The sequence below is a fragment of the Rhodococcus sp. 05-2254-2 genome (genome assembly GCF_002259095.1).
Taxonomy (GTDB): domain Bacteria; phylum Actinomycetota; class Actinomycetes; order Mycobacteriales; family Mycobacteriaceae; genus Rhodococcoides.
Genome location: NZ_NOZJ01000016.1, coordinates 57,672 through 115,342, shown reverse-complemented (window position 1 = coordinate 115,342; position 57,671 = coordinate 57,672). Strand labels below are relative to the sequence as shown.

General features: G+C 61.6%; 49 protein-coding genes (2 of these 49 cut by a window edge). 44 read left to right on the top strand and 5 right to left on the bottom strand.

Annotation, left to right across the window (positions count from 1 at the left end; genetic code table 11):
* Nucleotides 1-336 carry the end of a phthiocerol/phthiodiolone dimycocerosyl transferase family protein gene (locus CH283_RS19040; protein WP_032365006.1) on the top strand. It extends 867 nt beyond the left edge of the window, so only the last 336 of its 1,203 coding nucleotides appear in the window; its start codon lies off the left edge, out of view; it ends in the stop codon at nucleotides 334-336.
* Between the two features lie 48 nt (nucleotides 337-384).
* Here the strand turns inward: CH283_RS19040 and CH283_RS19035 are convergent, their stop codons facing one another.
* Genes CH283_RS19035 through CH283_RS19025 form a run of 3 tightly spaced genes read right to left on the bottom strand, consistent with a single transcriptional unit; the run spans nucleotide 385 to nucleotide 3,307 of the window.
* Nucleotides 385-945, bottom strand: a complete 561-nt coding sequence (locus CH283_RS19035) for a hypothetical protein (RefSeq protein WP_015586139.1) — start codon at nucleotides 943-945, stop codon at nucleotides 385-387.
* Between the two features lie 39 nt (nucleotides 946-984).
* Nucleotides 985-2,415 (bottom strand): cutinase family protein, encoded by a 1,431-nt coding sequence (locus CH283_RS19030; protein ID WP_015586140.1) that lies wholly within the window; start codon nucleotides 2,413-2,415, stop codon nucleotides 985-987.
* Nucleotides 2,416-2,461: 46 nt separating this feature from the next.
* Nucleotides 2,462-3,307 carry a hypothetical protein gene (locus CH283_RS19025; protein WP_015586141.1) on the bottom strand — a complete coding sequence of 282 codons (846 nt, stop codon included), beginning with the start codon at nucleotides 3,305-3,307 and terminating at the stop codon, nucleotides 2,462-2,464.
* Nucleotides 3,308-3,641: 334 nt separating this feature from the next.
* Here CH283_RS19025 and CH283_RS19020 point away from each other — a divergent pair, with 334 nt between their 5' ends.
* The 20 genes from CH283_RS19020 to CH283_RS29055 all read left to right on the top strand — a co-directional run bounded on the left by CH283_RS19020 (nucleotide 3,642) and on the right by CH283_RS29055 (nucleotide 23,477).
* Nucleotides 3,642-3,923 carry a hypothetical protein gene (locus tag CH283_RS19020; protein WP_015586142.1) on the top strand — a complete coding sequence of 94 codons (282 nt, stop codon included), beginning with the start codon at nucleotides 3,642-3,644 and terminating at the stop codon, nucleotides 3,921-3,923.
* On the top strand, nucleotides 3,920-5,029 hold the full coding sequence (locus CH283_RS19015; protein WP_094631017.1) for a conjugal transfer protein: 1,110 nt from the start codon (nucleotides 3,920-3,922) through the stop codon (nucleotides 5,027-5,029). Before CH283_RS19020 ends, CH283_RS19015 begins: the two co-directional genes overlap by 4 nt.
* Before the next feature lie 33 nt (nucleotides 5,030-5,062).
* Entirely contained in the window at nucleotides 5,063-5,395 is a 333-nt protein-coding gene (locus CH283_RS19010) for a hypothetical protein (RefSeq protein WP_015586144.1), read from the top strand.
* Nucleotides 5,396-5,456: 61 nt separating this feature from the next.
* Nucleotides 5,457-6,188: a hypothetical protein gene (locus CH283_RS19005; RefSeq protein ID WP_015586145.1), complete on the top strand. Its 732-nt coding sequence runs from the start codon at nucleotides 5,457-5,459 to the stop codon at nucleotides 6,186-6,188.
* Entirely contained in the window at nucleotides 6,188-8,713 is a 2,526-nt protein-coding gene (locus CH283_RS19000) for an ATP-binding protein (RefSeq protein ID WP_015586146.1), read from the top strand. The genes CH283_RS19005 and CH283_RS19000 overlap by 1 nt, the downstream gene beginning before the upstream one ends.
* 50 nt (nucleotides 8,714-8,763) lie before the next feature.
* Nucleotides 8,764-10,881 (top strand): hypothetical protein, encoded by a 2,118-nt coding sequence (locus CH283_RS18995; protein WP_141214634.1) that lies wholly within the window; start codon nucleotides 8,764-8,766, stop codon nucleotides 10,879-10,881.
* A gap of 119 nt (nucleotides 10,882-11,000) precedes the next feature.
* The gene (locus CH283_RS18990; protein ID WP_072692242.1) at nucleotides 11,001-12,467 is read left to right on the top strand and encodes a peptidoglycan DD-metalloendopeptidase family protein; all 1,467 of its coding nucleotides are present in this window, start codon (nucleotides 11,001-11,003) and stop codon (nucleotides 12,465-12,467) included.
* A complete protein-coding gene (locus CH283_RS28810) occupies nucleotides 12,467-13,066 on the top strand; it encodes a hypothetical protein (RefSeq protein WP_015586149.1) in 600 nt (199 codons plus the stop codon). Before CH283_RS18990 ends, CH283_RS28810 begins: the two co-directional genes overlap by 1 nt.
* Nucleotides 13,067-13,732: 666 nt before the next feature.
* Nucleotides 13,733-14,161: a hypothetical protein gene (locus CH283_RS18980; RefSeq protein ID WP_015586151.1), complete on the top strand. Its 429-nt coding sequence runs from the start codon at nucleotides 13,733-13,735 to the stop codon at nucleotides 14,159-14,161.
* Entirely contained in the window at nucleotides 14,161-16,410 is a 2,250-nt protein-coding gene (locus CH283_RS18975) for an FtsK/SpoIIIE domain-containing protein (protein WP_052049378.1), read from the top strand. Before CH283_RS18980 ends, CH283_RS18975 begins: the two co-directional genes overlap by 1 nt.
* Before the next feature lie 40 nt (nucleotides 16,411-16,450).
* Entirely contained in the window at nucleotides 16,451-16,783 is a 333-nt protein-coding gene (locus CH283_RS18970) for a hypothetical protein (protein WP_015586153.1), read from the top strand.
* Nucleotides 16,784-17,498: 715 nt separating this feature from the next.
* Nucleotides 17,499-18,191: a hypothetical protein gene (locus CH283_RS18960; RefSeq protein WP_052047787.1), complete on the top strand. Its 693-nt coding sequence runs from the start codon at nucleotides 17,499-17,501 to the stop codon at nucleotides 18,189-18,191.
* Nucleotides 18,181-18,960 (top strand): hypothetical protein, encoded by a 780-nt coding sequence (locus tag CH283_RS18955; protein WP_015586156.1) that lies wholly within the window; start codon nucleotides 18,181-18,183, stop codon nucleotides 18,958-18,960. Before CH283_RS18960 ends, CH283_RS18955 begins: the two co-directional genes overlap by 11 nt.
* 76 nt (nucleotides 18,961-19,036) lie before the next feature.
* Nucleotides 19,037-19,786 (top strand): hypothetical protein, encoded by a 750-nt coding sequence (locus CH283_RS18950; RefSeq protein ID WP_015586157.1) that lies wholly within the window; start codon nucleotides 19,037-19,039, stop codon nucleotides 19,784-19,786.
* Between the two features lie 78 nt (nucleotides 19,787-19,864).
* Nucleotides 19,865-20,296: a hypothetical protein gene (locus tag CH283_RS18945; protein ID WP_015586158.1), complete on the top strand. Its 432-nt coding sequence runs from the start codon at nucleotides 19,865-19,867 to the stop codon at nucleotides 20,294-20,296.
* A gap of 36 nt (nucleotides 20,297-20,332) precedes the next feature.
* Nucleotides 20,333-20,641 (top strand): hypothetical protein, encoded by a 309-nt coding sequence (locus CH283_RS18940; protein ID WP_015586159.1) that lies wholly within the window; start codon nucleotides 20,333-20,335, stop codon nucleotides 20,639-20,641.
* Nucleotides 20,642-20,809: 168 nt separating this feature from the next.
* Nucleotides 20,810-21,700, top strand: a complete 891-nt coding sequence (locus CH283_RS18935) for a hypothetical protein (RefSeq protein ID WP_015586160.1) — start codon at nucleotides 20,810-20,812, stop codon at nucleotides 21,698-21,700.
* Nucleotides 21,701-21,725: 25 nt separating this feature from the next.
* Nucleotides 21,726-21,893 carry a hypothetical protein gene (locus tag CH283_RS28375; RefSeq protein WP_155289036.1) on the top strand — a complete coding sequence of 56 codons (168 nt, stop codon included), beginning with the start codon at nucleotides 21,726-21,728 and terminating at the stop codon, nucleotides 21,891-21,893.
* A gap of 145 nt (nucleotides 21,894-22,038) precedes the next feature.
* Nucleotides 22,039-22,605, top strand: coding sequence for a peptide deformylase (gene def / locus CH283_RS18930; RefSeq protein ID WP_015586162.1), 567 nt, complete (start codon nucleotides 22,039-22,041; stop codon nucleotides 22,603-22,605).
* 191 nt (nucleotides 22,606-22,796) lie between these two features.
* On the top strand, nucleotides 22,797-23,477 hold the full coding sequence (locus tag CH283_RS29055) for a helix-turn-helix transcriptional regulator (RefSeq protein ID WP_015586163.1): 681 nt from the start codon (nucleotides 22,797-22,799) through the stop codon (nucleotides 23,475-23,477).
* 12 nt (nucleotides 23,478-23,489) lie between these two features.
* Here the strand turns inward: CH283_RS29055 and CH283_RS18920 are convergent, their stop codons facing one another.
* On the bottom strand, nucleotides 23,490-24,338 hold the full coding sequence (locus CH283_RS18920; RefSeq protein ID WP_015586164.1) for a UbiA family prenyltransferase: 849 nt from the start codon (nucleotides 24,336-24,338) through the stop codon (nucleotides 23,490-23,492).
* Nucleotides 24,339-24,646: 308 nt separating this feature from the next.
* Here CH283_RS18920 and CH283_RS18915 point away from each other — a divergent pair, with 308 nt between their 5' ends.
* The 23 genes from CH283_RS18915 to CH283_RS18810 all read left to right on the top strand — a co-directional run bounded on the left by CH283_RS18915 (nucleotide 24,647) and on the right by CH283_RS18810 (nucleotide 56,692).
* Entirely contained in the window at nucleotides 24,647-24,958 is a 312-nt protein-coding gene (locus CH283_RS18915) for an MbtH family protein (protein WP_015586165.1), read from the top strand.
* Complete coding sequence (locus CH283_RS18910; protein WP_441344164.1) at nucleotides 24,930-26,237, top strand: lysine N(6)-hydroxylase/L-ornithine N(5)-oxygenase family protein; 1,308 nt, start codon at nucleotides 24,930-24,932, stop codon at nucleotides 26,235-26,237. Before CH283_RS18915 ends, CH283_RS18910 begins: the two co-directional genes overlap by 29 nt.
* Entirely contained in the window at nucleotides 26,234-26,896 is a 663-nt protein-coding gene (locus tag CH283_RS18905; protein ID WP_202902192.1) for an FMN-binding negative transcriptional regulator, read from the top strand. The genes CH283_RS18910 and CH283_RS18905 overlap by 4 nt, the downstream gene beginning before the upstream one ends.
* A 346-nt stretch (nucleotides 26,897-27,242) precedes the next feature.
* A complete protein-coding gene (locus CH283_RS18900) occupies nucleotides 27,243-28,427 on the top strand; it encodes an NAD(P)/FAD-dependent oxidoreductase (protein ID WP_015586168.1) in 1,185 nt (394 codons plus the stop codon).
* Nucleotides 28,428-28,526: 99 nt separating this feature from the next.
* On the top strand, nucleotides 28,527-40,148 hold the full coding sequence (locus CH283_RS18895; protein ID WP_094617247.1) for a non-ribosomal peptide synthetase: 11,622 nt from the start codon (nucleotides 28,527-28,529) through the stop codon (nucleotides 40,146-40,148).
* Nucleotides 40,117-41,580, top strand: a complete 1,464-nt coding sequence (locus CH283_RS18890) for a methylmalonyl-CoA mutase family protein (RefSeq protein WP_032364855.1) — start codon at nucleotides 40,117-40,119, stop codon at nucleotides 41,578-41,580. The genes CH283_RS18895 and CH283_RS18890 overlap by 32 nt, the downstream gene beginning before the upstream one ends.
* A gap of 98 nt (nucleotides 41,581-41,678) precedes the next feature.
* Entirely contained in the window at nucleotides 41,679-41,939 is a 261-nt protein-coding gene (locus tag CH283_RS18885) for a phosphopantetheine-binding protein (RefSeq protein WP_032382025.1), read from the top strand.
* Nucleotides 41,936-43,519: an AMP-binding protein gene (locus tag CH283_RS18880; protein WP_015586172.1), complete on the top strand. Its 1,584-nt coding sequence runs from the start codon at nucleotides 41,936-41,938 to the stop codon at nucleotides 43,517-43,519. Before CH283_RS18885 ends, CH283_RS18880 begins: the two co-directional genes overlap by 4 nt.
* The gene (locus CH283_RS18875; RefSeq protein WP_015586173.1) at nucleotides 43,516-45,360 is read left to right on the top strand and encodes a condensation domain-containing protein; all 1,845 of its coding nucleotides are present in this window, start codon (nucleotides 43,516-43,518) and stop codon (nucleotides 45,358-45,360) included. Before CH283_RS18880 ends, CH283_RS18875 begins: the two co-directional genes overlap by 4 nt.
* Nucleotides 45,344-46,666, top strand: coding sequence for a crotonyl-CoA carboxylase/reductase (gene ccrA / locus CH283_RS18870; RefSeq protein ID WP_015586174.1), 1,323 nt, complete (start codon nucleotides 45,344-45,346; stop codon nucleotides 46,664-46,666). The genes CH283_RS18875 and ccrA overlap by 17 nt, the downstream gene beginning before the upstream one ends.
* Nucleotides 46,663-47,118 carry a cobalamin B12-binding domain-containing protein gene (locus CH283_RS18865; protein ID WP_015586175.1) on the top strand — a complete coding sequence of 152 codons (456 nt, stop codon included), beginning with the start codon at nucleotides 46,663-46,665 and terminating at the stop codon, nucleotides 47,116-47,118. The genes ccrA and CH283_RS18865 overlap by 4 nt, the downstream gene beginning before the upstream one ends.
* A complete protein-coding gene (meaB, locus tag CH283_RS18860; RefSeq protein ID WP_015586176.1) occupies nucleotides 47,115-47,870 on the top strand; it encodes a methylmalonyl Co-A mutase-associated GTPase MeaB in 756 nt (251 codons plus the stop codon). Before CH283_RS18865 ends, meaB begins: the two co-directional genes overlap by 4 nt.
* Nucleotides 47,871-48,182: 312 nt before the next feature.
* Complete coding sequence (mce, locus tag CH283_RS18855; protein ID WP_015586177.1) at nucleotides 48,183-48,617, top strand: methylmalonyl-CoA epimerase; 435 nt, start codon at nucleotides 48,183-48,185, stop codon at nucleotides 48,615-48,617.
* A gap of 208 nt (nucleotides 48,618-48,825) precedes the next feature.
* Nucleotides 48,826-50,025, top strand: coding sequence for a hypothetical protein (locus CH283_RS18850; protein WP_032364816.1), 1,200 nt, complete (start codon nucleotides 48,826-48,828; stop codon nucleotides 50,023-50,025).
* A complete protein-coding gene (locus CH283_RS28370; RefSeq protein ID WP_155290193.1) occupies nucleotides 50,022-50,174 on the top strand; it encodes a hypothetical protein in 153 nt (50 codons plus the stop codon). Before CH283_RS18850 ends, CH283_RS28370 begins: the two co-directional genes overlap by 4 nt.
* Before the next feature lie 390 nt (nucleotides 50,175-50,564).
* Entirely contained in the window at nucleotides 50,565-51,401 is an 837-nt protein-coding gene (locus tag CH283_RS18840) for a hypothetical protein (protein WP_052049293.1), read from the top strand.
* A gap of 289 nt (nucleotides 51,402-51,690) precedes the next feature.
* Nucleotides 51,691-52,137, top strand: a complete 447-nt coding sequence (locus CH283_RS28575) for a hypothetical protein (RefSeq protein WP_206539365.1) — start codon at nucleotides 51,691-51,693, stop codon at nucleotides 52,135-52,137.
* Complete coding sequence (locus tag CH283_RS28570; protein WP_032364819.1) at nucleotides 52,134-52,463, top strand: transcriptional regulator; 330 nt, start codon at nucleotides 52,134-52,136, stop codon at nucleotides 52,461-52,463. Before CH283_RS28575 ends, CH283_RS28570 begins: the two co-directional genes overlap by 4 nt.
* The gene (locus tag CH283_RS18830) at nucleotides 52,460-52,771 is read left to right on the top strand and encodes a hypothetical protein (RefSeq protein ID WP_141214632.1); all 312 of its coding nucleotides are present in this window, start codon (nucleotides 52,460-52,462) and stop codon (nucleotides 52,769-52,771) included. Before CH283_RS28570 ends, CH283_RS18830 begins: the two co-directional genes overlap by 4 nt.
* Before the next feature lie 378 nt (nucleotides 52,772-53,149).
* Nucleotides 53,150-53,809, top strand: coding sequence for a hypothetical protein (locus CH283_RS18825; protein WP_141215920.1), 660 nt, complete (start codon nucleotides 53,150-53,152; stop codon nucleotides 53,807-53,809).
* 116 nt (nucleotides 53,810-53,925) lie between these two features.
* Nucleotides 53,926-54,585 (top strand): SdpA family antimicrobial peptide system protein, encoded by a 660-nt coding sequence (locus CH283_RS18820; RefSeq protein WP_052049294.1) that lies wholly within the window; start codon nucleotides 53,926-53,928, stop codon nucleotides 54,583-54,585.
* A complete protein-coding gene (locus tag CH283_RS18815) occupies nucleotides 54,582-55,622 on the top strand; it encodes a sporulation-delaying protein SdpB family protein (protein WP_141214631.1) in 1,041 nt (346 codons plus the stop codon). Before CH283_RS18820 ends, CH283_RS18815 begins: the two co-directional genes overlap by 4 nt.
* Complete coding sequence (locus CH283_RS18810) at nucleotides 55,619-56,692, top strand: GAF domain-containing protein (protein ID WP_032364822.1); 1,074 nt, start codon at nucleotides 55,619-55,621, stop codon at nucleotides 56,690-56,692. Before CH283_RS18815 ends, CH283_RS18810 begins: the two co-directional genes overlap by 4 nt.
* Nucleotides 56,693-57,208: 516 nt before the next feature.
* Here the strand turns inward: CH283_RS18810 and CH283_RS18805 are convergent.
* On the bottom strand, nucleotides 57,209-57,671 hold the 3' end of the coding sequence (locus CH283_RS18805) for a hypothetical protein (protein WP_032364823.1). Its footprint extends 1,442 nt past the window's final position; only the last 463 of its 1,905 coding nucleotides appear in the window; the start codon falls outside the window, past its right edge — the gene reads right to left on this strand; it ends in the stop codon at nucleotides 57,209-57,211.

Genomic DNA, 57,671 nt, shown 5'->3' with positions numbered 1-57,671 from the left:
AGTTTAAATGAGGAATTGCACATCGATCTCGCCGCCGGCCACCTCCAAAGTGAAGCCCTGACAGCCGCGAAGATGGCAGTGCTGTTGCCTGAACCCAACGAGGTTCGTTGCACCAATGGAGGCACGGTTCCACCATTGCGATCGCCCGCAGGACTCAAACTCGAGGACTGCCGGCCCGCGCCAGCTGGGTTTTCCTTTCCTGTTTACATCGTCCATGGGTATGGCGGTCGACTGAACATCGAGTTTGCTTTGCCGCACGGAGCTTCCCGCTACGACATCGGCCGAGGCCGGGAACGGATCAGAACGCTCGAATCCCACCTTCGTTCCGTGGCGTGATTGACCAGGCACCGGTTCCGTGAGGCCGCGCCACGCAAGGTCAGCGGATCAACCGTTATTCAGACAGTCCCGGTCTCGCAGACGAGGCTCAGCGAAATTCCGCAACGCTTCGGAGATGCGTGGGGCGTTGAGATCGGTGATCGTGGCGAGGTAGACGTTGGCGCGGTGTCCGCGGTGAGCGAGGACGGACAGGAGTTGGAGACTGCGGTTGCAGGTGAGGCGGAGGGTGTCTACGACGCCTTCGAGGGAGTCGATGACGAGGTATGCGGGGGTGAAGTCGTGGGTTGTGGCTTGACCGTTGTCGATCAGAGTTTTGCGTTGGGTTGTGAATCGCCAAACGGAATCCATGATGTCGACAGGGTCCGGGTCGGTGTCCGCGGTGGTCGAGAACGTGGGGGTTCTGGACGGGCCAGTGATCATCCATACGTGCGGAGAGTGGCCGCTGAGGGTGTCGGCGAGGGTGTGTGCGAGGTGCGTCGACGCCGCGGGATCGGCGTTCAGGAGGAGATGACCGTCGCGCTGGGGGTGCCACGTTTTGGTACCCCCAGCGTCGTGCACGTCGATGCGGACAGCGATGTCGGTGTCGGGGTCGTCCAGCTCTGTCAGCATCGTGACGGTTCCTTGTGTTCGAGTAGGGAGGTGGGTCGGCTACGAAGCAATCTGTGCCGTGGGGTTGGTGATGCGGGTGCGGAAGAGGTTGGTGAGCTCGTCCGCTCCGGTTCGACCGTTGTCGGCCATCGGTTCGTTCGCGTAGGAGTTGTGCGAATCGGTGGCGAGCGAGGTGGCGTAGTTGAGCACCTCGTCGAGCACGCGGCCTGGGGTGAGATTATCGGCCAGCCGGTTCAAAAGGGGGAACTCGTCGAGGGGGAGTGCGCGGAGGGTCTTGCGGACCGCGTTGTTGACCTGGCCCACGAGTTTGCCGAGATCGGCCGGTAGAGCCACATAGTTCTGGGCCGCGGCGTTGGTGGAGATCCGCGCTGCGGTGGTGCCGATCGCGATGTACTCGTTGATAGGCAGCTTGGACACCACGGTCCCGATCATCGAACTGAATTGGCTCGCGAAGCTGATGACTTGGGGTGTGAGGGTCGCCAGCAGTGCCGGAACGGCGAACATGTCACCGCGGTGGATTGCATCGGTGAGCTGCGAGACGGTGGTGGCCATCGGGGCGATGTCTGCCCCGGGGATGGTCATTTCTGCGACCTTTGCGCTCAGTGTTGAGACGTTGCCGGCGAGGTCGAGTGCGAGCTGCGGCACGGTGAGCATGTTGCCTGTGGTCACTGCGGTGTTCAGTTTGCCGAGCGTGTCGGTCAGGGGTTGGCCGTCGAGACCGAGAAGCGTGGTGACGACTCCGGCGACCGAAGACGCGGGATCGGTGGCGTCGATCTTCGATCCGAGTTGCCCGATGAACTGTGTGGCGATGGCGTCGTCGGGGGTGTTGCAGTACGTGTCGTCGGGATCGCACACGCTGGCGGTGACGTTGTTGAGAGCTCCGAATCCCTTGGGTCGCGCACCGACGAAGCCGTTGCCGGTGGTCTTGGTTCCGAGTTGAACGCCGGCGGTCGGGCTCTGGCCGGGGTCGGCCATCAGGCCCACGGCAAAGATGCGATCGGCGCTCACCGGGCCCTCGCCGTTTCCGATCTTGCTGGCTAGATCTCCCGCGGCGTCGGCCCCTTGGGAGAAGCCGGTCAGCCCGAACTTGGTGCTCGGGCATTCGGCTGCCTTCTCGGAGATGTGTTGCGATGCGCGATCGATCGCTTCCTTCTTACTGGTTCCGTAGGTCTGGGCCTTGTCGTTCACGATCGTCGCGACGTAGGGAACTGTGTATGTCTGCAGTTCCTGGGATGAGAACTCGGAGTCGAGTGGGTCCACGACGTTGCGGAGCATTCCGACCGGCACATTCGGATCGGCCTGCTCGTTGGTTTCCGTGGTGCCGGGTATGGCCACCAAGATGTTGTCCGGGCATGCCGGAGCACCGGCTTGCGGATCGGCAATGGCGGAGGGAATGACGACGATGCTGGCAGCGACGGCGAGCCCGACTGCGCTGACAACGATCCTCTTGCGTGTACGAGATGCGGTCATGATGTGCGTCCTTTGTAGGTGAGAGCGGGGTTGGTGCAGGTGGACTTCAGCTCGCCAAGGCGGACTCATGGTGTGATCGGGTGTAGAAGAACGTCCGCTTTCCCGGCGAGGGAGTGTTGCCGGTGCGTGCTGCTACTCCGTCGCGGACTCGCGCGACAGCGCGGCTCAAGCGCTGTCGAAGGGCTGCCGGTGAGCAGTTCTCCTCGACGGCGAGCGATGCGAGATCGGCACCTTCGGTGACGAGATATGCACGGATCAGAAGTGAGTGCTCGTCGGCAGTGATGGTCTTGGACTGCACTGCCCATGCAAGAACCGAATGCAATTCCCGTGCCGATACCTCCCCCGGATTGCTGGTCGTGCGGTCATCGGATCCGTCGGCAACCCGGTGGAGCTGGTCGGGTTCGGCCGGCGTTTCCACCGCAGATTCGCAGGTCTTGGTGATCAGACCCAGCGTCCGAAGCGAGAGTGCCCCGGCAATCCCAGTGCCGCCGGGACGGTGCGAAGCGATCACCTCGTAGAACGCGGCGATGGTACGCGAGGCACGTTCTTCGCGGCTGTGATCGGTTCCGTCCAGCCGCGCGTAGCGATGGATTCGGACCAGCTTGGGGAGCATCAACCGGACCAAAACTGTGCCGGCGAGGGCGCTGCCTGCACTGTGCTCGGTGAGCAGAAGGGACAGGGTGGCGTCACTGTCCTGAGCGGCAAGCTCAGCGATGTCGGCCACGGAGCGAGCGGACGACCATGCGGGGTGTCGATCGGCCCACGTGCGGACTTCGCGGCCTGCGAGAGCGTCGACACAGAGATTGGTCCACTCGGCGTTGATCGTCGTAAACAGCGATGTGCTGTATCCGAGTGGGGTGGAGGAATGCGAGGAAGGCTGCGGCGAGGTCACTGGGGCGCTCCTGATAGAGGCAACTGAAGTTCGATCGCCTCTGACACAAACAGCGCCTTATATCCGCTGAGCTGCGGATTCTTACTCGAAAAGGCGGAGCTGTTATACCCGCCGGGTCCGGCGGAACCAGAAAACGGCAGCGCCCCGCGTTCGACATAGACCGCTGTGACCTGCGGTTACACGGCGACGGTGATAACAGCCCGACGAATCGCAGCGGGGCGGTGAAAAAAAGTTCGAGAAATTTCCGGTCGCCTCTGTCACAGACCCGCCCGCGAAGGGATCTACCTGTTCTCAGAAGCCCGTACACGGCGGGCTACCGACAGGAGGACCCCGGATGGACGACCACGATCCGTCGGCCGCATTGCTCTCGGACACCGCTCGCGTGCACTCGGTGTCCGAAGAGATCCGCGGCCTCGCGGCGCAACTCGGCGACAATCCGCTCAGCGCAGAGATCGCCAGCCGCGTCCGCGAGGTCGTGCTCGGTGAGCCGGCCGAGCAGGCGCGGGCAGCGCTCGAACGGATGATGGCGACCCGGGGTCGAGGCGCTCTGCGATTGGTCGACGAGGGCTTCGTACCCGCCACGGTCGAGCCGTCTCGGCACGAGGAGATCTCATGAAGATCCATCTCCGTAAGAAGGGCTCGAACAAGCCGACAGAAGCTGCGCCGGCCACCGAGCTTCATCAGTGGGCCGGCAAGCAAGCGGTCGCGACCAAGGCGATGAAGTGGGGTCTGTTCGCGGCGATCGGCTCCGGAGTGGTGGCACTGGTTCTCGTCTTGGCCGGCGTCGGGTCCACGACGCCGATCCAGAGCAAGGCAAACCCTCAGACGGTCATCGACACAGCCCGCGAAGCAGCAGCGACCGACCTCGCGCAGGACTTCGTGTTGACGTGGTTGCAATCCAAGCGAGGAGACGAGAAAGCCCTCGCGCGCTTCGTCCGCACCGACGGCATGTCGCTTCCGGCTCAGGCGAGCTATACCGCGTCCGAACCTCGAATCGCGAGCGTGAAAGCAATCGACCCGCCGGCGCGAAATCAGGGTCCCACAGGATCGACATCGCAAGGAGGACCGCTACAGGCGGCCGGCCAGAACTACGCGATCGTTGTGTCGGTCTCGGTGGTTCCGATCGGGGCAGACCCGGCGACGAAGCCGGAACGTCGATACTTCTCGGTCCCTGTCGTGTTCGTGGGAGACGACGCGCGGGCTGCAGCAGTCCCTGCTGCTGTGGCGGCCCCGGCAACCGGCGGTGACCTCACACTCGGCTACCGATTCCGAGTCGGCCTCGATCACTCGCTCACCCAGTCGATCAGCCAGTTCCTCTCGGCAATGGTTGCCGGTGCCGGAGAAATTTCTCGCTACACCTCACCCGGCACACCGATCCGTGCCGTCACCCCCGCGCCGTACACCAGTGTCCAGATCAACGACCTCGTCTCGGACACCGACTTCTCGGCGGGTGCGTCCGGATCCCCGGCAGATGGTGCGACGGTACGGGTGCTCGCCACCGCGACCGTCACAGCCACGGACCGAGCGCAGACCTCGACCGTGCAATACCCGCTGACAGCGATCGCCCGGGGTGGCCGGTGGGAAGTATCCGCGCTCGACCCGATGCCGTTGCTCGCGAACTCGACCGGACTCAGCGCAGCAACCCCAACCATTGCGGTGCCGACCTCGACTGGTGCCAGCACTACCTCCTCCGTTCCCGCAGCGCCCGTTCAACCGAACTGACGCTCTGCTCCCCCTATCCGAAAGGTACGAACAATGACCATTACCTCGATCCTGGCCGATCCGTCGTCGACCGTCGTCGCCGAAGGAATCATCGAATGGGCCAACAACAAAGGTGCGGAGGTGCAGGGCCTCATCCGCACTCTCGTGGGCGTCGGCGTCGCCGGGTTCATCGCCGCGATTGCTTTCAAAAGTCACTTCGCCATTGCCAAAACACTGGTGGCGATCGTGGTCGGCGGGGCACTGATCTGGGTGATGTGGAACATCACCGCCGTCAAAGACAGTGTCGGCGACGAGCTTCCCGGCTCCGCCTCGCCACAAAGCAGCGAGGTCGTCGTGGTGCCCGATCCGATCGCGGCGTTCATCTGACACTGCTCGGCCAACTCACGAACACCTCGATTCAACGACCCCCGCAGGAGTGTGACCGACCATGACCGAACAGCAGGCCTCCTCGCGGAGCGTGGTCAAGATGTTCACCAAAGCGCGCAATTTTCCGCAGCTGATCGGCAAAGCGCCAGACGGCCGAAAGATCCCCGGTGGCCCCTACACCCTGACCCAGTTCGTCGGCGCGGGTATTGCAGGCGGACTGCTGTGGCTGACCCAGTCGCTGTGGGCGCAGGGCAGTGTCATCACCAACGGTGTCATCTTCCTCGGTGTCACCGGCGGCACCCTGTGGGCGTTGGGGAGGCTGCCGCAGGGAGCACGGAATCCGATCTCAGTAGTCCGGGGTGTCGGGCGCGCGGCTACCGGGGCGATGTCACCGTCGAGGATCAATGGCGAGCCGATCCGGATCAAACGCCCTCACGCGGTACTGGGGTCGGTGATCATCCTCGACACCCCGCCAAGCCACGACGCTGCTATCAGTGAACCAGCAGTCATCAGAGCATCCAGCGATCGAGTAGAGAACGCCGCGGCACCGGTGGAGCTCGACGACAACGCAGCGCCGGCCGCACCAGCATTCAGACCTCTGACCCAACCGCGGCCGGAGCGAAAGATCGCACCAGCGCCAGCCCGGCCGCGATCGGACGGCGAACGCCAGCGCTCGCAGAGTCCAGCCCTGGCCGAAGCGTTCGGCGTCGCCAACCTGGCACCGGCGAGCAGCGTTCAGCAGCTGCTTGCCATGGCTGCAGCGGCCCCCACCCCGACCCGAGAGAAGGCGTAATGCAACAACCGAACCGGCTCGTCACCTCGAACTTGCGCTGGACCCGCTCCGGAGTCGTCTGGGCGGACTACGTCCTGACCGGAATCCCGTACGGGTACCGGCCGATCGAAGACCGACAGACCGCGCGGGCGATGCACAAGATGTTGCTGCGCGCTCTTCCTGGCGAATCTCTCCTGCTCAGTGTCGCGGTCAGTCTGGACCCAATGACCATCGTCGAGCGCATGGAACGGGGTGTCGATCTCGATCTCCATCCCGCGTGGGCAGACGAATGCGACGCCACGATCGACCGCCTGGAGGAGATCCGACCCGGCCAGCGAATCTACTGGCTGTCCATCCCCCTGGCCAACCACGGCTTCGGTGACACCGTCAAGGCCGCAACGTCCGCCGCATGGTCCTCGGTGGCCGATCTGCTGGGGATGCCGCCCTCGTCGATTCCCGTCGAGGAGAGAGAACGCCGCGCAGCTCAGGCCGCGCAGATCGCCGCGGCCATCCCTGCCTTCTACGATGCGACCCCCGCAACCCCCTCCCAGATGGTGTGGCTGCACCAACATGCTCTGCAGCGCGGCCTCGGCCTCGATACCGACATGCCCACCGCTCTAGATCATCCGGCAGGCACTGCTCGAGGATCCTTCACTGCCGCGCGGCTCGACGAAGGGGCTCAAAGCGATCGCCCCGAATCGGGCTGGCGGGCCAAGGCGCCGACCTTGTCGCGTGTGCTCAAAGTCGACCAGCCGTGGGAGGTAACGCCACCGCCGGCCAGCTATCAGTGCTTCCTGGTGCTCGCCGCCACTCCTTCGGGCGGCACGCTGTTTCCAGGCTCGGAGTACCTGACCCTCGCGGACAACCTGGGCGGCGTCGATGTCGACTGGGCAATTCGGTTCAAGAACTCCGCTGCATCGGAGGTTCTGAAGAAGAACCGCCGCGCCTTGGTGCAGATGAACGATCAATACACCCAGCGAGAAGACGAATTGAGCACCGGCAGCGTCCTCGACGACGCTGCCGTCGCCCTCGCGGAATACAACGCGCTTCTGGAGGCGGACGCAATGGAGATGGAAGTGCAATCCACCACCGTCTTCTGTGTCGCCGCCGCGGACGAAGAGACGGCCATCGCATATCAGCGCGAGCTGGCGAAGGAGTTCGAGGGTTCGACCTACAGGTTGCAGTCACCGATCGGATTCCAGGAGGAGCTGTTCTGGGCAATGACACCCGGCGTGCCGACGCCGGCGATCTGCAACGAGTTCGCGCAGATCACCACATCCGAACATTTCGCCGCGTACGTACCGGTCACCCGCAACGATCTCGGCGACGGAGACGGCCCGCTGATCGCACTCAACATTTCCTCGGCCCGCACTGGCGTCGTGCACCACGACATCGCCAAGAAAGCGTCACGTGACGTTTCGGGTTCGGTGGGAGTGTGTGGCAACTTGGGATCAGGCAAGTCCGGCTACTTGAAAACAACCGGTAACCAGGTCGTCGACCGCGGCGGCCAAGTCATCGTGGTCGACCGGACCCCTCTGGGCGAATACGCACTGTGGGCCGAAGCGATCACCGACGCGGTGGTCGTCGATACCGCAGCACCGGACGTCACGATGGACCCTCTTCGGCTGTTCTCGCCCGCACGAGGAGGGGAAGTTGCGGTGTCTATTCTGTTGCCGCTGTTGCAACTTCAGCCCGACGACCGTTTGGGGGTACTGCTGTCTCAAGTGCTCGAGCCGGAATACCGCGCTCGCTTCGGCAATTTCACTACCCCAGGCCTGGTTTCGCACCTCGAGAAGGACTGCACCCTCGACGGAGCTGCCGAGCTTGCCGGAAAGTTGAAGGTCTACGCGACCAAATCCTATGCAGCAGCGCTGTTTCGGCCGGACCTAGAGCCGTTCAATCCACGCGCAGGAGCCATCGTCTTCCGCACTCACACACTGGAATTGCCCTCGGAGCGAGAAGTGGAGAACGAGCATCTGTTCAAGCAGATGTCGCTCCAGAAGCGGGTAGGGCGAATGATGTACACCCTCATCGCGCAGATCGCCCGCGGCATTTGCTTCGCGGACCCCAACACCCTCGCGGTCTTCCTGCTCGACGAATGCCATCACCTGACGCGCTCGAGCGAAGGTGTCGAGATCATCATCGACTTCATTCGAGACGGCCGCAAACACGACGCCGCGGTGATGCTCGGATCGCACGACCCCGAAGCAGACTTCGGCTCCGAGACGCTGCGAGGGCTCATCCCCACCCGGCTCGTGTTCCGGCAGACGGATCGACGACTAGCGCAAAAATCGTTGAAGTGGCTCGGCGTCGGGGAAGACGATCTCGGACTGCTCAAAGAGCTGATGGAGAACACATCGCCCGTCGAAGGCAAAGACGGATACGTCGCACCGCATCGCCGCGGAGAGGGCTACATGCGCGATCCCGCCGGCAACGTCGGCCGCATCAAGGTCTTACTTCCGGCATCGGAAGCGAGATACCAAGCGGCGAGTACGACTCCGAAAGAATCGACTACCGAGCGCGCTGCGGAGTTGGCGACATGGTGATGTCGAAACGAGTTGTGCGCCGGCCAGGTTCGATTGGCGGCGGCGTCAAGATGGTTCTCGAGCTCGTGCTGTGGTCGTGGATCCCGCGGTCGTGGTGCAGTGTTCTCGCTCGCTTCCTCGGCCCTGTCTTCAAGTGGGTAGTGGCATCTCGAATCCGCCGCGCGATCGTCACAGGTGTCGCTGTCTGGCACATGATCGGTCTGCTGGCGATCGCCCTGGCGTCACCGGCTCATGCCGACCCGGGTGAAACCCTGCCCACCAACAGCACATTCAGCTGGATGGAAGTCCGTGACTCTCACGGAATTCTGGTCTGGGACTACTTCATGTCCATCGACGAAGGCTCGGTCGGGCACCCGATGTACACCGTGTTCTCCACCTTCATCATGCTCGAGTACGAGGTGTACCGCGGGGTGACCGGCTTCGCGATTTGGTTCGTCACCTACGCCTTGCGGTTCGAGTGGCTCGAATTGTTGACTGCGCCGTTCCGTTCGATCGGCGATGCCATGCAAACGGTCACCGATCAGTTCCAGCTCACGGGCCTTCTTCTCACCGCTGCTGCAGGCATCGGAGCGTGGTGGGTCATTCGCGGACGGTGGACGACGGGAGTGTACGAACTCCTGATGGCAGCAGCGATCGCCGCTGCGGCAGTGGGGATCCTGTCCAATCCAGTCGAACGGGTCGCAGGACAAGACGGCCTGATCATGCAGGCGCGCGACGCCGGCGTGCAGCTTGCGGCAGGCCTGGCCAACAAGGGAGACACGACGTCGAGTTCCGACGAACTCATCGACCAGATCTCGGAACAGATGGCCGACACGTTCATCAGGCAACCCACCCAACTGCTGAACTTCGGCCGAGTCATCGACGGCTCGCCCGACGGAGAACGTTGCACTCAAGCCTGGGACGCCGGCCACGAAAAAGCAGACGGCAACACACGAGACACCCTCAAAGACAACATCAAAGGCTGCGGCGGCGAAGGCGCAAAACAGATGAAGGACTTCGCCGATCACCCCGGACCGGGACAGGTCGGGTCCGGGGTCGCGATGCTACTGGCCGGTGTCATCCTGCTCGGATTCGCCACAATTCTGGCGTTCACCCTCATCCTCGCGGTACTCACCGCCCTCGCATCGGCCGTCAAGGGAATTGTGGTGACCGTCGTTGGAATTCTGCCCGGATCCGGCCGCGGAGCATTGTGGAAAACCCTCGCCGCGGTGCTGATGTCGATGGTCATCGTTATCTTCGCGGTGGTGTTCCTCGTCGGATACATGATCGTGATCGGACAGTTGTTCAGAGGAGACGGCGACTCTCCGCTGATGATGAAATTCATCCTGACCGACATCGTTCTGATCGCGGGCATCATTCTCTACCGCCGCGCAGTGAAAGGACTACGCAAAGCTTCCGACGCCCTCGCACGCAAGCTCGGAAGCAGACCAGGAGCCGCGCCCACCGCGATATCGACCAAGACACCGACCAGCCCCCTCGCCCAAGCTGCCTACGCCGGACAAGTGGCCCGCCAGGCCTATCAAGGTGGAAAGGGACTGGCCAAGACAGCCAGCCATGCAACGGCCCGAACCGCCAAGGCGAGTAAAGCTCTCGTCGACGGGACGGCAGCCGCCAGCAGCGCAGCCACACTTGGAACTGCTGCCGTGGTCTACTCGGCCGGGAAGATTGCAACCGCGGGCGTCAAGAAGGTCGTCGGTCGACGGAGCGACGCCAAAGCTACCCAGGCGGCCACCGACACCACCAATGCTTCCGAAACCCACCCCAGCCTTCGCAAACCGATCAACATCGACCTTCCCCCGACGCAGTCGGTCGTCGGCTCCGGTCACTCCCACACTCCGGTCTCCAGCCCCGTCGGAGACCGATCGGCGGTCCGCTCTCACGGCGACAAGACAACGAACGCACCCGGTATCAAGCGGCCGGTGGCCACCGCTCCCGCACTGTCGACTCCAGGAAACCGAGAAGTTCGGGCCAGCCGCGCCACGGTGACCGGCCCTGGAGGCGGACGATTCCGTGAGTACTCCACCGATGAGGGCTCGCCGCTTCTGCTTCCCGACCGGTCCACGCGGCCGTCGAGTGCTCCGCGTCGTGCCCGACCGACCGTCCAACCAGGTGCCACCACGAATCCGACGGAAATCCTCCATCGAGCTGCGTCAGGCGCACGGCGATGACCTTGGTGGCCCCGCCTGAGACAGCGGTGTCGCCGAACTCGAAAGCGCCACGTCGATGGTGGAAACTCGCCCTGGCGGTCGGTATCGCCGCTCTCGGTGTACTCGTCGTCATTCCATTGATGGTCGTCGTACTCGTCACATCGTCAGGTTCCAGCGGTTGTGCCCCCACGGTCTCGTCCGGTACCGGTGGTGATGATGCATCGCCGTTGACCCCGTCCGGTCCCATCGGCAAGCCGACCCGCGATGGCACGACCACGATGACGTCCCCCTTCGGGCAGCGGTGGGGCACGATGCACCAAGGCGTCGACTTCGCGGGCCCGATCGGCACCCCGATCTACGCAGCCCTCGACGGCACTGTGGTCAAAGCCGGACCCGCTCAAGGCTTCGGAATGTGGATCGTCCTCGACTCGATCGTCGACGGAAAACCGGTCTCCACCGTGTACGGGCACATGTATCCCAACGGCGTCCTCGTCAAGGAGGGACAACAGGTCAAGGTCGGCGACCACATCGCCGACATCGGCAACGCCGGCGGCTCCACCGGACCACATCTGCACTTCGAGTACTGGGAAGGCGGCCGTTTACAGGGCGGAACCGCTATCGACCCGATGAGCAAACTCGGTCAGGCGGGAAGCCCCCAATCGTCCGGCGCTGATTCACCGACCGGCGCCGGTACCGCTGTCGATTGTGGCTTCGGCACGGCCGGCGGAGATCTCCGAACCGGATCCGTGCCGCCGGAGTTCGAGCCGTGGATCCGCAAAGCAGGAGCCGTGTGCCCAGGCGTGGGTGCTCCCCTGATCGCATCCCAACTCTCCGCCGAGAACGGTTTCCGCTACGGCCCGTCCGCTCCGGTATCGAGCACCGGAGCGTTGGGGCCCGCACAATTCATGCCGGGAACCTGGGCAACGTGGGGCAAGGATTACGACGGAGACGGGCGAGCCGACCCGAACTCCATCGGAGATGCAGTGATCTCACAAGCCCACTTCATGTGCGCCATCAACGGAGATATCACCGCAGCCATCGCCGCGAGAAAAGTGAAGGGCGACCCAACTGCACTGACGATTGCCGCCTACAACGCGGGCCCCGCCGCGGTGCTCGCAGCCGGTGGAATGCCATCCGGCGGTGACTACACCACACAAACACAGCCCTATGTGGCGAAGATTCTGGCCGGCCAAGCGCAGTACACATCCGAAGGTTCCACAGGCCGGTTCGTGCCGACCGGAGCTGACGGAGACAATGTCGTCGAGGCTGCACGCCAGTACCTCGGAACCCCCTACGTCTGGGGCGGCGGAGATATCAACGGCCCCTCCCGAGGAGGATTCGACTGCTCAGGACTGACCAGTTTCGCCTACTTCGCGGGCAAGCACATCACCCTGCCCCGCACATCCGAGGCCCAATGGGGAGTGGGTTCGGAGATCCCGATCGATCAAGCGATGCCCGGTGATCTCGTCTTCGGATCATTCGAGGCGAACGGCCCTGGGCACGTCGGTATCTACATCGGCGGCGGTCAGATGATCCACGCCCCCACCACCGGAGACGTCGTCAAACAAGCTCCACTCATGGCTGGAATGAAAGCCCGGAGGATCTGATGTCCCTTGCCGGCCGACGTCTTATAGCCGTCCTCCTCGTCGTTGTAGCCGTGGTGACCATCGCCTGGTCCTGCAGCTCACCCGCCACCGATGAGCCGGAATCGGCACCGGAGACAACGAGCGCGCCAACCGCGCCGTCGCTACCCGAAATCAACACACAGCCAACCGAGACAACCGCTGTACCCGCTCCGATCAGCAGCGCCGCCACAGACGCGGAGACCGCAATCCGTCAAGCACTGACGACCGCCTTCACCTGGTACCCCAGCACCGACACGAGCTCGACCGACGCGTTTCTACGCGCCCGCCGATGGTTCACCGACAACCTCGCTGCAAAACTCTCCACCCCTGCAACGACCGAGCGAGGCCCCGGTGCCCAGTGGGAACAGTGGAAGAAAGAAGACGCCGAAATCACCGCAACCGTCTCGATCGGCTGCTCCGGATGCCCGGCAGATACCGCCGAGCGCATCTATCGAGTCGCGGAGATAACGCAATCGGCCGTCACCTCGGATGCCACGGTCCCCGTCGACTCCACCACGACCGTGTGGGTATCGGCAGTGCCGACCGCAGCCGGGTGGAGTGTGGACACTCTCGATTTCTGACCCTCGCCGCACATGACCCGGAGAGGGTCGCCGGCCACTGAACCGATCGCCCTGTACAGGCAACATGGAACGCACTATTTCCCGTGATCGGTGCCGCCGTTCATAGCCCTGTCGCGCTACGTGACAACCGGCTTCCGTCGGCCCTTAGCTCGCGGATCCGCGAGGAGGAGCCCCACCCCAGGCCGGTCGGGGTGGCTTGCGTATACCGAATCTCGTGGCAGTCACGCCGACGCTGGGGTTGGCGGATGGACGTTGCCCGAGGGTGCGTAAGAGAGGAATCGAACCGCATCCGATGAGCAGTTGATGAGGCGCCGATGCTGCCGCGAATTGGTGGTTATATGCCCCGGATGTGGGAAGGTCGCTGCAAGCCTTACTCGCTTCGCATCGCCGTTTGCAGCGTACCCCCCATGTCAAGGGGTGTCGAGCGCACATAGCTGTTCCCGCGACGGTCAGTCGCAACACGGAACGCGACTTGCCCGTCCCCAATCGCACCCTCACCGATAGAGCACTGGTGACCGATCGGTGCGCCACTGATGGGGCCATGAACGCATGCGCTGCAGCGCGAGATGAAAGGTTGTCGGAAAAAGATTCACCGCGGCTGTCACAGAAGTCGACGCACCTGGATCTACCTGTTCTCGAGAAGGCACGACGAGACAGGGAGTCCCCATGAGCGCACCGACACGACTACACGTAGCGAGGGCACGTTCGAGGAGCAGTCGATCTACGGCCGGCCCCCTGAGTCCTGTCATCGATCGAGGAGCGCTGCCGAACTTCGCTCGGATCGAGACCCTCAGGCTCGACGATCCCACCAACCGGATCGTGACCCTCGCAACCACCGACGAGGTCTGGTCGCTCGTCGTCGAGTGGAATTCGAGCAACCTGCTCGTCGACACCGAAGACGAACGATTGATCAGACTTGTCGATGCGGCTCTCCGCGCTGCGCACTGCCAGCCTCACGCCGCGTGCCGTTTCACCCTCGACTACAACCCGACCCATCTCAACAACGAAGTCGGCCGACGCAGCGTGGCCTTGACCGCAACGATGCGCCCAACTTCCGGTGACGGGATCCTGATCACGATCACCCGGGATGCATGATGTGCGCGCTACCCAACCCGACTCAGGCACCCCTCGACGGATACCGGTCGCTACGTGATGCACCCTCGCTCGACCCCCAGAACAATCCGTGGATCCGCAACTGTGTGCTCTACGTTGCCGGTGGAGTCGTGTCGGCAGCACTGGGCCCGATCCTGAACCTCGACACAGCGATCGCATGGGGTGGAGCAGCACTCGGCGTCGGCGCGGGCGCGGCCGTCAGCTACAACGGCTATCGCGCCACGATCCGAGCCGAAGAGACCGATCGTGCGATCGAGCAGCTCTGCCGGCTGACCGCGTCACCGCCGACCCGTGATGTCCTGACGGCGACTCGGTGGAGCGGCCAGTGGCCCGGCCGTCCGGGCAGAATCACCGTCCGCTACCAGTCGGCCGCGCTCCTTCTCGACGAACAGTGGGAGCCCCGCGTCGTCGAATTGCTCTCCCAGCAGAGCTGGGGCCGGTACCGGATCCAGAAGCACAACACACGCAAACGCCGTCTCGTTCTCGTCCCGGACACACGGTCCGTCTCCGAGACGCATGTCTCGCCCGAACTCGTCAAAGCCACGCGCACGATTCTCGCGCTGCTAGGGCCGACCGGAAAGATCACCAGACACGAGACGGACCCGAGCACCGGGGATCTTGTAGCTGTCGAAGCCACCCATGAGGTCGGACATCGACTCGAGTCCGAGGGCTATCGGGCCCGAGTACAACGAGTAGTGAGCGTCAATCTGCCCGGTCGGTGGCGTGCTCGCTGGAACCTCGAAACGGACTGGGTGCGTTTCGAGGTGCGCCCGACCTTTCCGAAGAAGCTCTACAACCCGGCCGGCCTCGGCGACGCGGAATCCACGACCGATCTCGGCGACCTCGCGCACTCCGACTACGACTCGGTCGCGATTTCGTACGGCGAGGACGAGGACGGCAACCCCATGGTGTGGCGGCCGGCGATCGACCCACACTTCATGCTCGTCGGTGCATCCGGAACCGGAAAGACCGTCACCGCACACACCCTGCTGACACAGCTCACCGCGCACGGTTGGCCGGTATGGGTCGTCGACGGAAAAGGGGTCGAGTTCTTGGGCTTCCAGGACTGGCCGAATGTACAGATCGTCGCCAGCCACATGGAGCACCAGGTCGCGGTCATCTATCGGTTCTGGAATCTCATGGAAACCCGGTACTCGCTGATCGTCAACGGAGAAGCTACCGAGGCCGACTTTGAGCCCGTCGTTCTGTTCATCGACGAGTACGCCGACTTCCGAGGCAACCTGCTCAACTGGTACTCGAGCATCAAAGGTAAGGGTGATCCCACCAAGCCGAAGACCCTCCAGGAAGTGGCGTCGATCGGACGAAAAGGCCGCACAGCGAAGTGCCACATGGTGCTGGGAACGCAGCGACCCGATGCCGAGTACTTCGGCGGCGACATGCGAGACAACTTTCGCCAGCGCGTATCGATGGGCCGTCTGAGTCCGCAGGGCGCGTTGATGATGTGGGAATCGGCAACCACTGGAGTCGGTATCCCGCGCGGATGTCGTGGGCGGGCGACCAGTGTCAACGACCACAACCAAGCGGTCGAAATTCAGACCTACTTCACTCCCGACCCCCGCAAGACTGAGCCCGGGGCCGACGACGCAGCGGTGCTGGACCGCCTGCGTCCTCTCGAAGTGCGGCACGAGCGGTTGGTGATCCTCGACCCGGATCCCGGCGGCACCGTGGACGGCGACGAAGAGATCCGTTTCCATCACGTCTCCGGCGCGCCCTGGGCGCGCGCGTCGGACCATCCCAATCTCGATCCCGTCGCCAGGCGAAAGACGCGCGCGGACAGTGATTCAGCTCGTCGCGCATCGTCGCCGATGGCAATGCTCAATCTCGACACCCCCACCGTTCGCCAGCCCAAGCCCGACGCGCAGACGCCGAAAGAAAAAGCCGTGTCCGGCGTCCCGGGCTCTCCGATGCACAAGGACCGCCCGCACCTGCAGGTGGTCCCCGACGCCGGTACCGACGTCGACGACTGGGAGGGCTACGGCGAATCCGAAGACACTGCTCCGGTCGACCTCGTTGCCGGCGACCTAGTTCTCCTCGACGAGGACGCCGGGATCTGGGTCGTCGTCGACAACGAACCCGACATCTACGGAGACGAGTCGGGTGACGACATGGTCGGGCTGACCTGGCGTGGCGACGGCGACGACGAGGGGGTGCTCGACATTCCTCTCGACGCGACTGTTCAAGTTCGTCGCCCCCTTGCCCTCGCCACCTGAATCACTCTGCGACACACACGATCAGAAGAGGAACAACCACATGTCCCAACACGGCAACAACAGCAAAGCCCTCTCCGACGACGATCAGATGGCGCTGATCTGGATCGCCCCACTCGCAGCCACCATGGCTCTCGGATCCGCAGGCCTGTGGTGGTCGACGGCAATCGCCTGGCTGGTCGAGCACTCCATTCTGATCGCCAGCGAGGCATCCCCGATGGTGCAGATCCCAGCATCGGACGGTGCCGGGCTCGACGGTCGACGACTGATCATCGCTCTCGCCGTCGTCGTCGCCCTCGGTGCCGTCGCGATCAGCGCCGGCCGCTCGGCCTACTCAGCCCGACAGGCTCGACTGCACCGAGGAGACCGGGGATGAGAACGAAAGCCACCAGTGGTCGCCGCGCAGAACTACGCGCGATCGCGAGCAGAGAATCGTTCACGATGCCGCTCGGTCAGTGTGTCCGAGACAGCAACTGGGCCGCCCGCGAAACGGCGGTCGCAGAGCTGCTGCAGTCACGGATCCCACGTCTCGAACGGCGCCGGAAAGCAACCGTCGCTGCAGCGCATCTCCTCGAATCGTGCGAGACCTGCCCGCTCGCGGCCTTCGTCGCATGCCGCACAAGAGCCGAGGCAGATAGCTATACCGGCGTCGCGGCAGGCGGACTGTACGACCGAGGAACTCTCATCACCGAAGAAAAACGACCCGACGGTCTGGACGCGATGCACTCCCGCGAGGTAGTGTCCCCAACATCTGATGTGCGGTCTGACCAACCGCATCAACTGAAAAGGGATGCACCATGACTGACGTCGACGTGGTTTCGCGTACGCAAAACAATCTTTCCCCCGCACTGTGTGATGCAGTGCCCGATAGCAATACAATGAATCCTGACCGGAATACCGGTTCATGGAGTCGCTCGACGACGTCGAGGGGTGGTTCCTTCGGCCCGACGAGCGACGGCAGTGACGCTGCGCGTGCGCGACGTCGCTCCACTCCCGCGGCGGGATCTAACAGAACATCCCGCCGCGGGAGTGCCTCGTCGGTACCCTCCGGACCCGCCCGCCGCCACCTGCTGTCGTTGCGGCTCGGCGGTATGCCCGACCAAATGATCCTCGATCTCACGAAGCTCAGCCTCAGTGATGTGGAGACAGTCGCCAACCACAAATGCTTCGAGACCACCGCAAGCATCTCGAAAGCTATTCTCGACGTCACCTTCCACCCCACCCGGGGACGGGCGATGACCTTAGGTGTCGGAGCTCAGCGACGGATCCGGGCCCTCGTCGCGATGGGCTACTCGGTGCAAGCGCTGTCCGAACTGACCGGGCTGTCGGTGCCCAAGCTTTCGACGTTGCCATCGGATCAAGTTGTCCCCAGTGAACTCTGGTCCGTCATCAACGACGTCTACGACCAGATCTCCATGACACCCGGCCCCGACGAGCAGGTCCGGAATGCAGCCCGTGAGCAGGGATGGGCGACGCCTCTTGCTTGGGACGATGACGAAATCGACGACCCCCGAGCACGTCCACATTCGCCCCGAGGCATCCGCGGCGTGGACGAGGCGGCCGTCTACCGTCGCCTGTGCGGCGAATGGAGACTGCCGCTCACTCTTGCAGAGCAAGCCGAGATCGTAGGAATTTCGCTCCGTCGGCGGTGGTCAACCGAGCACCTGGCCGACGTACTCGGAATCGATCTCGACTCAGCGGTGAAAAAGAAGGTCCGCTACCGTGCCCGGATGGCCGTGCACGCCGCTCGCTCCGATGGTGAACGAGAAGCCGATGTTGCGTAGCGACTACGTCAGAAGTGTCGTGGTCGCTCTGGCGGCAGGCGTCCTATGGGCCTTGATCGAGGCGTCGTCGGCATCCTGGGCCAGCACTCAGGCATCAACTGCTGCGACTGTCGGCCGCGTCTCGATTGTCGCGATAGCAGTGATCGTCGGGGTAGCTCTGTCGGCCGCGCTGCGGACCACCGTCATCGCGGTGTGTGCACGGGTCGAGATCTCCGTCGACGAGGCGGCGCTGGGGACGAAAATTCCCGTCATCGTCTCCGGTGTCGTGTGGGGCGTCATCTCCGCTTTCGTCAGTACTCCGACGAGTGCGCCGCCGGCGGCAATGCTGTTCTTGGCTCTGGTAGTGCCCTGGATTGCGTGGATCGACCAACGCGTGCAACGGATTCCGACTGCTCTTGCGTATCTGGCCGCCAGCGGAACTGCAGCAATGATCTTGCTCACCGGTGTCGTTCACGGCACCTGGGGCGCGGTCGGTCGCGCCCTTCTGGCCGGCCTGGCCGCCGGCATATTGTTCTTCGCGCTTGCAGTGCTTCTGCGCGGCGGAATCGGTATCGGCGATGCGCGACTGGTGGTCTCGCTCGCGATGGTCCTAGGCTACGTCGGCTGGACATCCCTCGGTGCGGCGCTGGTGTTCTCGATCCTGACGGCTTTCGTCGGAGTGATAGTCGTGCGGGTCCTTCGAGCGATCAGATCCGAGCCTGCACGGTCGCATATCGCGCTGGGCCCGTACCTCGCACTCGGCACCGCGCTCACTCTCGTCGCATCCTGATCCGCCTGCGCGCAGTTGCGTCCTGCTTTTTCTTCCCTCCCCGAACTCGACAGCTCCCGAAGAGGTGATTGCCATCATGGCGAAGACACATCAGACCGCATGGACAGCCATTGCCGCAGCCGTGATGGTCGCTGTGGCGGCCGCGGCTGCCGTGGTGATCACGACGGATCACCACGAGGCCGACACTGCGCCACCACCACCCCAGGTCTTCCACGACGTCATCACCGTTGCGAGCCTTCTCGACGCCCTGCCCGTCGTCGACGATATCGACAGCACGGCCAGGTGGCCCGACGGTCAGCGCTTGGCGGAACTTCTCGTGCGGCCGCCAGGCAGCGATCACGGATGCGACACCAGGAACATCGCATTGGCAGCGGAGCTCGAGGCCGTCACATTCGCTGCCGGAACGGACAATTGCGTTGTGGCACAGGGCGTGTTGAATGATCCATACACCGGTGTCACCGTCGAATTCGATGCAGCATCTGAGAAAGATGCTGCAGCAAGCGATTACGTCTACCCGCTGGACGCGGCGTGGGCGTTGGGTGCTGCTGCATGGGCACCCGAACAGCAGCAACGCTTTGTCAGCGACGTACAGACCAACATCATCGTCGCCAGCGCGCAGGCAGTTGAACATCGAGCCCAACGTGGGCTTTCTCAGTGGCATCCGAGCAACGACGACCTCGCATGTGCATTTGCGGCGAAATATCTTCGTGTGGCGCAGACATACGCCTTGCCCATCACCCGCGGTGATGCTGTCGCGGCCACGCAACTCTGCGGTCTCGGCAACACCGCGGTGACAACTGCGGGCGAGACCGAACCGGCGAACTGACCACACGATCGGCCACACAAATCTCCTCCCCAAGAGGAAATGAAAGTCCCTCGCACACAACATGAAAGAAGGAATCTCATGCCCAAGACCGCCGACCAGGCCGATGCAACCACCCGCGAGATCCTCGGCCCGCAGTTCACCGCAATGCGCAACCTTGTCGAAGCAGCCGAGAACAGCCGGCAGAAGGCCGAAGCAGTCGCCAAAGCGCAGGCCGAACATGTCGACTCGACCGCCGAATTCATCGTGGCCTACGACGCCGCCAAAGCTGCAGGCTTCACCACCGCCCAACTGAAGAAGGGCGGCTACGTCCGGCCATCACTGAAGGGAGTCGCAAAACCGGCCACCAGCAAGAAAGAACCCACGCAGACCCCGCCGGCAGAAACCGCCGCCACCGGCGGCGAACCCCACGGGCACGACAGTGGGCAGCAGAACCATGCCGCACCGGCGTCGGAGGAACACCGGAGTGATCACCACAACGAGCACGGCGAGCACGACGCCATGGCGAGCTGACATGACATCCCGTCGACAACCAGAGGGGGCTGTGCGATGAGCACCGACCGAACCGACGCGATCACCCATATCGAGCTGGCCTGCGACGTCTGCGCGCTGGAACCCAGGGACGGGGGAGCGGGACCGCGGGGCGCATGGTGGGCGGTGGCCATGAAAGATTGCTGCGCCGGCGGACAGCTCATGGCCCACCTCGCGTGCGACGAGCACTTCTTCGATCTGATTTCACAGAAGCTGCCCGGCGTATGCACGAGTTGTGGCCACCTGAGCCGGACCCTGTCCGACGTCGTCGATGTCGCATGGACGATAGGAACCGGAACCGACCTGCCCGGCCGGCCGGGACGATGACCCAAGCTGTCGCACTGCTCGGTGGAGGCGTCCGCCGAGCGTGCACTTGCTGCAGCGCTGTCGAATACTTCGGCGGCGCTGCAGGTCGAGTCGGTACCGCCGCCCCCCGCGGGGCCGCAGTACCGACTCTGTATCCGGGACCGCAAGACCCCCTCCGGGTGAGGTCCGATGTCCTCCGCGCGCCGTAGTCGTAACCGCGTCACCCCAGACGGGGGCGCGTTCGACCCCGATCGAGGATCCAGCGGAGAGCTGGAGAAGAAGCAAGGGGTGGTGCTCCCGCACGCATCCTTCGCCGACCGAGCCGCGAATCGCGAGCATGCCCGCGGCCTCGATACCGACATCGAAGGACTGCCCGGTCTGACACGCGCGCGCCGCGACCTCGAACGCGCCTTCCCCCGCAACACCGCCGCGCCGATCACGAACGAACGAAAAAGACGTTCGCTGCCGGCCGCGATCGAACTCCGTCGAAGCCTCAGCGCCCGCCAGCGCAATGCGCGATCAGCCACCAAAAGGACTGTCGAGCAGAGCGTTCCCCGAGCCCAGCACCGTGCGATGAGCACACTGATCGGAGATCCAGAAAATTGGAAACGCACCAACGACGCATTGTCCGATGTCAACGGTGATGCAGTTCGGCTCGACGACGACCAGCGCCGCCACATCCAGAGAGTCGACCGCGCAATCCAGCGATACGAGCGTGAGTCCGGACGTGGACACCTGGTCTACACCGTTGTGAGCTTGCCCCACGCCGTCATCCATCCATCCGAGCTACCCGAGACCCTCTCACCCGGCTCGGTCATAGCTTTCGACCGCTTCACCGGCGCCCGCCACTCGATCCACGAACTCGACGCACACAGCCATCCGACGGACGCCGTATTCGAGATCCAAACAACACGAGGGCTGTACCTCGGAGCATCGGACAAGGGCGACGACACGAGCCACCTCCTCCCACGGGGCACCCGCTACCGAGTCGTCAACTCGCACTTCGTCCCCTACGAGCGACCAGGTCAGAGGGTCAGGGAAAGGCTCGTCGTGCAACTCGAAGACATCGACACGGACTGACCATCAGCGAAAGGAACAAACAGACATGCCCACCGAAAAGGCCTCACCGCCACCACACCGACGAGAACGCCGCGCACCATGGCAATTTCATCCAGACATCATGCCGCGCGCCGACTTTCGCGCCGTCCAAGCCGAAGACCCCCAGACCGGACCCATCGACGGAGCCATCGACACCGGCGAAGAATCGGAATAGAGACGGTCACTTGTCATGGGCCCTGCGCGATCGGATGCTCTCGTCGAGCCACTCCGCACCATGATGACGGCCACAAAACGTGATACGCGCCCAAAACAAACCTCATCGGTTGCTTCTAACGTAGCCAGGGTGGAGCATACGAGTCATGCCTGTCTCTGAACTTCTGCGCCTCGGCAATGCTCGACCAATCGTCCGATGGGGCGACCCTGTCCTGCACACATCGGCTCGACCGGTGACCGACTTCGGTCCTGATCTGCAAAGTCTGCTTGCCGATATGTTCGCGACCAATACTGCTGCGGACGGTGCCGGCCTCGCCGCTCAGCAGGTAGGCATCGACCTTGCGGTGTTCATCTACGATTGCAGTGACGAGACCGGGACACGGCGAACTGGTGTCGTCTGCAATCCGGTAGTCGAACTCGCCGAAGGAAACGATCGACACCTCATCGATTTCGGTGAAGGATGCTTGTCCCTCCCCGGCGCATACACCGACCTCGCACGGCCAGAGTTCTCTATCTGTCGAGGACAGGACCAGTACGGTAACCAGATCGAACTCAACGCAGGCGGCACGCTCGGGCGTTGTTTCCAACACGAAACCGATCACATCAACGGTATCGTTTTCGGCGACCGCCTCTCGAAGCGCAAACGTAAACAGCTCTATCGTGACCACGAGACGGTCTCTGAGCAGTACAGCAACGATTGGCCAACACGATAGATTCTGCTCCGGAAGCAGTGACCGCTCTGCTCCGCCTACCCACCCGGTGACGTCAAGACCTTCACGAAGCCTGACATTCATCTACACGAAACAGTAGGTCGAACCCTCAACGCATCCATGGCTCGCTATTGCACGGCAACGGACCATATGGTCTTGTATCCTGGGCTAGGGAACAGGAGTTCGGGGAACATATGCCTTACGCAATGGCTGCGGCGTCGCTACGGGCCGCGATTCCAGAGGTAGTGACGGCGTACAGAACCACTTTGCTACGCGAGAATAGTCCCCTCGGGATCAATCCGGGGGTGTGGTCACAGTGCCGCCGCCAAGCACTGGCAATCCTCAACGAGTGCGTAGATGCATTAGGCCTTCCCACGTCTTCGACTACTCGGTCGGCGATTCCAGACGAGTACACCCGGTTGCTCGGCTCGCATCGAGCCCTACAGGCAATACCGGCTTCGGAGTCCGTGCGAGCTGTGGAGATTCTGTGGTCATCCCTTGAGCCTGCAATAGAGCTGGCCGCCAAAGAGGCACCCTTGACACACCGACCTGGGGTCTGGAGACGCATCAACGCCGCTTTTCGCCTTGCTGCCGGTGGCCGCCTTCACACGGGCATGCTCAGCTACGAGGAGACCCGAGGCCATTTGAGGGACAGGCAACTTCGAGTGCTTGAGGCCGCGTCAGACGCATCTTTGACCAACCGGGAGCTTGAAGTCTTGGAGGCTGTGGCGTTCGCGATGACCAACCGGCAGATCGCTCGCACTCTGAATATTTCAGAGCTCACAGTCAAGCGGCATCTGTCCAACGCCTATCTGAAACTTGGGGCGTCGTCCCGTATGGACGCGTTGCACAGGCTATTCGGCAGCCGCATCTAGCGGCCCGCAATTTCATACCGCGCGCACCAGGAGGGTGCCGAGCATCGCGAGGTTTGCTGCGTACTGGGTGGCCATGAAAGCGCGGTACCCGCAGCGCCGTGCCTTCAGGTCATAGTCGTTCGCCCGCGCGCATAGCGCCATCACCCAGAGAGCTCCAGCAGTCAACGGCAATGTTCCGAACAGTGCGAGCGGTGCCCATAGCAGTGAGGCGATCGGTGCGCATACTCCAACGACAGTCGTTCCGAATATGGCCAGCCGCCGTGCAGAGCTGAGTCCACGTTGCGCTGCCAGAGTGCGCCTCCCACCAATGGCGTCCCCGTGGGCATCGGATAGGTCCTTCACGACCGCTCCCACCAACGCCATCCATGTTGCCATCGATGCGCAGAAGACTTGTTCCGTACGCCCAAATCCTCCGCCGCCGGCGGCCGCTCCGGCAGCATAACTTGCCCAGCCGAGGCCGAATATCACTACAGAAGAAGACAAACTCCAACGCTTGGCAGCCAGTGGCGGTGCCGAGTACACCCACCCAAGCGTCAGGAAGGCGAAGGTCCAGCACCACATCTCGCGCCCCGCAACTGCAGCCATCAGCAGGGCTGTGATCGCCGTAGCCACGCTGACCCACCGGGCTGTACGGACTGCCAGTTCCCCCCGCGCAATCGGTCGCTGCGACGCGTTTGCCACATCCTCAAGGACGTCAGTCACACCATTGAACAAGTACGTCGATATCACGACGGCCCACCAGGTCAACGCGCCGGCCGCTAATTGTCCGACACCGACAGGCCCTGCAGTCGCTGATACGCCGGCAATTCCAACCGCGAATCGAAGCAGATAGACACCTTGGACCTGCGGTCTGGCCTCCACGAAGCACAACCATGCATTTCTTGCGGGACTCGACGCGCCCCCAGGACGACCTACCTGTGTGCCGTGCTTGACCGACTCACACCGATACGACCACCCATCTGACACAGCCGGAGCCTAGCTGTCGCAGTGCACGAAGGTTTCTGCCCGGACTTGTCTTCGCTAAAACTACATCCAAAGTTGTAGTTTTCTGAGGTATTACCTACTCCCTTCGTGCCACAAAGGGGACCAACGTATTCGCTGCTAGGCAGACTCGACTGGTACCGAAATGCACAGCAGGCGTACTGCAACTCTCCGAGTAAGCGAGGACCATGAGCAATCCGTTCGACGATGAAGACGGCAGCTATTTCGTTCTCACCAACGAGGAGGGGCAGCACTCTCTCTGGCCGGTCTTTATCGACGTCCCGGCCGGTTGGTCAAGAGTGTTCGGCGAGGCCAAGCGGACTGCTTGTCTGGAGTACGTCGACACCCACTGGACCGATTTGCGCCCCAAGTCACTCGCCATTGCTCAGGCCGAAAACCGCAGCCAGACAACTAATGTCGGACCAACTATGCGGCCGGGAACGACCAATTCGGTTGAGGGCATCCCAGCCGATGCCTACCACAACGAAATTAGGTCGTAGCTCGATGGGAGCACAGTCAGGCTCGTCCGTCGCGGACGTTGTTGGGGTCGGTTTTGGACCCTCCAACCTCGCTCTCGCGATAGCTCTTCAAGAGTCCATCCAGCCCGGACCGGTGCCGGCAAAGTTCAGCATGAAGTTCTACGAGCTCCAGCCTCGTTTCGGCTGGCACCGTGGGATGCTCATGGAGGATGCGACCATGCAGGTCTCTTTTCTCAAAGACCTTGCCACCATGCGCAATCCGATGAGTCGGTATACGTTTGTGTCCTACCTCCGAGAGAAAGAGAGAATTGCTGAGTTCATCAACAGCAAAACTCTCTACCCACTGCGGGTGGAGTTTCATGACTACCTGGAGTGGGCAGCTAGCCAATTTCAGTCAAACGTCTCGTACGGGTCCGAGATCAAAGACATCCGACCAGTAGTCGAGAATGGCGTGGTGGAGTACGTCGATGTAGTCGGCCCAGATGACGTTGTTCAGCGGGCGCGGAACATCGTGATCGGAATGGGTTTGACGCCTCGACTTCCCGATGGTGTCAACAGATCTGAGCGGATCTGGCACAGCTCCCAACTGCTGGGCAGAGCAGCCGCAGTTACATACGTCCCTCAAAATTTTGTCGTCGTGGGCTCTGGCCAAAGTGCCGCCGAAGTTGCTGACTACCTTCATCGGACTTTCCCTCGCGCCAATGTGCACACCGTCCTGTCCCGCTACGGCTACAGCGTCGCCGATGACAGCCCGTATGCGAATGGAATTTTCGATCCGGAGGGAGTTGACCGGTTCTTCTCCGCTCCGACCGACGAGAAGCAGAGGCTCCTCGAATACCACGCCAACACCAATTACTCAGTGGTCGATCTCGATATTTCACAGTCGCTGTATCTCAAGAGCTACCAGGAGAAGGTCCTGGGCAAACAGCGGTTACGGATGATCAACACCTCGCGCGTCACATCCGTCGACGAGGACACAGACGGCGTACGGGTCGAGGTCACATCCTCGGCCACCGGTCTGACCCATACCATCGAAGCAGACGTGATCGTCTACGCCACCGGCTACCGGCCAAGTGACCCGGCACCGCTACTCCAGGGCCTGATGCGCGAATGTAAGCACGACGAGCAGGGACGGCTCAGCGTGGGACGCGACTACCGAGTGACGACGTCGGATGCGGTGCGCGCCGGTATCTATGTGCACGGTGCCAGTACCGAACACAGCCATGGACTTTCTGCTGGTCTCCTGTCCAACACTGCAGTCAGATCCGGTGAAATCGCCCAATCCATTCTCAGGAGATGACCATGTACGTCCCCCGGATCTACAAGGCAAGTGATCGGACATGGCTGCGCCGCGTGGTTGCGCAGTACCCTTTTGCGGCTCTGATCTCAAACGGCCCCAAGGCCCCGTACGCCACCCATTTGCCAGTCATCTGTGCTCCCTGCGCCCCTTCAGAGAGCGAGGACTTAGAAGGATCGACACTGTTTGGGCACATGAACCGGGCCAATCCCCACTGGGACTCGCTCGTCGACGGTGCGGATGCCCAACTTATTTTCACCGGGCCTCATGGGTATGTCACCCCAAGTGTCTACCAACGCGATTCTGTAGCACCGACCTGGAACTACGTCTCGGTACATCTCCGAGGAAAGCTGCAACCTGTTGCCGATTTCGAGGAGACGCTCAAGGTCGTTCAATTGACAGTCAGTACGTACGAGCAGAAATTCGGCAGCGGGTGGGAGATGGACAGTTCGCTGGACCACTACCGAAGGATCGGTCCGGCTGTGGGTGCATTCAGTTTTGAGGTGGAATCGGCGGATGGCATGTTCAAGCTCAGCCAGGAGCAGAACCTCGAGACCAGGCGACGGGTGGCGGACCACTTCAGCGCGAACCACGCCGGGCGAGGCAAAGAACTAGCTTCGTTCATGCGGGAGTACAGCCATGGTGACTACAACAACTTCTGATGGGGACATGTCGGACGCACCGACGGAACCCACGGCCCGGGAGCCTTTTGCGCCAAAAGAGCATTCCGTGCCCGCCATTTGTAAACCTTCAATTTCGCACCGGCTCAGCCATTTCGGCCTGGTCTGTTCATCGGTTTACGGATGCAAGCGGAGTTTATAAATTGTGCTACTGCTCTCACGCACCTTGTCCGCCGCCATTCCGACTCGTCGAGCAGGTCAATCGTTCTACCTTCGGAATGAAGTTGGGATTCCGGGGGATTGCTTCCGGACCAAAATCCGGCAAAAGAGCCGACCGGCGAACGTGACCAAGTCGGTGTCATCGCCAGAGAAAGCCAGAAGGTTGGTAATGGATTACGACGTTGTTGTTGTTGGGGCGCGATGTGCCGGCGCTTCGGTGGCACTGCTGTTAGCCAGACAGGGGCGAAGTGTTCTGCTGGTCGATAGGGCCTCCTTTCCGGCGGACACCATGTCCACGTTGTATATCCAGCACCCTGGGGTCGTGAGACTCGCACAGTGGGGGATGCTCGATGATGTTGTGGCCTCCGGTTGTCCGCCTTTGGGCACTATTAGTCACGATGTGGATGGACTGAGTCTGATCGCTGCTACCCCGGCGAAGGACGGTGTTAATGCCGCTTACGCACCACGGCGGTACATACTCGACGATCTACTCATTCGAGCTGCCGTGTCAGCGGGCGCGGAGTTCTCGGATCGGACGTCGGTCCTAGAATTGATTTGGCACGACGAACGCGTCGCCGGAGTTCGCCTCCGGAGTGGAAATTCGACCACATCGGTGTCTGCTCGATTGGTTATTGGGGCCGACGGTATGCGATCAAAGGTCGCGGAACTTGTTCAGGCACCGATCCTCCGATCGGCACCCATAGCAAGCTGCGTGTACTACACCTTCTGGCAAGGCTTGCGAACAGGATTCGGATTCCATGAGCGAGTCGGCCGCTGGATAGCCCGTATTCCAACACATGACGACCTGACAATTGTGGCAGCTTACCTGCCGCAGAGCGAATTCTCGGTCGTTCGGCGGGACCCGCAGAGGGCGTACTTGTCCGCGATCGAATCGACAGCGCCGGATTTATACGAACAAATTATGGCACTCGACCGAGTGGATCGGTGGTGGGGTACGGGGGACCAACGCAACTATTTCCGTAAATCGCACGGTCCGGGCTGGGCATTGACGGGGGATGCGGCTCACCACCTTGACTCGATCAGCGCCCGCGGCATCACCAATGCGCTGATTCAAGCCGACCTGCTCACCGATTCTATTTCCGGGGTGGATGTCGGGAACTCGGTCGCAGTAGATGAGGCGATGGTGCACTTTGCACTGTCGACAGGAGCTGTTCTAGAGGAGCCGTACATGAGTACTCTCGCCCTGGCGAAGCTTCAACCGACGAAGTCCCGGTTGCGCATGCTGCATGCCATTGCCAATTCGCCCGAACTTACATCTCGGTACTTCGGTTTGGTTTCGGGGGCCATCGGGATGCGCGAATTTATGTCGGCCGAGCTCGTCGACTTGTTGTAGCTTGCTGATGAAATATTTCGGGTCTGAATCTAACGCTGAGGGTGGTCACCCGAGTGGTTCGCAAGGAAGTGTTTTGCTGGGCGCTGAAAGGGTTGAGCATTGATCCCGTTGTCTTTTGCGCAGCGTAGGCTGTGGTTTATCCACCAGTTGGAGGGATTGTCGTCAACTTACAATATTCCTCTGGTCTTACGCCTGACTGGTGAGCTCAGTGTTCATTCGCTGGGCAGGGCAATCGGCGATGTCGTGAGTCGACACGAAAGTTTGCGGACTGTTTTCCCCTCCCATGAGGGTGTGCCGGAGCAGCGTGTTCTTGGCTCGGCCGACGCAGACTTCGGCTGGGACGTAGTCGAAGCGTCAGGGTGGTCGACAGACGCGTTGAACGATGCAGTCGCACAGGCAGTGGGATACAAATTCGACCTCAGCTTTGAGATTCCGTTCCGAGCGCAGCTCTTCAGACTATCGGCCGATCAGCATGTATTGGTGCTCCTGATGCATCACATCGCGTCAGACGGCCAGTCCCTCACGCCCCTCGTACGCGACGTCGGGCTGGCGTACAGGGCCCATGTGGGCGTAGAGGTGCCTGCCTGGGTGCCGTTGCCATTGCGATATCGGGATTACACGCTCCGTCAGCGTGAGTCGCTCGGCGACGAGTCCGACCCCGACAGTGCGCTGAGCCGGCACCTCCTTTACTGGAAGAACACGCTAGCCGGATACGAGGGGCGGCTTGAGCTCCCAACCGACCGCCCTTATCCGGTCGTGGCCGACTATCGAGGCAATCGAATCCCCATCGAATGGCCCGTGTCGATGCAAGAGCAGGTGCGACAGTTGGCCCGGGAGCATCGTTCTACCGGCTTCATGGTGATTTCGACGGCGCTGGCGGTGCTGTTGTCCGAACTAAGCGGCACCTCCGATGTCGCTTTCGGTGTTCCAACTACGGGCCGACGTGACGCTGATCTTGCGGAGATGGTCGGTTTCTTCGCCAACACAGTAGTGCTCCGCGTTGATGTGTCTGCCAGTTCGACGTTCCGTCGCCTCTTGCAAAAAGTACGGGACGCGGTTTTGGACGCATTGGCCCACCAGGATGTCCCGTTCGACGCGCTGGTGGATCTCGTCAAACCTGCTCGGTCACAATCGCATCACCCACTGGTCCAGGTCATGCTCGGATGGCAGAACCAGATCTCCACGGAGTTGGACTTGCCGGGGGTGCTGGCAGAGGCGGTACCCACCATTTCTCGACAGGCCCGGATGGACTTGACCTTCAGTCTCCGGGAGCGGTACTCCGAGTTCGGCGAGCCGCAGGGAATCGACGGAGTGGTCGAGTACCGCTCTGATGTCTACGACGCTGCATCGGTCGAGACCATGATCGTCAGGCTTGGGCGAATCATCGCCGAGATGATCGCCGTGATCGACCAGCCAGTCATCTCGATCGACGTACTAGACAGAAACGAACACACTCATCTTGACCGCCTGGGCAATCGTTCTGCGCACTCTCAGACTGCCGCCAGTATATCCATAGCCGAACTGTTTGCAGCACAGGCGAATCGAGCGCCGGAAGCGCACGCCATGGTTTTCGAGGATCAGGTATGGACTTACAGGGAAGTTGACGAGGCCTCCACGCAACTGGCACATCTACTAGCCGTTCGTGGGGTACGCGGAGGAGAAGTTGTTGCTCTCATGCTCCCGCGTTCCAACAAGACAGTAATCGCGATCCTGGCAGTGTTGAAACTGGGCGCAACCTATGTACCCATTGACATCAAGCACCCCGATGAGCGGGTGGCGTTCATCTTGGGCGATGCCGCTCCAGCTGCCCTCGTGACCACTGCCGAACTGACTTGCCGGGTAGACTGTTTTGGTATCGAAGTTGTGGATGTCGACGACGACGCGATTGCCGTGCAGCCGGTTACGGCTCTGCCTGCGCCAGAGGCCGGCCAAGTCGCGTACATCATCTACACCTCCGGTACCACCGGTGTCCCCAAAGGGGTTGCCGTTACCCAGGCGAGCGTCACGCGATTGTTCAGCTCGACGGCTCCGGGGTTCGTGCCGTCCTCAAACCAGGTGTGGTCACTCTTCCACTCCTACGCGTTCGATGTGTCGGTATGGGAGATGTGGGGCGCGCTGCTACACGGTGGCCGACTGGTTGTCGTACCTGGAGAAATTGCCCAGTCCGCCAACGACTTTCATCAACTACTGCGAGACCAGAACGTATCCGTTCTGAGTCAGACACCGTCAGCATTTTATGCTCTGCAGGCAGTCGACATGCGCCGGCCGGGCGAGTCTCGGCTGAGCGGTCTAGAAGCGATTGTCTTCGCAGGCGAAGCTCTCGAACCGTCGAAGTTGCGACCTTGGCTAGATCAGCTGGATTCCTGGCCGCACCTGATCAACATGTACGGCACCACAGAGACCACCGTCCACGCATCGTTCCGGAGGATCGTTTCTTCTGACCTCGACAGCCATGTCAGTCCCGTGGGCGGTCCGCTTGCTGACCTTGCCTTCTTCGTATTGAATACCGGTCTCCGCCGCGTGCCGGTAGGAGTAGTCGGAGAGTTGTATGTGGCAGGTCATGGTGTCGGCCTGGGCTACTTGAAACGCATGGGGCTGACGGCGTCGCGGTTTGTTGCTTCTCCGCTCGGCCCGCCGGGCTCGCGGATGTACCGGACGGGTGACGTAGTGCGGTGGAACCGCGAGGGCGAGCTGGAGTATGTGGGCCGCTCGGACGACCAGGTGAAGATCCGTGGTTTTCGTGTTGAACCGGGTGAGGTCGAGGCTGCTCTTTCCCGTGTCGCGGGGGTGGAGCGCGCCGCGGTCGTGGTGAGGTCTTCGAGTTCGGGCAAGCAGCTGATCGGCTACGTCGTACCTGCGGAGACCGGTCCAAAAGTAAATGGTGCTGTGGTGCGTGGTGATGTGGCCGCGCACCTACCGGAGTACATGGTCCCCACAGTGGTGATGATCGTCGATGACCTACCGCTTACGGTCAACGGCAAGTTAGACAAGCAGGCATTGCCGAATCCAGAGTTCGCAGGCGGATCCTACCGAAATCCGTCGACCTTGGTTGAGGGAATTTTGGCTGAAATCTTTGCGCGTGTGCTGGACCTACCGCGGGTAGGGGTGGACGACTCGTTCTTCGACCTCGGCGGAAATTCGCTATCGGCGATGCGAGTGATCGCGGCCGTGCAGGAGTCGTTTGATTCATCGATCGGCGTGAAGGCGCTCTGGGAAGCCTCAACGGTATCGGGGTTCGCACGGTTGGTGGGTGGATCGCCGGGTGGCGGCGTGGCATGGGTCCCAGTAGCTCGTCCCAAGCGATTGCCGTTGTCGTTCGCTCAGCGTCGGCTGTGGTTCATCCACCAGATGGAAGGGCAGTCGGCGACGTACAACATACCGCTACTGATTCAGATTACCGGTTCTTTGGATGTCTGTGCGCTGCGCGCGGCGATCGCTGATGTTGTGGAGCGGCACGAGAGTCTGCGGACAGTGTTTCCAGCGGTGGCTGGTGTGCCGGAGCAGCGTGTCCTTGCAGCTGAGACTGACTTCGACTGGGACATCATTGACGCCACCACCTGGACGGAACTTCAAATATCCGACGCAGCGCGTGTTCGGGGTCAGCATGCTTTCGACCTAGCCGAAGACCTTCCTTTCCGCGCGGCGCTGTTTGTCGTGTCTGCCACTGACCATCGTCTGGTCGTGGTCATGCACCACATTGCAGTCGACGGGGGGTCACTTCCTCCGCTCCTGCGTGACCTATGGAGCGCCTACGGAGTCCGCGCTGCGGGCGAGTCGCCTTCCTGGTCGCCACTTCCCGTCCAGTACGCCGACTACACGCTTTGGCAACACGCTCTGCTGGGTGACGAAGCGGATTCGCAAAGCGTGCTCGCCGGGCAGTTGAAATTCTGGGAACACGCCCTGAAAGATCTACCCAGCAGGTTGGAGCTTCCCACGGACCGGTCGTACCCGGCGGAGACCGACACGAATGGGGGTCGAGTCGTCGTCGACCTGCCCGCGGATTTCCATGAATTGGCGCAGCGGATCGCGCGGGAACGCAATGCGACGACGTTCATGGTGATGTCGGCGGCGCTTTCGGTGCTGTTGGCGCGTTTGAGCGGGAGCGCGGATGTGGCGTTCGGGGTGCCGACGGCGGGGCGGGGGCGAACCGAGTTTGACGGCATGGTCGGGTTTTTCGTCAACACGCTGGTGTTGCGTACGCGGGTTTCAGCCGAGATGAACTTCGGTGATTTGTTGGAGGAGGTACGGGAGCGGAGCCTGGACGCGTTCGCGAACCAAGATGTGCCGTTCGATGCGCTTGTCGAGCGCCTCAATCCGGTCCGTACGCAGGCTCACCATCCGTTGATCCAAATCCTGTTCGCCTGGCAGAACGACCCGGTCCCCGACATCTCGGTGCCGGGTCTCGACGTGGAGACGGCGTCAGTCGACATCGGAGCCGCTCGAATGGACCTGGCATTCAGCCTGCGCGAGCGGTTCACTGCGGACGGTCAGCCCGATGGGATCAGCGGAATCGTCGAGTACCGCACCGACATCTTCAACGCCGAGACCGTAAAGCGCATGGCGGCTCGGTGGCAGCAGCTATTGATTGCGATGGCGGCGGGCCCGGATCGTCCTTTGGCTTCGTTCGACATCCTGGGTGAGGATGAGCTGACGCAGCTGGACGTACTGGGTAACAGGTCGGCTGTGACGGAGTCCGTTGCTGGCGTGTCGATTCCGGAGTTGTTCGCCGAGCAGGTGAGGGTGCGGCCGGACGTCATAGCGGTGGTGTTCGAGGGTCGGTCGTGGACGTATCAGGAGTTGGACGACACATCGACGCAGTTGGCTCATTTGTTGGCTGGGCGTGGGGTGGGAGTAGAGGACGTTGTTGCACTGTTGCTGCCACGTTCGGAACACACTGTGATAGCCATACTTTCGGTGCTGAAGCTGGGTTCTGCTTACTTGCCGATCGACATCAACACCCCTGACGAGCGCCTGGCATTCGTTCTACAAGACGCTGCGCCGGCCGCGATTTTGACCACGGTGAGCCTCGCTGGTCGCGTCAGTAAGTCCGGGGTCCCACTGATAGATGTCGAGGATCCCAAGGTCGCTGAACAGCCGACGACGACGTTGCCGGTGCCGAATGCTGACCTCCTCGCGTACATCATCTACACCTCAGGAACGACAGGCACACCCAAAGGCGTCTCGGTCACCCACCGCGGCGTCAATGACCTCATCGCTACCCACATCGCGCGCCTCGCCAATGTCGAGGACCCGACCACCGGCACTCTGGAACCCCACCACCACGTATGGACGCTGTTCCATTCATACGCATTCGACTTCGCGGTCTGGGAGATGTGCGGCGCGCTTCTGCACGGGGGACGGCTGGTCGTGGTTCCCGAAGAGGTTGCCTACTCTCCTTCCGATTTCCATAACCTGCTCGTAAACGAAGAAGTAACGGTGCTGACCCAGACACCGTCGGCGTTGGCACGGCTGTCTCCCGAGGGGCTACCGTCGATCGCGCTACTTCTACTCGGGGGAGAGACGTGCCCAGCCCAGCTAATCGAGCGATGGGTGACGCCTGAGCGAGCCGTGATCAATGCTTATGGCCCGACCGAGTGCACCGTCTACGTTTCGATGACCGAACCGCTAGTCCCTACAGGGGCAGTGCCGATCGGTGCCGCTGGCTCCGGCACTGCGTTGTTTGTGTTGGATTCCGGTTTGCGGCGGGTTCCGATCGGTGTGGTTGGTGAGTTGTATGTCGCGGGGCGGGGTGTGGCACGCGGTTATGTGCGACGGCCGGGCTTGACGGCATCGCGATTCGTCGCGTGTCCGCTCGGCCCTTTGGGTTCGCGGATGTATCGCACCGGCGATCTGGTTCGTTGGAATCACGACGGCGAGCTGGAGTATGTGGGTCGCTCTGACGATCAGGTGAAGATTCGTGGTTACCGCATCGAAATCGGTGAGATCGAATCGGTGCTCCGGACGGCCCCCGGAGTAGGACAGGCTGCGGTCGTCGTCCATGAGGACCACCCAGGGTACAAACGGCTGATCGGCTACGTCGTTCCCCACACAGACTGGGCGGGCGAGTTGGATGGCAACCAATTGCGCCGCTTGACCGACGCGTGGCTGCCCGAATATATGTCGCTTGCGGCGGTCGTGGTCCTCGATGCATTGCCCATGACGAGTAACGGCAAGCTTGACAAAAAGAGGCTTCCGGTACCTCAACTAGGACAATCGAACCAATACCGAGCACCGACTACTCCACTCGAGGAGAGCCTGGTTGACATCTACGCGCGCGTACTGAATGTGGAGAAAGTTGGAGTCGACGATTCGTTCTTCGATCTAGGCGGCGACAGCATCTCGTCCATTCAGGTGGTGTCCCGGGCCCGGCAAGTCGGTTTGTACTGCAAGCCCCGCGACATCCTGGTGGAGCGAACCGTGGCACGACTTGCCCACGCTCTCCAGCTCTCGGTCCCGGAGCAGTCTCTCCTTCGGCCGGCTGAGGCTGGGCCCGTCACGGCAACGCCGATCATGCGGTGGCTGGCATCTCTCACGGCACCGACAGACGAGTTCAACCAAACCATGTTGTTCCAGGGGCCGCAGCAGGCGAAGTACAGCGACGTGGTGTTGTTACTACAGGCATTGGTCGATCGGCACGCCATGCTCCGGTTGCAGGTGGACAACGCCCCGACTGAGGACGCGGACAACTGCATCGTCCTACCAACAGGCTCGATCAGCGCAGCCGACTGTGTAACCCCCGTCGTGGACTTCTCCGATACCACGTTTGCCAATGCCTTGAGCCGTCTTGACCCGCGTCGAGGAGCCATGGTGCATGGGCTGTGGGCTGAGCGCACCCGCCAGCTGTTGCTCATCGTCCACCACCTCGCGGTCGACGCGGTCTCCTGGGGAATCATCCAAAGGGATCTCGCAACGGGTTGGCGCTGCCTCACCGAGCGGCGAGAAATTACCCTGGATGCCAGCGGCACCTCGTTCCGTGAGTGGTCAACGATGTTGGCGCAGTACGCTGCCGAGCGGAAAGTCACTGACCAGCTTCCGCATTGGCAGCGCATTGAAGCCGTTGCCACCCTGCTGCCCAGCCCGCACCCGACTCCTGGTATCTGGCGCGATGTGGAGCATCTGTCGGTCAGCATCGACACGGAGCTAACCGAAGTGCTGGTAACCGACGTGACTGCGGCTCTGCACATCAACGTTCAGGATCTGCTGCTCATCGCACTCGGTTCTGCCCTCGCTGAACAGCACCAGCACTTCGACGTCCCTTTCCGCATCGACGTGGAGAGCCACGGACGTCGCGATGAAATCGGCAGTGGGATCGATTTGACCAACACCGTCGGATGGTTCACCGCAAAGCACCCGGTCGCTTTGAACGTCGTACCCATGGACCGTGACACTGTTCTGACCGGGGGCTCGGACATGGGTATCTGGATAAAGGACGCCAAGGAACAGCTGCGTGCCCACCCCGACGGAATCACCTACGGTCTTCTCAAGTATCTAGGCACCAACAATCTGTCTGGCGTAGATCCCGCCATCGGCTTCAACTACCTCGGCCGGCGCAGCGTGAGCCAGCTCGACGCACCCCTCGAAGATTGGCGGATCCTCGGACCGACTGAATCGCCTGATGCTCGACGCTTTGGTTCCCGCTCGATGCTGTTGCCGCACACAGTCGGCATCAATGCAGCCGTGCTAGCCGAAGGTTCGCAGTCAGAACTACACGTGTCCTGGAGTTGGACGAGCACACAGGTGGATCGCTCCTATATCACCGAGCTGTACGCGCGCTGGTATGACGTTCTAGCTGGAATTGCGGCGTACGTGCAGAACGGCGGCGGAGGACTGACTCCCTCCGACGTCCTGCCGGCGGTGGTCAATCAGCGGCAGATCGATCAACTCGCACAAATCGTGGAACCAGCAGACCTTCTCCCGCTGACTCCGCTTCAAACCGGGCTGCTTTTCCATCGCCGTTCCGGCAGTAATGAACCCGTAGAGCTGTACACCGTGCAACTGGGTATCGAGATTGCTGGCGTACTCGACGTGCCGCGCTTGCGCGAGGCCGCTCATACAGTCGTCGGACGCCACCCCAACCTAATGGCTCGGTTCGTCTCCGAGGGTTTCCCCGAGCCGGTGCAGATCATTCCGACACGCCCAGACATACCGTGGACGGTAGTTAACGGCTACGAGTGCGATCAGAGGCTGCTGGATGCAGAGCTCGCCGCCTGCGGCAACCTCGTAGATGAGGCACCGCTACGGATTCTCCTTCATCAGACTGGGACGAATAAGCACACGCTGGTGCTATCCGTCCATCACATCGTGGTGGACGGTTGGTCAATCCAGATTCTGCTCAAAGAGATGTTCGCCGTCTACGAACGGGAGACTCTGGCACCCGCGCCCACCTTCCGAAATTACGTCGAGTGGCTATCCGCCCAGGACTGGAGCGCGGCGCGGCGGCATTGGCAGAAGCTGCTGGCGGGACTTCAAACGCCGACCTTGTTAGATCCAGGAGATCGCTTCACTGATGCGCGATCGCTGTTGCGAGTCGACCTCCCTATCGACGTCACGCGTTCTGTTGAGCAGTTGGCTCGCTCGCAAAACACGACCATGAACATCGTGCTACAGGCCGCCTGGGGCCGTCTGCTGGGCGCATTGACTGGCAGCGGAGACGTCGTCTTCGGCACTACCGTATCGGGGCGGCCAGCAGAACTGTTCGGCAGCGAGTCGGCGGTGGGCATGTTCATCAACACCGTCCCGGTAAGAGCATCCCTGACCGCGACGACGACCACGGCTGAACTGATCGGCATGCTGCGGGACGACTACCACGATGGGCTAGACCACCAGTTCGTGGCCCTGGCCGATATCCAGCGCGCCGCGGGACATCAACAACTGTTCGACACCCTCTTCGTCTACGAGAACTACCCACTGAGGATGTCCGGCGGGCAGCTCGAGACAAACGGACTGAGCGTACGCATAGCCTCAAGTCGCGAGTTCACTCACTATCCAATCGCCTTACAGATCTGGCCCGGTCCACAGCTGAGGGTGCGGCTGGAATACCGCATGGCGGTCCTCGACGAGCGGTTGGCCAAGCAAATCCTGGTATGGCTCCAGACACTATTGATTGCGATGGCGGCGGGCCCGGATCGTCCTTTGGCTTCGTTCGACATCCTGGGTGAGGATGAGCTGACGCAGCTGGACGTACTGGGTAACAGGTCGGCTGTGACGGAGTCCGTTGCTGGCGTGTCGATTCCGGAGTTGTTCGCCGAGCAGGTGAGGGTGCGGCCGGACGTCATAGCGGTGGTGTTCGAGGGTCGGTCGTGGACGTATCAGGAGTTGGACGACACATCGACGCAGTTGGCTCATTTGTTGGCTGGGCGTGGGGTGGGAGTAGAGGACGTTGTTGCACTGTTGCTGCCACGTTCGGAACACACTGTGATAGCCATACTTTCGGTGCTGAAGCTGGGTTCTGCTTACTTGCCGATCGACATCAACACCCCTGACGAGCGCCTGGCATTCGTTCTACAAGACGCCAAACCAGCAGCAATAGTGACAACGGTAGCGCAATTGCACCGGGTCGATGAGAGCAAAGTGGCAGTCGTGACCCTCGGGGGCAGGGTCACCGTCGAACCTCCCACTGTCACCTTTCCATTCCCCCATCCAGAACTGACGGCCTATGTCATCTACACCTCAGGAACGACAGGCACACCCAAAGGCGTCTCGGTCACCCACCAGAACGTGACGCAACTGTTCACCAGACCCGCACGGACGTCCGAATTGTCGCCAGGACAGGTGTGGTCGATGTTCCATTCGTACTCGTTCGATGTGTCGGTGTGGGAGATGTGGGGCGCTCTGCTGCACGGTGGCCGCTTAGTCATAGCCTCTGAGGACACGGCCAACTCTGCCACCGACTTTCATGACCTACTTGTGAACGAAAGTGTTTCGGTTCTGACCCAGACCCCGTCCGCCCTCGGCCGGCTGTCACCGCAGCGGCTGAGCGCATTGAGGACCATTTTTGTGGGGGGTGAGGCGTGCTCGCCCGAACTTGTCGATCGGTGGGCTTCAGGCCGAGAAATGATCAACTCCTACGGTCCTACCGAAAGCACCGTTTACGCCTCTATGAGTGCGCCCATGAAGCCTGGTCATGGAGCTCCTATCGGTACGCCGGTGCCGGGTGATGCGTTGTTTGTGTTGGATTCCGGTTTGCGGCGGGTTCCGATCGGTGTGGTTGGTGAGTTGTATGTCGCGGGGCGGGGTGTGGCACGCGGTTATGTGCGACGGCCGGGCTTGACGGCATCGCGATTCGTCGCGTGTCCGCTCGGCCCTTTGGGTTCGCGGATGTATCGCACCGGCGATCTGGTTCGTTGGAATCACGACGGCGAGCTGGAGTATGTGGGTCGCTCTGACGATCAGGTGAAGATTCGTGGTTACCGCATCGAAATCGGTGAAGTGGAAGCAACACTCGCTGCCTTGACCGGAGTGGAGCGTGCGGCAGTGGTGGCCCGTGATACCGATACCGGCAAGCAGTTGATTGGCTACGTCGTACCTACCGAGGTGTCTGCGGGAATCGATGGTGGGGCGCTGCGCGAACGAGTTGCCGCGCGATTGCCTGCGTACATGGTTCCGGCCGTGGTGATGGTCATCGACGAGTTGCCGTTAACTGTCAACGGCAAGCTGGACAAATGGGCGTTGCCCGAGCCGCAATTCGCCAGCGGCGTTCACAGAGCGCCGTCATCTCCGGTTGAAGAAATTATCTCCGGCATTTTCACGAAGGTTCTCGACCTGCCGCGAGTCAGCGTGGACGACTCCTTCTTCGACCTGGGCGGCAACTCGCTCTCTGCGATGCGTGTCGTAGCCGCCGTGCAGGAAACCTTCGACTGTGAAATCAGCGTCCGTGCACTCATGGAAGCCCCCACCGTAGCGGGCCTGAGCAAACAACTCTTCAACTGGTCCAGTTCCGACGAGATACCTCAGGTCGTGAAGTTGTGCCGAGGGCCAGGGCGTCCACTTTTCTGCATACACCCTGGTGGGGGCGTCAGCTGGGCGTACCGCGCCTTGGGAAGCATCGTGCAGCGCCCAATATTCGCTATTCAGCAAACCGTCGACGGCGAACGTCCGCGTACGGTCCGCGAAATGGCCGGCGAGTATGCCGACCTCGTCCAGTCAGTCCAGCCCGATGGGCCCTACGACCTGCTGGGATGGTCCTTCGGTGGTGTCGTCGCCCACCAGATGGCTACCGTGCTGGAACGGAGAGGGGCGCACGTACGTCGGCTAATACTGTTGGACGCAGCTCTAGTAGAACCCGGTACGACACGCTCGCCAGACGCGGATTTCAATGAGACCGACGTCCTGCGGCATTTCGTGTCCAAGAACGTCGACCTGCCCGATCTGAAAGAATTGACCTCTTACGAGCAGGCCACGGAATGGCTGGAAACTCATTCGTCACTCGGCGCAGCTATTCCGCCAGCTTGGATGATCAGCCACGTCGTTCGCAATCTCCGATTCAATTCTGACCTCTGGCACGGCCACACACCGGACCTATTCGGGGGCGGCGCTGTGGTGTTCCAGGGAAGCGATCACGAACGCGATCCAGGTTATTCAAGAGACTGGACACGTTTTATCGCTCGTCCAGTCACGGAGATCGCAGTGGAGTGCGAACACAACGACATGTTGAGTCCCGATGCGTTGGACGCCTACGGCGACCGGCTGCGTGCAGAACTGGAAGGCGACGATTATGAGTAAACCAGGCGAGTTTCCTTATGAGGCAGGTATTCATCCCAAGGGCTATGTGTCTAGGCCATGGACGATCAGGCAATTGGCTGGGCTTGGCGACGGCGTAGACACCAATAGGCGGTTCCATTATCTCCTCGACCAAGGCGAGACAGGTCTTTCGTTGGCTTTCGACCTGCCCACCCAGCTCGGACTCGACCCGGACGATCCAACGGCTGCCGGTGAGGTCGGTCGCGCCGGGGTCTCGGTGTCCACCGTCGACGACTTGGCCGCAGTGTTCGACGGAATACCGCTGGATCAGGTGTCAGTCTCTTTCACCATCAATGCGACCGCACCGATGATCTTGGCCCTATGGATCGTGGTTGCCGAAGAATCAGGCGTCAACCCTGCGCTATTACGTGGCACTTTGCAGAACGAAATGCTGAAAGAGCACGCGGCTCGCAAGGCGTTCGTGTTCGACTTGGACGACAGCTTCCGCTTCTCGTTAGACGTTATCGAGTACTGCATACGCAACTTGCCCAAGGTCAATCCGGTATCGATCTCGGGTGGACACGCCCGTGAAGCCGGTGCGAGCCGAGCAATGGAAGTGGCGCTCGGCATCGCTGATGCGGAGACGTACTTGCAAGGGATGCTGGAGCGGGGGTTTACCGTCGACGAGGTCGCACCCCGGCTCAGCTTCATCTTTGGGACCCATATGGAGGTTCTTGCCGAGGCGGCCAAGTTCCGTGTCCTACGCAGGATGTATGCCCGCCGCATGGTGGACCTCTTCGGCGCTGCTGACGCGAAGTCGAGCCGCATGCGTGTTCAGGTCAATACTTTCGGCTCCGCTCTCGCCGCCTCCGAACCGCTCAACAACATCGCGCGTACGACCATTCAGGCCGTAGCGGCCGTCCTCGGCGGGGTGCAGTCTCTGCATGTGTGCGGCTTCGACGAGGCCGAACAAACGCCTGGGCAGCTATCGGCACGCATTGCGCTGAGGATTCAGCAGATCATCTTGAAGGAAACCGATCTAGCCAGATACGTCGACCCCCTCGGCGGGTCCGAGGCAATAGCTCGCATCGCCGATGAAATCGAAGCAGAGGCTACGGGGTGGCTAGATGACATCGCTGCCCATGGTGGCTTGTTGGACTGTCTGCGCAGTGGCTGGCTGGAATCGCGCATTGACGACATGGCCTACGCCACCCGCGGCCCCGTCGTCGGCGTCGTCGAAGCCGAGAGTTCCGAAGAAGAGGAGTGGCTCACTGAAAGGCAACTGCGTTCGGGTGTCGTACCGGGCCGCCGCCGTCCCTTCGAGCGCGGGGTTTGTAGCGCAGAACTACGTGCTGTGACCGATGACGTGGCCGCGGGCCGCAATGTCATGAATTCGATGATCGCAGCAGCACGGGCTCGGGCCAGCATCGGCCAAATGCAACGGGCGGTGGCAGAAGGGCTCGAATCGAAATGACCGCATCTAACCGGAGCAGCAGCAGTCCGGGTCAATCCCGTACCCAAACACACTCAAGGGTGCAGCCAACTGACCACTCGGATGGGGAGCAGAGAAATATGAGCAAACAACGGATGGCTACCACTATTACGAGTTTCTGGGAACGGGCTCTCGGCGAAGAAAATCTCACGCTCGATGACAATTTCTTCGATTTGGGCGGTGATTCGCTCACGGCCGCGAAAATCCTTGCCCTTATCCAGCGGGAGTATGGGCTGCAAGCGGAATTGCATCTAATTTTTAACAACCCCACCATCGAAGAATTCGTGGAGGCCGTTGATGAAGAACTAGCAGGGGTAGCGCCGCGGGGAGAAGATGCATGACCGCCCCAAAATTCAAGTCACTGTGGGGAGGTCCGGCGACACCCGATTGTCACTTAACTGGATTTGTTCGCCGTGTCACCCACGATCCGGGGCGTACGGCTGTAGTCGACGCCGATCGTTCGTACACCTACGGAGAACTGGCAGCTTGGGCGCAAACGGTGTCGTCCAACTTGACGCTGGCCGGCGTGAACGTAGGAGACCGGGTTGCGGTATCGCTTCCGCGAGGCGCGGGTGCAGTCGCTGCATTACTCGGGGTGCTGCTGCATGGAGCGACGTACGTCCCGTTGGACCCCGAGTACCCCGTGGAACGGATTCAGTTCATGGTGGATGACTGCGCACCTCGCGCCCTAATCGCCACCACGCGATCACGTGTGAACCACCACGCCCCGCTGGTCGACATCGGGCTGCCCCCCGGAGTAACCCAACCGATCGACCTGCGCGCCGTCGCGTGCGATGCCGCACTTCCGGTCTACATCATCTACACATCCGGATCGACCGGCTGGCCGAAGGGCGTAGCGCTGAACCATCTCTGCATCGACACAATGGTCGATTGGCAAACATCCCACTCACCCCACCCCGAACTACGCACCGCACAGTTCGCCCCGCTAAATTTCGACGTCTCGTTCCAGGAGATATTGGGCACGCTGTGCGGCGGCGGCACGCTTGCGATCATGCCGGAGAAGCTACGCCGTGAACCAGCCCAATTGCTTCGATGGCTCTCCGATCAACGAATCGAGCGGCTGTTCGTCCCATTCGTTGCGTTGCAGATGCTGGCAGTGACGGCCCAGCGGGACATGCTGGCGCAACTGTGCTTGGTCGAGGTAAATACCGCCGGTGAGCAAGTAGTGTGCTCGGAAGATATTCGCGCAATGTTCGCATGTATGCCCGGCTGCCGGCTGGTCAACCACTACGGACAAAGCGAATCCGCCATGGTGACCTCGCACATCCTGGGGCCCGATCCGTATGCCTGGCCCAATCTGCCACCAATCGGCGAACCCCTGCCGGGATGCGAACTACTCATCGCGCCGGAAGTTCCAGAAACTCCGAACATCGGAGAGCTTCTCGTATCCGGAAATCCATTGTCGGATGGATATCTGGGGCGTCCCGAGCTGACAGTGGAGCGCTACGTCAGCATCCTTCCCTCACCAGCCGGTAACACCCGAGCCTTCCGTACCGGTGACCTGGTGGAGCTGACAGACAGCGGCTTGCGCTTCCTATCCCGAATGGACAGCCAGATCAAAGTGCGGGGAATCCGCGTTGATCTCCTAGAAATCGATGCGCAGTTGCTAACAGCTCCCGACTTCGCTGCAGCGGCGACGGTCATGGTGGTGACTAAGTCCGGCCATGCCAGCCTGCGCGCCGCAGTAGTCCTTCGTGAGGGCTGCACCGGCCCAGTCGAGGCCAACGCTCTTAAGCGACTACGCAAGGTACTGCCCGAGGTTTCGGTCCCTGTTTCGGTGACGGAACTGCCCGAACTGCCCAGGACCCCCAGCGGGAAGGTTAATCGTGAGAGAGTCGCTGAGCTCATCGCAGATGACTGCCGGCGGCGTCGCCGACACAGTCAGGGCGGTGACGAATGACCACAATCCTGCACGATAGGCCCGCCGATGCGGGCCAATACGCACTCTGGGCCGAAGCCACGATTGATCCCTCGATTAGTGGCGGCGGATATTTCGTGGCGACCTTTCGCGGTGTACTTGACGAGCATCACCTCGAGGCCGCTGCGCGCGCCGTGCTTGAACGACACGAGCCGCTGCGGTCGGTGCTGCGGCTTGTGCGGGGACAGTTGCGCCAGTGCGTCCTGCCGGCACTTGAGGCATGTTCTTTCGAGCGCGCCACTATCCCATGCGAAGACGGCTCCGAGTCGGCGGCGGTCCGAGAATGGTGCAAGCAGCGCGAACAGGACAAGCGCTGGGACCTAGCCACCGAGGCACCAATTCGTTTCCAACTTCTAACCCATGCTCCCAACCGCTGCTCGATGGTCTTCGAGGCTCATCACGCCGGCTTTGACGGGCGCAGCAAGTTTATTGTCGCCCGCGATTTCTCGAACTATCTGGGGAAACTGAGAATCGGCCATCAAGTGAATCCGACGCCGCTGGCCGCGCCCAGTACGCCCGTTGCCACGGAGGCAGTCACCGCGGAGGCCATCGAATTTTGGCGTACTGCTATCGACAAACGGATGCCCTTGACACTTCCCGAGGGCGGCCGTCTGGGGCAGCGGTCCATTGCTGCCTCGCCGACAATCGAACTGGAGCCCTCAGCGGTTGCCGCCCTTCGCGCGATCGCTCAAAACCTGCAGGTGAGCACATTCACGATGCTTTTCGCAGCGCTCACTCGACAAATGACGGCTTACGACAACATTGATCCGGTGTTGTCTGTGGCTTCGGACGTCAGTGACGAACACACCGGACATGTCGCCGGCTTGCAAACCAACGTGGTCCCCGTATCCATCGAAACCTCCCGCCAGATGGCGACGGAAAAATCCGTTGCCTCGGCCCGCCGGGCGCTCACACACTTGGCTCGCTATCGCCGCGTCCCGTTCGTGGACCTGGTGTCCGGTGTGCCCGGCAGACCCCTCGCTCGGCTCAGTACTGAGCTCGGCCTGTCATTTCCCCGTCCGCCAGCCCAACTTGACCTGGAAATCCCCGGCCTACGTTCGGAGTGGGAGTTTTTCACGCCAAACACAAACGCTGCTTTGGCCAGAACGCTGCAGATCCGTGCGCACTGGCCGCAGTGCCGGGTGCGGCTCGACTATCGCCAGGATCTGATGGGTGCAGCGGAAGCAGAAATATTTCTTGCCGATTTTCGCACTGCTGTCACAGATCTCGCTTCAGACCGAGAAACATCCTTGGTCAGCTCTACGAGCAAAGTCCGGCCCCGAGCAGCCGGCGCGGGGACCCCGTACATCTGTGCTGGCGTCCGCGCGGGGACACTATGTAACGACGACGCTCCCCACCCTCCGCGCTTGATGCCATCGGACGGTGTGAGATTCACCGTGCGTGGCCGGTCGGAACAGTTACTGCCCTGTTGTATAGCGGGCACGATCTGGGTTCATCTCGCCGACGGCCGCGAGGTTTGCACCGACGACTGTGGGTACGTCGCGGCAGACGGCGAGATGCGACACCTAGGACCTCGGGAGGGTCGGTGGATCCGCACCCGAAGCCTCATTGATGCCTCCGCAGTCGCCCGCGTCGCCCGAACCCACACTTGGGTACGAGAGGCGGAAGTGCAGCTGGTGAGGGGCCGTACCGACACCGCGGTGCTCAGTGTGTCTGGACCAACTCGCAATGTCCCGAGCGCACGAGAAATCCGAGCACATCTGCGGACTTTTCTGCACGCCAGTGATCTGCCTGGACGTATCAAAATCACCTGTACCGACACCCTACCGACGAACAAGGATGACAATGAACGAACTCTCTGAAGCTGTAATCGCGGGTGCCTCTCCGGACGTACTTGAGAGCCTTCCCGTCCCACCTGAATACAACGCCGCCTACCTAGATGTAGAAGACATCCAGATTTTCGCCGGCGTCGAGGACAAAGACGTTCGAAAGTCGATTCACCTCGGCAGTGTGCCCATGCCGGAACTTGCTCCTGATGAGGTGTTGGTCGCTGTTATGGCAGCGGCGATGAACTACAACACAATCTGGTCCGCTACCTTCGAGCCGATCCCCACTTTCAACTTCCTGCGGCACTACGCAAAACAGGGCGGCTGGGCCTCTCGTCACGACCAGCCGTACCACGTACTGGGGTCGGACGCAGCCGGGGTGATCGTGCGCGTCGGGGCCGGTGTGCGCAAGTGGAAGGTCGGGGACCATGTCGCCGTAGGGACGGCTCATGTCGATGACCAGGAACCGCTCACCCATCACGACGGCATGCTCGGCCACGAGCAGCGAGCATGGGGGTTTGAGACAAACTTCGGAGGCCTCGCTGACTATGCGGTCGTCCGCGCGAGTCAATTACTACCCAAGGCAGCGCACCTCACCTGGGAAGAGGCTGCCAGCAACCCATTGTGCGCGGGAACGGCCTACCGGATGCTCGTCAGCGAGCGCGGTGCCAACATGCGTCAAGGCGATGTAGTCCTCATTTGGGGCGCGGCGGGTGGCCTCGGTGGCTACGCCGTGCAATTCGTCCGCAACGGCGGCGGCATACCAATCGGCATAGTCAGCTCGGACGCAAAAGCCGAGGTCGCCCGCAAGCTTGGCTGTGAGCTGGTCATCGATCGGCGCGAGATCGGTGAGATTTCCGCTGACCCGGACGCCACCGTCGCGGCAGGAAAACTGCTGGGCAAGATCATCAGGCGAGAGATCGGAGAGGATCCGAACATCGTCTTCGAGCACGTTGGCCGCGAGACCTTCGGCCTCTCGGTATTCGTGGCCCGCCGCGGCGGCACAATCGTCACCTGTGGATCGAGCACGGGTTACCAACACACGTTCGACAACCGCTACTTGTGGATGCGCCTGAAAAGAATAGTAGGCAGCCACGGGGCGAATTTGTACGAGCAGTGGCAGACGAACCGCCTCATCCAGCGCGGCCAAGTGCAACCTATGTTGTCTGAAGTGCACCCGTTTCAAGAGACACCAGAAGCCGCACGCAGGATTCAACTAAACGAGCACCTCGGCAAAGTTGGCATACTTTGCCTAGCACCCTCGAGTGGGCTCGGTGTCACCGACGTCGACCTGCGTTCCCGGATCGGCGAGGCGCGGATCACACCGCTGGTGACGGCATGACAGCTCCGAACCCGAGCTTCGACGCAGGAAAGGCCGAAGGCCGCGTGCATCGTGTCCGAGTGGTGGTTGCCAAACCTGGGCTGGATGGCCACGATCGCGGTGCCAAAGTGGTGGCGCGCGCACTTCGTGATGCCGGCATGGAAGTTATCTACACCGGATTGCGTCAGACACCCGAGCAAATCGTCCGCACCACTTTGGAAGAGGGTGCCGACGCTGTCGGTCTGTCACTGCTATCGGGCGCTCACATGGAACTGGTACCCCGCGTAATCGAGCTGTTGGCCGAGAATAACGCGATGGAGATACCCATCTTCTGTGGCGGCGTCATTCCACCTGGAGACGCACGCAAGCTCGCTGAAATGGGAGTGCTCCGGGTCTTTACCTCTCGGGATTCCCTTCAGGAGATCACCCGTTGGGCACAAACGAACCTACATCCGCTCAAGGAGACGGAGTGACGAGGCACCAGAACTGTCAGACCTTGGAGTCTGCACGGCAAGGCAATATCAGGGCGCTGGCGCAACTAATGACTCGCGCGGAGAACTACGCCATCACTGAGGTTGACGTCATCTCTCCGGCTGCACCGGACCACCCCCGAACCGCCTGTACGGTGATTGGCTTGACAGGTCCTCCTGGTGTCGGAAAGTCGACGTTGATTTCATGTCTTATCGCCGAGTACCGCAAGCGGGGTCAGCGCGTGGCAGTGCTCTGCTTTGATCCGTCATCGCCGATAACCGGCGGTGCGCTCCTCGGTGACCGCATCCGTATGCAGGAGCACTCAGATGATCCCGGAGTTTTCATTCGGTCAGTGTCCAGTCGTGGCCATCTCGGAGGACTTTCGGCCACGGCCAGGACAATGATCGCGATCCTGTCTGAGATCGAATTTGACAGGATCTTGATCGAGACGGTCGGAACCGGGCAGTCAGAGGTGGAAATCGCATCAATCGCGGACGACACCATCGTTGTTCTAGCGCCTGGAGCAGGTGACGGCATCCAAATGGCCAAGGCTGGTGTTCTGGAAATCGCCGACCTCTACGTCGTAAACAAGGCAGATCAGAACGGAGTCCACGCAGTACTTCGCGAACTCCAGGCCGTGATCGAGCTTGGTCAACGCGACGTCCCCATTGTGACGACTACCGCCAGCCGTCAAGAAGGGGCCGCCGAGGTAGTTAGAGCCCTTGAGGCCAAGCGAAAATCTCCTATGACGTAGAGCTGGAGCAGATCGTTCCTCCAGTCATTACCTCTGCCGCGCTTTGCAAAGCAGCGAAGCTTTGGGCCACCGTTAGGTGATCGAAGTCTGCGACATCGACGGGGACACCTGCATGGCACGAAATCACCTGCGCAGCGGCTTGAACTGGGCCCGAGTCAAGGGTTGGGCTGAATTTGACGACCTAGGCAACCAAGCAAAGTAGGGACTGTTGGCAGAGTTCAGATTGACTGATCTTGTAAATATCAGTCAGACAAGCGGATTCGGTCATGTCAGCATGTTGCATAGCGAGCAGTTATGCGGTGGACTGTAGGCATGCTGACTCGAATTGACCATATCGGGATTGTTTGTTTCGACCTCGACAAAACCGTCGAATTCTACAGTGCCACCTATGGATTCGAGGTTACTCACCTGGAATCGAACGAGGAGGAGGGTATCCGTGAAGCGATGTTGAAGATCAACGAGACCCCGGACGGTTACGCCTCGTACCTCCAGCTGCTGGGCTCGACCCGGGACGACTCAGTAGTAGGCAAGTGGCTGGCCAAGAACGGAGAAGGCGTCCACCACATCGCATTCGGCACGAACGACGTGAGTGGCGAAACAGAAGCCATACGGAGTAAGGGCGTCCGGGCACTCTACGACGAGCCGAGACAAGGTTCAATGGGGTCCCGAATCAACTTCCTGCACCCAAAGGATTGCCACGGGGTCTTGACTGAACTCGTCACCGCCGCAACACCAGACTCCGAATGACAACTGCCAGTTAATGTTGCGATGGTCCATATCGTCAGAGTGTTGATGCGGATTTGTGCCATGGAGTGGTAGACGAGGGGGCGGGATGGGAAAATTGGCGCGGCGTTCGGATAGAAGAGGGCAGAAGCCTCGGAATGCGAAGGGCACTCGGGTTCGCCGTGATGGATTCGACGGTGAGTTCGTTCCAGGGCAACAATTTTCGGTCGACATGCGTATCCGCCGGCAGGCCGCCGAGGTCCTGGAAGCAAAGGTCACCGCGGCGCGGTGGCCCCTTGTGCTCGAGGCCATCGAGGCCGCAGCCTGGCCGGTGGAGACCTACCTGGGAAAATTCCTTAAGGGCGGCTACGACGTCATCCGGTTTCGGTCCGACCCGACCGACGTGGGCGAGATGCTCCACAGGTTGTCCCGGATGACGAAGCTGCCGGTCGAAGTTGTCGCGCGGGAGCCCCACAAGCACTTGCCCTTCTGGCTCGATGACGAACCGGAATCGCACGATGTCGGCCTGCAGCCCTTCCGTTGGTTCCAGATGCTCTACTACAGCCACTTCCTTCTGCGCGCGTCGACGGCGGACCGGTATGCCTACTATGCGACGCCGGAGATGACTGCGTTGATCGAGGCCGGCCAGAGTGCCGATCGAGACCATGATGTTGCTGTGACCGTGGCAGATCTTCCCTCGAGCAGAGGAGTTCTCTATCTCGCTCCAGCGGATGGAGTGCCCGACCACGGGCGGGTCCTGGTGTGGAACGAGACAGGTCGCGACAGTGGAAGTGGAACCGATGTTCTCCTGATGGCCATGCTTACCGTTCCTGCTTTGCGGTGGTGGTTGGCGCGGGCCGACGGGGCAATTCCTACTGACGGAAACCGGTTGTACCGCGTCGTCAACGACTACCTACCGGTGTTTCCTTTCGCCGAGGTCCAGCTCAGCCCAGCCGAATCCGATGCTGCGCCCAGTGCACCGAACCGATCAGGAGGCGCGGGTTTCACGGACGTCGGTCCCGACGAACCTGCGCATTCCGTGACCGCCATGAATGACCTGGATTACGTTGCGCGAACGTTCTTCTCGATGGTGAACATGCTGCGAGGCAACAAGTTCGTGGAGTCCACCCGCCAGCAGTCGGCGCGCATGCGAGACAACGACGGCGTAGTCAAGCGGATGCGTGAGGTGACGTATTTGTCGTACCGGCAGCCGCGGCCTGCATCCAGTGCTTCATCGTCGGAAGGATCTGGCAAGCTCTCGCACCGCCACGTCGTTCGGGGGCATTGGCGTCGGCATTGGTATCCATCGCAGAAGCGTCATCTACCCATGTGGATCGATGAGCATTTGCAGGGGCCCGCGGATGCCCCGATTGTCGTCAAGAGCAAGGTGACTGTGGTGCGCCCGCCTGCGGAGAATGAGAGTGTTGAATGACCAACGACCGTAGTTTCGATCCGGACGCCGATCACGGCCAGGCGGGCTGGGTGACTCTGCCCAGTGGACAGCGTGCTTACCGCTACCACGGCTCGGACGACCTGATCTACGACGCAGCAACCGCCCCCGAGGCCGACGCGTCGAACTAGACGTAGATCGGAACCCCGCGGCGCAGGCTCGAGAAGACCGATGCACCGTCATGCCGGAAAGAACGACGCAGCTCGTCCAGTCATTCACATGAATGACTGTTGCCTGGGAACCACAAAGCAGCGCTGTGCGTCCAACACAGCATGGACGACGACGAGTGCGCAGCCATCCGTGACGAGGGGCGCGACCCCAGCGACCCGGCCGTCGTAAGCGCCCTCGACCAGGTGAAACGAACGCTTCACCTATACCGGCATCTCGCCTGGACCTTCACGGCAGACGACCTCGACACTCACACCCTCCACCGCTGAACGCGCCCACCTGCACGTTCGACAATCGAACATGCGTTCGATACGGTGTGGTGGTTCCTACCGGCGCGCGAAAGGTCGATCCACATGGCCACCGTCGACGCAATCGGGGACCTCACCGGCTTGGGCAAGGCCGAACAGCTCGCCGCGCTCCGACGCAGCATGGCCGCGATCCCCGGACGACGTGTCCACGCACCCATCGAGCCCGTCGACGCATCCCTGTTCGCCCCATCTCAGCCAACGGCCCCGCCCGCCGACGAACAGACCCTCAGCGGCCCTGTGCGTTCACAGACCCTGCGCACCATCCCCGTGCCCACGCCACTGTCGGAACTCCTCCCACGCGGTGCGCTGGCCCGCGGAACGGCCATCTCGATTACCGGTGCCGGATCGATCCTCGTCGGTCTCGTCGCTACAGCCAGCGCGGCCGGCCACCACGTCGCATTGATCGGGCAGTCGAAGTTCGGACTCCTCGCCGTCCACGAGCAGGGCGGCGACCTGTCGAAAATCCACCTGATCGACCCAGGCCAAGCAGACCCCCTCGACGCTGCGAGCATCTGTATCGAGGGCCTCGATCTGGTCGTGACGACCGTGCACGGACGCGATGTTCCGCCAACCCGGGCGCGTGCCCTGTTGGCCCGAAACCGTACGCACGCAGGAATTCTCGCGATCACGAACGGACGCATGCCCGGTCTCGACCTGGCAATCTCCTCGCGGCCTGTCGCGTACGGCGGAATCGAGCAGGGCAGGGGCCGTATCCGGTCGATCACCCTCGAGACCACCGTGCACGGGCGCGGTATCGCCGAGCGCACCGGCCGCTACACCCTCACCGCGCCCACGTTCGGCGAACAGGGCCTGCGGTGGACCCCGACCAGCGTCGACGCGGCCGTCCTGCACCGGCCACACGGTCTGGCGGTCGCGCAGTGAGCCCCGAGATGTACGAGAACTGGCCCGTCACTTTCGATCCGCCCACACGCCTCGTTGTCGATCCCCCTCAGAGAGTCTTGGTCAGCGTCGCGCTCACCGTGGCTGGCTCGTCTGGAGGATCCTTCCGTGACGGGGTGCCGCTCAAAGTCCGGTCCGAAGTTCTCTAGCCAGTGAAGTGTTGTTGCAATCAGTTGATTGATTTCTGGTCGCCGCTGTCCCCTGAGGATTACTACTTTACGAATCTTAAAGTAGCGGTTAGGCTCGTGGGAGATCAGCTAGGGAGGCAAAAATGTCCGAGCAATTCGACTCAGCGCGAGCGCTGTTCGAGTCCGAGCAGGCTTCACGCCGAATCGGCAGCCATCACCGCAGTGCCTCATCCCGTGGGCGTTCACTTACGCTCTCGTCGGTGGCAGTGGTGGTCGCGGCGGCTGGTTATGCAGTAATGGGGTTCGTCGAGCCTGGCTGGGTCTGGTTGCCCGCCGCTGTAGCGATTCTGGCGATATGCGCGATTCTGTTGATAGGCAAGTCGATTGGTGTCCCATTGCCACCGGGACGGGACTCCTCCGGGTCGACCACCGTCGGAACGGTGTTGATCGGCGTCGCCACGATCGCTCTTTGTATAGCGCCCCATGGCTTGATACTGGCGGTCGCATCCGGTGCGTTGGTACTGGCCGGCGCAGGTATCGTCGCCGTCGTCCCGGTGTTGGTGTCGGTGCGCGGAGTGCGAACGTCGTGACGGTCGATCATCCACGGCACCAACTCGATCGAGCACTGACCCAGCCGATTCGACTGTCGATTCTGGCGGCTGCGTCGAGGGAAGGTGTGGCTGCGGTGGAGTTCAAGATCCTCGCATCGGCACTTCAGATCAGTGATTCTCTACTTTCTCAACATGTGTCAGCTCTCGAAGCGGCCGGGTACGTTGCGGTAGAGAAGGGTCGAACCGCTCGGTACTCGCGCACATGGATACGGGCCACCGACCGCGGACGTACCGCGCTCGGTGAACACATGCAAGCCCTGCAGGACATCATCAAGTTCGTACCGGAAGGTGAGCAACCCACATGACTTCTCCCGTCGACACCATTACTGCAACTGTCTCTGTGAAGCCAGCGTGGGTGAATACGTGGTTTCACGCGTTGTTCACCAAACCTGGCCTCGAAGTCGATGGGCGCGGCCACGAATTGAACTGGGGCACCAACGACGTCGAGATCCCGTCTACCGCCAACCGAATCGGCGTCTACTTTCACTACCGAGGTCGGCCCGCGCAGCGCCTCGCATTGAGCGAAAAGCTACTCGACCATCGAATCGGTAGTCGCATCACTGCACGCCTGGGAGTGCGAAACTCTGCACAGTTCAACATCATCGAGCCGTAGAAATCCCAATAGCGAGGTTTCACGTCAGTCGTCCCATTCGGATCGTTTGTCTCGTTAATTAGTCCTTCGTAAAGGTTTACACCCGCCTGTCTCGTCGTTAGTATCAGCTTGTTCGGTTTGTTTTGTTCGCCGACGGACTGTCCATCGGCGAACCGGCCAGGCGACCCGCATGTGCCGTTGCTGCGTAGGCATGGTGGGGAAATCGGTGCGCGATAGCAGTTGCGTGGAGCTGCGTAGTCGGCACGGTCTGGGGTGGTCCACGCGGTCATCGGCGTGGCAAATCGAGCGCTCGAGTCGGCGAACCCGTCGATCGAAGCCGCCTCGGCGTCGCCCGCCGGTATAGGGGTCTCGTCGAAACACACCCTTCGAGGATGAATTGTGTTCCCACGTAAAGTTAAAGTCGCCGCCGCTATTGCCGCCCCGCTGGTGGTCCTGAGTCTCGGGGCAGTAGGGACTGCTCAGGCCTTGACCGTTCACGACGCGCCGGTGCAGGCCGCATCGGCGACCGGTCCGAAGCAGGATAAATACACCGACCAGGACGTGGTGGGGCTACTCGCGCTCGCCAGCGGCCGTGCGGCGCAGGACCATCCGGACGTCGCCGCCAAATTCAAGGTCGAAGGAGCACCTACCGCCACTGACGAACAGATCGGCCAACTCACCGATGCCCTGGTCTCTGTCGATCCGAACTTCCACTCCTCGGTGACCCACGCCGTTCAGGCGAACGATCCCTACCAGGCTCAGAAGGGTATCGACACCATCTCGGCTGATCTGAAGACGTTGGCCGCGCAAAGTGGCGCGAGTGAGTCCGGCGGAGATGTCCATACCGACGGATTTTTCTACCACGACTCCAACATCGCTGTAGAGATCAATGTGGCCGGCGTCCTCAACGCAGTCGGGTACGCCAACGTCGCAGCTGCGACCGAAGTAGGGGTCGTGCTCTACGTCGTCCCCGATGCGATCTCCTACGGCTTCGACCTGAATCGAAAGGGCGACTTCGAGCGAACCGAGACTGCTGCGTTGGTGACCTCAGCGCTCTGAGACCCGTCAACGCTTTCGCCCCTGGGTGCGTTGCCTCGATCCCGCTTCGATCCGTGCACCGCACCCAGGGGTGGTCGACCCATCCGATCAGCCACGTCCGAGCATGAGAGCCCGCCATGACAGACGTTCGACCCGAGCTGCACCAGATCGACGAGGCAACAGCGAGCACAATCGAGGCCGGTCGCGGCGAGTACTCGACTTCTATTGGGGCGCAACGTCGGCCACCGAAGGTGCTGATTGTTCTGCTCTTCGTGGTCGCCGCGGCAGTAGTAGTCGGCGGTTTCGCCTTCGCCATAGTCTTCACACTGCCCAGCAACGTCTTGTTCACACGCGACGGCGATCACCCCGTCCGGACGGCGTTCAACGCATTGGATCCACAGGACTGGGCATTCTTCACCCGCGATCCGGAAGGAACCCAGGTCGGTGCCTACACCGTCGACAGTGCCGATGCTGTCTACAGCCTGATGAAGACCCCACAGGGAGCGGTGACCAACCTCTACGGGCTATCGCGCACCCAACGGGCGCAAGGCCCCGAACTCGGGTTCCTCAACGCCGCCGTCCGAACCTGGTTGCCCTGCGACGACCCAACGGCCACATGCATTGTCACCGCTGCCGAGTCTGTTCCGGACGAGGTGACGAGCAACTCACCGATACCGACCGTCTGTGGAGACGTCGTCCTGACCGAAGAGCACACCACACCCTGGAGCTTCCGACGTCTCACGGACGAATATCGGAAAGTCACCGCAACCGCGCACCTGAATGTGCAGTGCTCATGATGACCACCGCTCGGCTCGAGACCGCAGGCACCATCAACGACACAGTGGAGTACGTCTACCGAAAAGTCTCCGAGCACGATCCTCGCAACAGGTGGTTCGGGACCGGCCGCACCGTCCTGGCGCTAGCTCAGCTGTCGATCCTGCTCTTCACCACCCCAGCTGCGTTGATGGTGCCGGTGATCGGACAGAACGATGCTCCGCATTGCGCCGGAGTGCAGAGCGCATCTCTGTACTGCCTCGGACACGACGCCATCCCACTGGAGTGGCGACACTGGGGCATGGCCGCAATCCTGCTGCTGGTGGCCACAGGGTGGCGTCCCCGAGTGACCGCACTCCCACATGCCTGGGTCGCCTACTCGATCGCCGGCAGCATCGCACTGCCCGACGGTGGCGAATCGGTCGTGCGCATCGTCTGCATCCTGATCGTCCCCCTTGCCCTCCTCGACGACAGAGGCTGGCATTGGCAACACCCCACCACCGAACCCAACCGGTGGATTCAACCCCTCTCGTACGCATGCCTGCTCGCGCTGCGACTGCAGCTGGCCTTCATCTACTTCGACAGTGCGATCAGCAAGTTCGGTGTCTCGGACTGGGTCAACGGGACCGCCGAGTACTATTTCCTGCGCGACAACGCATTCGGAGCAAGCTACCCACTCGAACCGATGCTGATCTGGACCTCGAACATACCGGCATTGGTGATCTCGATGACCTGGGGAGCACTGGTCATCGAACTGCTGATCGGAATCCTGTTTCTAGGCACGAGACGATGGCGCAAAGTGGGCCTGACACTCGACATCGTGCTACACGTCGGGATCATCGCGACCATGGGACTGTGGAGCTTCTCCACGATCATGATCGGATCCGCGATCATCGCCGCGATGCCCACCCGCCGGCGCACCACATTCTCGACGGACGGCACACGATCAACCCTCGACGTGAGCGAGCTCGATCGCGACCGAAGCCGCCGCCCCGATGTCACAGACCCCATCACCGCTACAGCGGGCCCTCCCGAAGCCATCGGGTCGGACGAGCGATGACGACCCAATCCACTCACCACGCCAGCCGCGACACGCGCCATCAGTGGCTGTTGATCGACACCCTCGGACCGCACGAACACACCGTGGTGGGAGTGGGCGACACCTCACGCCGGGCAACTCCACTACAGAAGTTTCTCCGCGGTTCCCACCGCACCGCGGCACTCGATGCGGTCCGCTCGGCATCCGATACGGGACGACGTCACGACGTCACGGCCGGCCGCAAGAGGGTGACCGCCGAGCCGATCCTCGATCACCGCGGTCGTACACGAGCTGTGTGGCTGCTCATTTCACCTGTCGAGGAGGCATCTGCAGCTCCGCCGTCCGCTCACGCCTTCGAATGGAATCTCACGCGAGGAACCGCAATCACGATGGCAGCGCCCCACCACGGCCGACAGCGTACTGTTGCCGACGCCATCGAGCCACATGATCTCGGCGTCGACGCCGCCCCAGCTCTGGGACACCTCGTGGCCGCACACGCCGACACAGCAGTGCAACTGACCACAGTGAAGGCCACTGCAGACCATGCGCAGCGCCGAGTGAACGTGACCGGTCGCATTCGCCTCGACCGCGCGACAGGAGACCGTGTGTTCCACGGCCTCTCGCACGACCTCGGACCCTCCCCGCTGCCACCCCAGAGCGCCGCTACTCACTTGTCGGACCTCATCGTTCACTCGCTCTTACGTCCCCAAGAACACCTTGCGATCGTCGATCCCGCCACGCTGATGTTGCTGGTTTGGCACACCGCACCGCCGCCCGGACTGGCGTGGAGAAGCATCGCCACTAAAGCGCGGCCCGTCATACACCCCGAAGACCTGCCGTGCGCACGACTTCTGGCGACAGCCGTACAACAACCTGCGGCCACTGCTCGAACGCCAGAGACAATTCGGTTGCTCCACGAAACCGGCCACTACGAGAAGTACGAAATCAGAGCTGCCCCATTGCCTCTGGGTGCGAAAGCGCGCGCAGCATTGGTCACCGTACGCAGAGTGGGTGAGGTCGGAGCCGGTAGCTCCGCAGATGTCGTGTTATACGACAACACCTTTCCGACCGCGGCATACTGTTCGCCGTGACCTTGAACGACGTCGATGAGGTTCTCTCAGGCCGTCGGCCACGGCGGTATCGAGCAGGGAGGGGCCGTATCTGGTCGATTACCATCGAAACCACCGTTCACGGACGCGGCATCACACAGCGCACCCACGTTTCGGCGAGCAGATTACTGCGCTGCAGGCCCGCCGGCGCGGACATGTCTGTCGCCCACCGGCCGCACAGGCGAGCGGTCGTGCATTTGACCAGCGAACTGTGAGAGAACTGGCCCGTGACCTTCGAGCCACTTAGCTCTATTCGACCCGCTTCAGCAACAGCGACGGACAGGCGAGAGATCGGAAGGTCTCGCGATGGACGTCAAGGCCCCTGGGCTTCTTCACGCATGGGCGAAAACTGGACGGGGACAGTGGATTTGCTGCCTAAGTTTCAAAATTCCGATCGGCAACGGCAAGGGGTACCTTCAGCTCGATCACCAATGGTGCCCCGCCGACGCCGCCCAGCCCGTCGAGTAGCTACCGGAGCGGGGTGTTCGGGCTGGCCGATCAGTCTTGTTCTGTAATCGGTGTTTTCCGATGGGCAAGTGCGTTACTCATCAACGCATCCATCCATTCCCGTGTCATGTCCAAGCCTGAGTGGTTTTCCAGCAGTTCAGCTGCGGTAGCCGCCACCTTCTGTGAGAAGAGAGCCAGAATGCTGATTGACTCGTGCGCCACCAGAGTCGTCACCACATTCAGTGCGTCACCACGCGCTCGCTGCAAGGCGTACGGCTCGTCCGCGTCGAGCTGCAAGTCCTTCAGGAGCTCTCTAGCGCCTTCCCAATTAGGCTTTTTGTGGGCGTGCGCGTACGCGCCCAACACTCGATTCCAAGCCGACAGTCGACCCCACCCGGCGGCCTCTATCCACCGCTGAGGCTTGTTGTGCACGGATTCTTCAAGGCGCTCCGCTTTCGCCGGTTTCGTCCGGTGGACCCTGGATCGAGCGATTTGCTCTAGCGTGCATCGAAGC

Excerpts from the sequence above, each read along its gene's own strand:
- CH283_RS19035 (WP_015586139.1), bottom strand. The coding sequence starts at position 945 with ATGCTGACAGAGCTGGACGACCCCGACACCGACATCGCTGTCCGCATC.
- CH283_RS19030 (WP_015586140.1), bottom strand. The coding sequence starts at position 2,415 with ATGACCGCATCTCGTACACGCAAGAGGATCGTTGTCAGCGCAGTCGGG.
- CH283_RS19020 (WP_015586142.1), top strand. The coding sequence starts at position 3,642 with ATGGACGACCACGATCCGTCGGCCGCATTGCTCTCGGACACCGCTCGC.
- CH283_RS19015 (WP_094631017.1), top strand. The coding sequence starts at position 3,920 with ATGAAGATCCATCTCCGTAAGAAGGGCTCGAACAAGCCGACAGAAGCT.
- CH283_RS19010 (WP_015586144.1), top strand. The coding sequence starts at position 5,063 with ATGACCATTACCTCGATCCTGGCCGATCCGTCGTCGACCGTCGTCGCC.
- CH283_RS19005 (WP_015586145.1), top strand. The coding sequence starts at position 5,457 with ATGACCGAACAGCAGGCCTCCTCGCGGAGCGTGGTCAAGATGTTCACC.
- CH283_RS19000 (WP_015586146.1), top strand. The coding sequence starts at position 6,188 with ATGCAACAACCGAACCGGCTCGTCACCTCGAACTTGCGCTGGACCCGC.
- CH283_RS18995 (WP_141214634.1), top strand. The coding sequence starts at position 8,764 with ATGGTTCTCGAGCTCGTGCTGTGGTCGTGGATCCCGCGGTCGTGGTGC.
- CH283_RS18990 (WP_072692242.1), top strand. The coding sequence starts at position 11,001 with ATGGTCGTCGTACTCGTCACATCGTCAGGTTCCAGCGGTTGTGCCCCC.
- CH283_RS28810 (WP_015586149.1), top strand. The coding sequence starts at position 12,467 with ATGTCCCTTGCCGGCCGACGTCTTATAGCCGTCCTCCTCGTCGTTGTA.
- CH283_RS18980 (WP_015586151.1), top strand. The coding sequence starts at position 13,733 with ATGAGCGCACCGACACGACTACACGTAGCGAGGGCACGTTCGAGGAGC.
- CH283_RS18975 (WP_052049378.1), top strand. The coding sequence starts at position 14,161 with ATGTGCGCGCTACCCAACCCGACTCAGGCACCCCTCGACGGATACCGG.
- CH283_RS18970 (WP_015586153.1), top strand. The coding sequence starts at position 16,451 with ATGTCCCAACACGGCAACAACAGCAAAGCCCTCTCCGACGACGATCAG.
- CH283_RS18960 (WP_052047787.1), top strand. The coding sequence starts at position 17,499 with ATGCCCGACCAAATGATCCTCGATCTCACGAAGCTCAGCCTCAGTGAT.
- CH283_RS18955 (WP_015586156.1), top strand. The coding sequence starts at position 18,181 with ATGTTGCGTAGCGACTACGTCAGAAGTGTCGTGGTCGCTCTGGCGGCA.
- CH283_RS18950 (WP_015586157.1), top strand. The coding sequence starts at position 19,037 with ATGGCGAAGACACATCAGACCGCATGGACAGCCATTGCCGCAGCCGTG.
- CH283_RS18945 (WP_015586158.1), top strand. The coding sequence starts at position 19,865 with ATGCCCAAGACCGCCGACCAGGCCGATGCAACCACCCGCGAGATCCTC.
- CH283_RS18940 (WP_015586159.1), top strand. The coding sequence starts at position 20,333 with ATGAGCACCGACCGAACCGACGCGATCACCCATATCGAGCTGGCCTGC.
- CH283_RS18935 (WP_015586160.1), top strand. The coding sequence starts at position 20,810 with ATGTCCTCCGCGCGCCGTAGTCGTAACCGCGTCACCCCAGACGGGGGC.
- CH283_RS28375 (WP_155289036.1), top strand. The coding sequence starts at position 21,726 with ATGCCCACCGAAAAGGCCTCACCGCCACCACACCGACGAGAACGCCGC.
- def (WP_015586162.1), top strand. The coding sequence starts at position 22,039 with ATGCCTGTCTCTGAACTTCTGCGCCTCGGCAATGCTCGACCAATCGTC.
- CH283_RS29055 (WP_015586163.1), top strand. The coding sequence starts at position 22,797 with ATGCCTTACGCAATGGCTGCGGCGTCGCTACGGGCCGCGATTCCAGAG.
- CH283_RS18915 (WP_015586165.1), top strand. The coding sequence starts at position 24,647 with ATGAGCAATCCGTTCGACGATGAAGACGGCAGCTATTTCGTTCTCACC.
- CH283_RS18910 (WP_441344164.1), top strand. The coding sequence starts at position 24,930 with ATGCCTACCACAACGAAATTAGGTCGTAGCTCGATGGGAGCACAGTCA.
- CH283_RS18905 (WP_202902192.1), top strand. The coding sequence starts at position 26,234 with ATGACCATGTACGTCCCCCGGATCTACAAGGCAAGTGATCGGACATGG.
- CH283_RS18900 (WP_015586168.1), top strand. The coding sequence starts at position 27,243 with ATGGATTACGACGTTGTTGTTGTTGGGGCGCGATGTGCCGGCGCTTCG.
- CH283_RS18885 (WP_032382025.1), top strand. The coding sequence starts at position 41,679 with ATGAGCAAACAACGGATGGCTACCACTATTACGAGTTTCTGGGAACGG.
- CH283_RS18880 (WP_015586172.1), top strand. The coding sequence starts at position 41,936 with ATGACCGCCCCAAAATTCAAGTCACTGTGGGGAGGTCCGGCGACACCC.
- CH283_RS18875 (WP_015586173.1), top strand. The coding sequence starts at position 43,516 with ATGACCACAATCCTGCACGATAGGCCCGCCGATGCGGGCCAATACGCA.
- ccrA (WP_015586174.1), top strand. The coding sequence starts at position 45,344 with ATGAACGAACTCTCTGAAGCTGTAATCGCGGGTGCCTCTCCGGACGTA.
- CH283_RS18865 (WP_015586175.1), top strand. The coding sequence starts at position 46,663 with ATGACAGCTCCGAACCCGAGCTTCGACGCAGGAAAGGCCGAAGGCCGC.
- mce (WP_015586177.1), top strand. The coding sequence starts at position 48,183 with ATGCTGACTCGAATTGACCATATCGGGATTGTTTGTTTCGACCTCGAC.
- CH283_RS18850 (WP_032364816.1), top strand. The coding sequence starts at position 48,826 with ATGCGTATCCGCCGGCAGGCCGCCGAGGTCCTGGAAGCAAAGGTCACC.
- CH283_RS28370 (WP_155290193.1), top strand. The coding sequence starts at position 50,022 with ATGACCAACGACCGTAGTTTCGATCCGGACGCCGATCACGGCCAGGCG.
- CH283_RS18840 (WP_052049293.1), top strand. The coding sequence starts at position 50,565 with ATGGCCACCGTCGACGCAATCGGGGACCTCACCGGCTTGGGCAAGGCC.
- CH283_RS28575 (WP_206539365.1), top strand. The coding sequence starts at position 51,691 with ATGTCCGAGCAATTCGACTCAGCGCGAGCGCTGTTCGAGTCCGAGCAG.
- CH283_RS18830 (WP_141214632.1), top strand. The coding sequence starts at position 52,460 with ATGACTTCTCCCGTCGACACCATTACTGCAACTGTCTCTGTGAAGCCA.
- CH283_RS18820 (WP_052049294.1), top strand. The coding sequence starts at position 53,926 with ATGACAGACGTTCGACCCGAGCTGCACCAGATCGACGAGGCAACAGCG.
- CH283_RS18815 (WP_141214631.1), top strand. The coding sequence starts at position 54,582 with ATGATGACCACCGCTCGGCTCGAGACCGCAGGCACCATCAACGACACA.
- CH283_RS18810 (WP_032364822.1), top strand. The coding sequence starts at position 55,619 with ATGACGACCCAATCCACTCACCACGCCAGCCGCGACACGCGCCATCAG.